Source organism: Streptomyces qinglanensis, assembly GCF_900111245.1.
Lineage (GTDB): Bacteria > Actinomycetota > Actinomycetes > Streptomycetales > Streptomycetaceae > Streptomyces > Streptomyces qinglanensis.
The window spans coordinates 1-48,090 of the sequence record NZ_FOGO01000015.1 but is presented as its reverse complement, the minus strand read 5'-3'; the positions used below and the strand labels follow the sequence as shown (position 1 = coordinate 48,090).

Here is a 48,090-nt window from a genome sequence, read left to right as displayed (position 1 = left end):
GCGGACAGCCGCGGAGGCGGACAGCCGCGGAGGCGGACAGCCGCGGAGGCGGACAGCCGCGGAGGCGGACAGCCGCGGAGGCGGACAGCCGCGGAAGCTGTAGGGCCGTGGAAGCTGCGGGGTCCGCGGAAGTTCCTGCGGCGTCGGACACGACGGCAGGGCAGCGGTGGCCGCCGGACGCGGCGAGCGGGCGGGACGCCAACGCGTCCCGCCCGCTCGTCGGTTGAGGCCACCGCTTGAGGCCACCGGCTCAGGCCCTCGCTCGATGCCATCGCTCACGTGGCCGTCGTACGGCCCAGTGGGACCCCCACGGCAGTACCGCGCCGCGAGCGACCGTCGACCGTCCGCTCCGGCCGGCCCGTGCCGAGGAGCTACGAGGCAGCCACCGGATCCACCGGGTCCGCAGGATCGACCGGCGGGTCGGAGGGCTCGGCACGCCGCTCGGCGGTGTTCTCGTCCGTCACGGCGACACCGCGGCGCTTGGAGAGGTAGACGGCGCCGACGACGACCGCCACGGCGACCAACGAGACCACCACCCGCACGCCGACGTTCTTGTCCTCGCCGTAGCTGAACTGCACCACGGCCGGCGCGATCAGCAGCGCCACCAGGTTCATCACCTTCAGCAGCGGGTTGATCGCCGGGCCCGCGGTGTCCTTGAACGGGTCGCCGACCGTGTCGCCGATGATGGTGGCCTCGTGGGCCTCGCTGCCCTTTCCGCCGTGGTGGCCGTCCTCCACCAGCTTCTTCGCGTTGTCCCAGGCACCGCCCGAGTTGGCGAGGAAGACCGCCATCAGGGTGCCGGCGCCGATCGCGCCGGCGAGGAACGCCGCCAGTGCGCCGACCCCGAAGGTGAAGCCGACCAGGATCGGCGCCATCACGGCCAGCAGCCCCGGAGTCGTGAGCTCCCGCAGCGCGTCCTTGGTGCAGATGTCCACCACCCGGCCGTACTCGGGCTGCTCGGTGTGGTCCATGATCCCCGGACGCTCCCGGAACTGGCGCCGCACCTCGAAGACGACCGAACCCGCGGAGCGGGAGACGGCGTTGATGGCGAGCCCCGAGAACAGGAACACCACCGCGGCGCCGAACATCAGCCCGACCAGCGTGCTGGGCTGGGCGATGTCCACGAGCTCCAGCATCTTGCCCGCGCTCTGGTCCGCGTCGGTGAGCGCTTCGGCCAGCTCGGTGCGGTACGAGCCGAAGAGCGCCGCCGCGGCGAGCACCGCCGTGGCGATGGCGATGCCCTTGGTGATCGCCTTGGTGGTGTTGCCCACCGCGTCCAGGTCGGTGAGGACCTGGGCACCCGCGCCCTCGACGTCGCCGGACATCTCCGCGATGCCCTGCGCGTTGTCCGAGACGGGTCCGAAGGTGTCCATGGCGACGATCACACCGACGGTGGTCAGCAGTCCCGTCCCGGCCAGCGCGACGGCGAACAGCGCCAGCATCACCGTGCCGCCGCCCAGCAGGAACGCGCCGTAGACGCTCAGCCCGATCAGCAGCGCCGTGTAGACGGCCGACTCCAGGCCGATGGAGACGCCCGAGAGCACGACCGTCGCCGGTCCCGTGAGGGAGGTCCGGCCGATGTCCCGCACCGGCTTGCGGGTGGTCTCGGTGAAGTAGCCGGTCAGCTGCTGGATGACGGCGGCGAGCACGATGCCGATCGCGACGGCCACGACGGCCAGCATCCGCGGGTCGCCGCTGTGCCCGAGGATCTCCTGCGCGTCGTCGCCCGAGACGCCCTTGAGATCCGCGTAGCTGGAGGGCAGGTACGTGAAGGCGGCGATCGCCACCAGCGCGAGCGAGATCACGGCCGAGATGAAGAAGCCCCGGTTGATCGCGGTCATGCCGCTGCGGTCGGCGCGGCGCGGCGCCACGGCGAACACCCCGATCATGGCGGTGATCACCCCGATGGCGGGCACGAGCAGCGGGAACACCAGCCCGTCGTTGCCGAAGACGGCGGTGCCGAGGATGAGCGCGGCCACCAGCGTCACGGCGTACGACTCGAACAGGTCGGCCGCCATGCCGGCGCAGTCGCCGACGTTGTCGCCGACGTTGTCCGCGATGGTGGCCGCGTTGCGCGGGTCGTCCTCCGGAATGCCCTGCTCGACCTTGCCGACCAGGTCGGCGCCCACGTCGGCGGCCTTGGTGAAGATCCCGCCGCCGACCCGCATGAACATCGCGATCAGCGCGGCACCGAGGCCGAAGCCCTCCAGCACCTTGGGCGCGTCGGCCGCGTAGACGAGCACCACGCAGGCGGCACCGAAGAGCCCGAGCCCGACGGTGAACATTCCGACGACACCGCCGGTGCGAAATGCGATCTTCATCGCCCGGTGGGAAACAGCGGTCAGATCGCCGGACGCCTCTTCCGCGCCCGGTGCCGGAGTCGCCTCACGGGCCGCGGCGGCCACGCGCACATTGCTGCGCACCGCGAGCCACATGCCGATATAGCCGGTCGCCGCCGAGAATCCGGCACCGACCAGGAAGAACAACGACCGGCCGATCCGTTGCTGCATATCGTCGGCCGGCAACAACATGAGCAGGAAGAAGACCACCACCGCGAATACCCCGAGGGTACGCAGCTGCCGCGCCAGGTAGGCGTTCGCGCCCTCCTGCACGGCAGCGGCGATCTTCTTCATGCTGTCGGTGCCCTCGCCCGCGGCGAGCACTTGTCGTACCAGCACCATGGCGACGCCGAGCGCTGCGAGCGCGACAACCGCGATCACGATCGCGAGTCCCCGATTGCCACTGGTCAGCTCTGCGGCGTCCGCGAGGTACTGGGGTTGGTGGAGTGGGCTGAGATGCCCCGCCATTCGTCCTCCTTGACGTTTGGCACATGGGCGCGCGCAAGCACGCTCAGGCGTCCTGCTGCAAAGATGTGGACGGATTGTAGGGAGCGCCACTAGATCAAAACAGAGCGCAGCAGCGAGAATTCGCCGGGATCGGCGAAGATCAGCCGCACAGGAGGTGGATGATTCGCTCGCACGAGGGAATCCGCAAATTCAACTGACCCCGGGAAAACGATCTATCGAGTGAACGAAGAGGTCCGGTACAACCGGTTTAATGGCTGGTCAGAAATATCGGACCAGATCTTCGGAAGATCTGAAATGAAGATCACGAAAATCGGTACGGACGAGTGAATCGAAGATCGAAAGACCGCTCGGGATGTGGCGGGCCACGACGGGTGGGGATGTGGAGGTCCGGAAAGTTTTCCGGGGAGGAGGGGCCCAGGGAGCCGGAGACGGCTCCGGTTCGACTCGGTGTGCCGTCCGTCAGCGGTCCCGGGATCCGGCCCCCGGCCCCCGGCAGGCGGCCGGTGGCCGGTGGCCGCCCCACGGCCGGTACCCCGGGCCCGGCGCGGCAGCCCCGGGAGACGTCAGGAGAGCCCGGGTTCAGGCGTAACGGGTCAGGGCACGGATCCGCCTCGGGACGGTCGGAGGATCCGGCTCGGGGCGATCCGACGGCCGCTGTGTCCTTACCCGCACCCGTGCCCGCACCGGCCTCCGGCTCGGGGGGGGCGAACGTCTCCCCATGGTCCGGGACGACGCAGAGGCGAGGGGCCCGGCGAGAAGGGGACACTGCGCCACAAAAGCACGGGTTCCGGCTCGAATGATCTCGAACCGCACGGCTCCGGCCCGGCGGAAAGCAGCTCCGACCCGGGCAAAGAGCGGCCCCGGCCGTGCAGGAGCGGTCCCGGCCCGCGCAGGAAGCGGTCCCGGCCCCGGCCAGAAAGCGGCCCCGGCTCGTGCAGGAAGCGGTCCCGGCCCGGGACCCGGCAGCCCAGCACCCAACGGGACCAGCCCCGGGCGAGGACAAGCCCGGCTCCCCGGCAAGGTCAAGCGGACTTCCGGGTGAGGCCAGGGCCGGTCCGGGCAAGAACACAGTCGCGCTCCGAGCCGAGGAAGAGACCGCCCCTCCGGGCGGAGACAAGCCCACCCGGGTGAAGGCAAGCCCGGTTCCCGGGCCGAGAGGCCATGGGCAGGCCCGGTTCAGGGGAGGACGGGCTCCGTCGTGGGCCAGCTCATGCGGATCACGCCGCCGTTCTCGTCGGTCGTCACCTCGACGTCGTCCACCAGCCCGCTGATCACCGCGAGCCCCATCTCCCCGTCGCCCTCGTCCTCCTCGGGGACCGGTTCGGGGATCTCGTCGCGGGCTCCGGGCATCAGCGCCCCCTCGGCCTCCACGAGCCCACCGGACGCGCCGCCGCCGGGACCGCTGCCGTTCCCGGCGGCCTTGGCATCGGCTGCGGCGCCGTTCTGCGGTGCCGCCGAGGCCCCGGCGCCGAGCGTGCCGCCGGGCAGCGAGAAGCGCCGGTGCGGCGCCTCGTCCCCGACTTCGATCGAGAACTTCTTCTCGTCCTCGATGAGCGACACCCGCACCGGGCTGCTGAGGCCGTGACTCATGTGCAGTCCGACGGCGCGGGTGCACGCCTCGCCGACGGCCAGCCGCACCTCGTCGAGCACGGCTTCGTCGACGCCGGCCCGCCGCGCCACGGCGGCAGCCACCAGCCGCGCCGTTCGGACGTGCTCCGGCAGCGCACTGAAGAGCAGCTCAACGGTGGCCATGCCATCCCCCTCGGTCTTCCCTGAAAGTCTGCGATGTCCGTCCGAGGACTCGGAGAGCCGGGCGCCGGCGCCCATGCGCCAGTCGGCCGATGAGCCGCCGGTCCGCCCCGCTGGGGGACGGACCGGCGGTCCGGCATGTCAGTCAGTGGCCGCTACGGCCTCGTCGACCGAGGAGTGGATCGGGAACACCTTGGTCAGACCGGTGATCCGGAAGATCTTGAGAATGCGCTCCTGGTTGCAGACCAGGCGCAGCGAGCCCTCGTGGGCACGCACCCGCTTGAGCCCACCCACGAGCACGCCGAGCCCGGTGGAGTCGAGGAAGTCGACGCCCTCCATGTCCACGACGAGGTGGTAGCTGCCGTCGTTTACGAGCTCGACCAACTGCTCACGCAGTTTGGGCGCGGTGTATACATCAATCTCGCCACCGACCTCGACGATCGTGCGATCGCCTACGGTTCGGGTCGACAGGGACAGGTCCACGGATCCTCCAGCACCTTGCTATCGAGCGGTCAGCCCCCTCGGTTCTCCCTCCCCCTGCCCTGACGGAGGGAGGTACCCCCAAAGGCAGGGGACGGATCGGCAGCCGCAGAGGCATTCAATCACTTACCAGCAGGCGGGGACGACGCCTTGCGGTCATTGTCCGCCTCGCCAGTGACACACTCGGTACCGATGGCCAACGAACAGCACACCCGGTCCGCGAGCGTACGCCCGCGAGTCGAGCCGCACAGCTCGGCCTCCCGCGGCGACCCTCGCGACGTGCTCGCTCGTCTCACCAGGGGGCCGGACCGCGCCGGGCGTGTCACCCATACGGAGCACTTGCCCCCGCGAAACGGTCGCCATGCAGAATGGCCCGACCGGATCCGGCCGGAAGTGATCGATGCCGTGCAGCAGACAGGCATCGAGCGCCCCTGGGAGCACCAAGCCCGCGCCGCCGCACACGCCCTCGACGGCGACTCCGTGATCATCGCCACAGGCACGGCCTCCGGAAAATCCCTTTCCTACCTCGTCCCCGTGCTCAGCACGCTGCTGGACGGTTCCGAGACCCCGAACGGACGCGGCACCACCGCGCTGTACCTCTCGCCCACCAAGGCGCTCGCGGCGGACCAGCGGCGCGCCGTCACCGATCTGGCCTCTCCGCTGGGCACCGGAGTGCGGGCGGCCGTCTTCGACGGCGACACTCCGGTGGAAGAGCGCGAATGGGTGCGGCTGTACGCCAATTACGTGCTGACCAACCCGGACATGCTCCACCGCGGCCTGCTGCCCGGCCACAGCCGGTGGTCGTCGTTCCTGCGGGCCCTGCGCTACGTGGTCGTCGACGAGTGCCACACCTACCGCGGCGTCTTCGGCTCCCACGTGGCCCAGGTGCTGCGGCGCCTGCGCCGGGTGTGCGCGCGCTACGGCTCCGAACCGGTCTTCCTGCTGGCCTCCGCCACCGCGGCGACGCCCGGCGAGGGAGCGGCCCGGCTGACCGGTGTGCGCCCGGTCGAGATCACCGAGGACACCTCCCCGCGAGGAGAGACCGTCTTCGCTCTGTGGGAGCCGCCGTTGACCGAACTGGAGGGCGAACGCGGCGCCCCGGTCCGCCGCACCGCCACCGCCGAGGCCGCCGAGCTGCTCACCGACCTGGCAGCCCAGGAGGTACGTACCGTCGCCTTCGTACGCTCCCGCCGCGGCGCCGAGCTGATCTCCCTCATCGCCCAGGACCGCCTCGCCGCCCTCCCCGCGCCCCGCCGCCCCGGCCCGGCCGGGAGCCCGCCGTCGGCGGGCCGCCACACCGCCGCGACGCCGAGCAGCCGGCGGACCGGGGAACCCCGCGGCGCCGGGGACCCGGCACCGGGCGCGGAACGGCAGGCAGGGCTGTCCGCGCGGATCGCGGCCTACCGGGGCGGCTATCTGCCCGAGGAACGGCGCGCGCTGGAGTGGGCGCTGCACACCGGCGAGCTGCTGGGGCTCGCCGCCACGAACGCGCTGGAACTCGGCATCGACATCTCCGGGCTGGACGCCGTCCTCATCACCGGCTATCCCGGCACCCGCGCGTCACTCTGGCAGCAGGCCGGGCGCGCGGGCCGGGCCGGTCAGGGCGCGCTGGCCATCATGATCGCCCGGGACGAGCCGCTGGACACCTATCTCGTCCACCACCCCGAGTCCGTCTTCCACACCCCGGTCGAGTCCACCGTCCTGGACCCGCACAACCCCTACGTCCTGGCGCCCCACCTGTGCGCAGCCGCAGCCGAGCTCCCGCTCACCGAGTCCGACTTCGCCCTCTTCGGACCGGAGACACCGGAACTGCTGGGCAAGCTCGAAGAGCGCAAGCTGCTCCGGCGCCGCAGCTCCGGCTGGCACTGGACCCGCAAGGAGCGGGCCGCCGACCTGACCGACATCCGCGGCAGCGGCGGAAAGCCGGTGCAGGTGGTGGAGGACGGTACGGGGCGGCTGCTGGGCACCGTCGACGCCGGTGCCGCGCACACCACCGTCCACGAGGGCGCAGTCCATCTCCACCAGGGCCGTACCTACGTGGTGCGCCGGTTCGACCTGGAGGACTCCGCCGCGCTCGTCGAGGAGGCGTCGCCGCCGTGGACCACGATGGCGCGTGACACCACCTCTCTCGCCGTGCTGAAGACCGAGGCCGAGCACCTCTGGGGCGACGCCCGGCTGTGCTTCGGATCCGTCGAGGTCACCAACCAGGTCGTCTCCTATCTGCGCCGCCGCCTGCTGACCGGCGAGGTCCTCGGCGAGACGAAGCTCGACCTGCCGCCCCGTATCCTGCGCACCCGCGCGGTGTGGTGGACCGTCACCGAGGACCAGCTCGACGCCGCCCGGATCGACCCGGAGATCCTGGCCGGGTCGCTGCACGCCGCCGAGCACGCGGCCATCGGCATGCTGCCGCTGTTCGCCACCTGCGACCGCTGGGACATCGGCGGTGTCTCCATCGCCCTGCACCCGGACACTCTCCTTCCCACCGTCTTCGTCTACGACGGCCAGCCCGGCGGGGCCGGCTTCGCCGAGCGGGCGTTCCACACCGCGCGCGGCTGGCTGACCGCCACCCGCGACGCCATCGCCGCCTGCGAGTGCGAGGCGGGCTGCCCCTCGTGCGTCCAGTCGCCCAAGTGCGGGAACGCCAACGACCCGCTCCACAAGCGCGGCGCCGTCCGGCTCCTCACCGAGCTCCTCCGCCCCGCCACCTGAAACCGCCGGGCCGCCTCCTCCCGGCACCTCTCCGACCCTCCCTTTCCCCTGCCGCCTTTCCCCGGCCCCCTGGCCTCTGTCCTCCCGCCCCGGTACCTCCGCCCGGCTCTCGGCCGCTCGCAACGGCTCCGGCAGGGCACGCTCCGCGCCCGGACTTCCTTCACCTCGGCCGCCCATTGAGGGGGCGACACGGGAGGGAACGGAGAACCCGGTGAACGAAGGACCCGCGGACGGCGCGACGGACGAACGAACGAGAGCGGACGCAGGACGGACGCAGGACGGACGCGGGACCGACGACGCCACGATCGGTGAGCCGACCGACGGGGTCAGCGGGCCCTAGACGGCCGTCGACCGTCGGCCGTCGACCGTCGGCCACCGGTGGACGGGCCGGTGGCGCCGGTGGGCAAGTCCGCTGTCGGGAGGTCGGCCGGGCCCGCACGGGCCCGCGCATGCGCCGTGAAGGGGCCCCACCGCAGTCGGGTCTCCAGATCCGCGATCTCGCCCCGGACCGTGCAACGCGCCACCCGCGTGTGCTGGGCCCGGGCCACCTGGCGGGCCGTCGCGCAGGCCCGGGCCTGGCCCGCCAGCGCACGGTCGGCCGCCGCGAGCGCCGCCAGATCGGCGGCGGCGCCCGCCCGGTGGCGTACCCAGACCGCCTGGCCGAACCCCAGCACTCCCGCGAACACGCCGCACAGCACCACGACGCTCAGCGCCGCCCACACCGAGGCCGACCCCCGGTCGTCACAAGACCCCGCTGCCACCCGCCCTCCTCTCGTCCAGCGCGACCGCCTCCGAGCTCAGCTCCACGGTCAGCGGGCCGGGACCGACCGTTCGCGCCCGCACCGCGACCCGCACCAGTTCGCCCTCCCGCGCCGTCTCCACCCGAGCGCCGGGCGGAGCCGCCGCCCGCGCAGCCCGCCGGACGTCCTCCGCGGGTTCGCCGCGGGCAGCCGCCCGTGCTCCGGCCCGCGCCGCGTCCACGCACTGGATCCGGGCCACCGCGGCCATCAGCCCCCACAGCAGCCCGGCCACCAGGAGCACCAGCGCCGGGATCACCACGGCGGCCTCCGCGGTCACATATCCGGCGCATTGATCGGTCCTCTGCGGCCACCGCCCACCGCCCACGCCGAGGACCTGGCCCCACCGGCGGCGGACGAGTTGCCCGCGGCCGGGCTCCCGCCCCGGGCACTGCACCCGGTCAGAACGGCGCACTGAGCGCCCGTTCGACGAGACTCTGCAACTGGGCGCTCACCGCACCGCTGGTGACGACCTTGTAGAGCACTGCGGCCAGCGCGACCGCTGCGAGCGTGCCCATGGCGTACTCGGCCGTACTCATCCCCCTGTCTCCGCCGGGGCGCCGGAGCCTCGCGCGCTCCCACAACCGGCGCAGCCTCGCGACTCCTGTCATCCGCTCGTTCTCCCTCACCCGATGTCCTCTCTCGATGTCCTCACTGAACGAGCCGCTCCAGACCGCGACCGGCGCCGAACGCCGCCGCTCACCACAGCGACCGGGCGAGCCCCAGCAGCACGGGCACGACTCCGACCGTCAGGAACGCGGGCAGGAAGCACAGCCCCAGGGGTCCGGTGACCAGCACCGCCGCCCGTCTCGCCCTGCTGCCCGCGGCCCGGGCCCGGCTGCCCCGCAGCTCGGTGGCAAGCCGGGCGACGGACTCGACCGCGGGTACTCCGGCCGCTCCGGCACGCTCCATGCACCGGGCGAACTCCACGCCCCAATGCCGCTCGGCGAACCGCCCCCACACCAGTGCGGGTTCGGCGCCCAGGCGCAGCTCCACGGCGGCTCGTGCCAACCGTGTCCCCAACGGGCCGCCGACCGAGCCGCCGACGGCCTCCGCTGCGCGGCCGGGACCGGCCCCGGCCGCCAGGCAGGCCGCCATCAGCTCGGCGACCAAGGGGAGCTGCTCCTCTTCGGTTCGCTCCGTGCTGCTCCGGGGATCCTGGGCGGCGGCCCGCCGCCGCAGCAAGCGCCACGTCCCCCAGCCGGCCGCGCCACCCGCAAACCATCCGGCCGGGCCGCCGACCAGCAGAAGTCCCAGTACCCCGACGCCCGTCGAAGCGGCGCCCTCGCGCACCTGCCTCGTCCGCAGCCTCTCGGCGCAGCGCTTCCCGGCCTGCGCCCGCCGACCCGGCGGCCAGGGACCGGCCCTGCCCGGATTCCCCTCCGCCGGGACTCCGCACACGAGGTGTGCGCGGCGTCGCACGGCTCCTTCCGTTCTGAGCATCCCCAGCGTTTCCGCCACGCACCACGCTGCCGCCAGCGTCCCCGCGGCAGCCGGGACCCATGTCCACACCCTGGGGACAACTTCGACCCACCCGGCGCTCACATCGACCAGCTCCTGCCGGGCCGTGCGTCCCGCTCCACCTCGGGTGCGGGCGGTGCGCCGCCGGGTTCCGCTGCACCCTCGGCGGCGCGCACGATGCGGGCGACCCACAGCAACCCGGCCCACTCCAGCAGTGCTCCGACGACGAGGCAGCCGAAACCGGTCGGCGTGTGCAGCAGGATCCAGAGCGGATCGGCGTCCATGGCGGTGCCCAGGGCCAGCCCGAAGACCGGCAGCAGCGCCAGCACCAGGGCGGTGGAGCGGGGCCCGGCCAGTTGCGCCCGCAGTTCCGCACGTTGTTCGCCTTGGGCGCGCACCGCTCCGGCCACCCGTTCCAGCCCCTCGGCCAGCCCTGCTCCGCCTTCGACCGCCACCTGCCAGCAGGCAGCCGCCCCGGCCAGTCCCTCCGCTCCGGGCAGCAACGCGGCCTCGCGCAGCGCCGCCGGTACGTCGCCACCGAACCGGGCCGCGGCGAGCACCGCTGCTCCTGCGTCCCCCAGGCACCGCAGTGCTGCACGGTCGACAGCCAGCAGCGCGCCGTCCGGCTGCCTCCCGGCCCGCAGCTCGCCCGCCACCGCCACGCACAGCCGCACCGCAGCGGTCTCGCGCTCCTGGGCCAGCCGCCCCGCAGCACGCCGCCGCAGCCACCGCCGGGCCAGGGGAACGGCGGCGAGCCCGGCCACCAACGGGATCCAGGACCGGCCCAGCAGCGCCACCAGCGCGCCTGCGAACAGGCACCACCACTCGTGCCCGGCCCGCACGGCGAAGCGTGCACGGGCCGCCGCGGCGGCTTCCCGCCAGCGGTCCGGCGGGGAGACGGCGGAGCGCCGCGCCCGAGCCTCCGCTCCGCTCGCGAACAGCAATCCGGCCCGCCGACCGCCTTCGTGGCGCCCGGTCAGCAACCAGGCCGCTGCCCCCGCGCAGACCGCTGCGGCGTACGCCGCTGGGGACGCCGCGGGTTCGATTCCGGCCGCCACGGCTGCTGTGCAGCTCATCGCGGGCTCCTCTCCACACGCCAGGAACCGGGCAGTGGCACCGGAGCGGGCACGGCACCAGATACGGCAGGGAGCGGTCCGCGGGCACGTTCCCCTACGGGAGCGACACCTCCGGGGAGGCCCATGCTCTTGCCGGGCAGGCCATCCCCGTCCAGCCCGCCGCCGTCCGTGTCGTCGCCGTCCGTTCCGTCGGCACGGCGCCGCAGGCACAGCTCCTCCAGCCGTGGCCAGCCGCGCGCCCGGACGAACCCCGTTCCAGGGCCGCGAGGACCGTCCGCTCCCGGACCGTTCCACACGGCGGCCGGTACCGTCGCCACCAGACCGGCCGCATCCCGCTCCAGCACGTGGATCTGCGCGATCCGCCGCCTGCCGTCGCGCCCCCGGACCACGTGCACGATCAGGTCCAGCGCCGCCGCCAACTGGCTGTGGAGCGCCGCCCTGTCGAGGCCCGCGGTGCCGGCGAGGGCTTCCAGCCGGGCCGGAACGTCCGCGGCGGCGTTGGCGTGCACGGTGCCGCACCCGCCCTCGTGGCCGGTGTTCAGGGCCGCCAGCAGGTCGGTGACCTCGGAGCCCCGGACCTCGCCCACGACCAGGCGGTCGGGCCGCATGCGCAGTGCCTGCCGCACCAGATCGCGCAGTTCCACCTGGCCTACGCCTTCCTGGTTGGCCGGGCGTGCCTCCAGGCGCACGACATGGGGATGGTCGGGGCGCAGTTCGGACGAGTCCTCGGCCAGGACGATGCGTTCGTCGGGGCCGACCAGCCCCAGCAGCGTGGACAGCAGTGTCGTCTTGCCGCATCCGGTGCCGCCGCTGACGACGAAGGAGAGGCGGGCGTCCAGGACGGCTCGCAGCAGCCGTTCCCCGCCCGGCGGCACCGTCCCGGCGGTCACGAGGTCGGCCAGGCTGAAGGCACGGGGGCGCACCACCCGCAGGGACAGGCAGGTGCAGCCCACGGCGACCGGGGGCAGTACCGCGTGCAGTCTGGTGCCGTCCGGGAGCCGGGCGTCGACCCAGGGCCGGGCGTCGTCGAGTCGGCGCCCCGCGGAGGTCGCCAGCCGCTGTGCGAGCCTGCGCACGGCGGCGGCGTCGGGGAAGCGCACCCGGGTCAGCTCCAGGCCCCGGCCCCGGTCCACCCAGACCTGGTCGGGTGCGGTCACCAGCACATCGGTGGCCTCGGGGTCCGCCAGCAGCGGTTCCAGCGGGCCGACGCCGACGAGTTCGGAGCGGAGGGCCTCCACGACGCCCAGTACCGCGCTGTCGCCCATCAGCCGCCCCTGGGCCCGCAGTGCGGCGGCCACTCCGGCGGGTGTCGGCTCGGCGCCCGCTTCGGCGAGGGTGCGCCGCACCGAGTCCAGCAGCCGGGTGCCTGCGTTCCTCGCGCCCGCGCGGGGTGCGGCGCCCGTCGTCGGCGCGGCCTCTCGCGCGCCGTCGTCCTGCGCGGTCATGCCGCCGCTCCTGCTCCGCTGAGCACCTGCTCCCAGAACTGCCCGCAGAAGCGGGCCAGGGCGCCGTCCTTCGCGGAGCCGGGCGGCCTGCCACGGTCGACGTCCGCGAGCAGTCCGCGCTCCCAGGGCAGCTCACCGGCCAGCGGAATTCCCAGCAGCCGGGCGACCTCCGTGTCGTCGAGTCCGGTGTCGTGCCGGTCGCGGCGCCGGGGGCCGCCCGGGGGGCGTACCACCGCCCGCAGGTCGCGGACCACCAGTCGGGTACGGGCGGCCACGCGGTGGGCCGCGGCGACCGCGCGCAGTTCCGCGGGGACGACCGCCAGCCCGAGGTCGAGCTGCACCAGTGCTTCCGCGACCGCCGCGTCCACCTGCCGGGGCAGGTCGACGACGACCACTCCGCCGCGCCGCCGCGCCGCGGAGAGCACCGCCTTCATGGCGTCGGCGGGAATCAGGGCCCGCTCGCCCCGGTCCCAGCTGAGCACGCTCAGGTCGTGCGAGCGGGGCAGCGAGTCGGCGAGGGCCGCGCCGCCGACCCGGCCCCGGGATTCCGCGAAATCGGGCCATCGCAGCCCCCGCGTCCGCTCCGCGCCGAGCAGGATGTCCAAGCCGCCGCCGAGCGGGTCGGCGTCGACGAGCATCGTCCGCTGCCCGGCGGCGGCCGCCGTGACCGCCAGGGCGCACGCCAGGGTGGAGGCCCCGGCTCCGCCCCTGCCGCCGATGACTCCCACGGTCAGCGCGGTACTGCCGACTCCTTCCAGGGCGTCGGCGATGCGGCCCGTCAGCCAGCTCTCCGCGTCGGGCAGCAGGGCGACGCTCTCCGCGCCGACCCGTACACCGCGCTCCCAGACGCCGGGATCGTCCCAGTCCCGCCCGATCAGCAGCACCCCGGGCCGCCGCGGAACCGGTCCGTCCACGCCCGGCGTGCCGTCTTCGGAGGCGCCGCCGAAGCCGGAGGCACCGGCGCAGTCGTCGCCGACGAGCACCAGGGGCGCCCGTTCCCAGGAGGCGGCACCGCTCCAGGACGCCCATCCCGCCCCGCGCGACGGGCCGCCGTGAGCGACCTGGGGCTCCGTCCCGGCGGCTGCGCACAGTCGCAGTAGGTCATCGAGGAGTTCCTCGTCCTCGGTGACAATCAGAATGTTTTCGGCCACGCTCCGGGCCCTCCCCGTCAGTTGGGCACTCGCGTCCGCAAACGCCTGCGGACACCGACGGGATTCACGGTGCAGCGAACCGGAAAATCTTGTGGATCATGGTCGAAAACTGTGGACAACCCAGAGACTGTGAATAACTCACTCACCCAAACCAGTGACCATCGGAGAGCAGTCTTTCGATTACGCTGCGTCACCCAGAGGGGGAATCGAGGAGTCCGGTCCCGGGAGATCGAAAAAGCCCCGGCCACTGCGGGCCGAGGCCAAGAAATGTACCCGGACATGCGACGACCCCCGCCGGGGGGGAGAGCGGGGGTCGTCCCCACGGCCGACTCGGGGGGGGAGGAGTCGGGCCGGGTTAGCACGGTCGCGAACGATCCGTGACTTCCATGGTGTACCCGAGAGCCTTCTCAGGCAAACCCACGCGCCCCAGCTTACGCCGAATGGTGGGCGCCTATGCTCGGTGCCGTGAAAAATCTCGCGATGCCCCGGACAGCCGCCTTCTTCGATCTGGACAAGACGGTCATTGCGAAGTCGAGCACGCTCACCTTCGGCAAGTCCTTCTACCAGGGTGGCCTGATCAATCGCCGCGCAGTGCTCCGGACTGCCTACGCGCAGTTCGTATATCTCCTCGGAGGCGCCGATCACGACCAGATGGAACGGATGCGTGAGTACCTCTCCGGACTCGCCCGCGGTTGGGACGTCGAGCAGGTCAGAGAGATCGTCGCGGAGACGATTCACGGCCTGATCGACCCGATCATCTACGACGAGGCCGCCTCCCTCATCGAGAAGCACCACTTGGCGGGACGCGACGTGGTCATCGTCTCGTCCTCCGGTGCCGAGGTGGTCGAGCCGATCGGTCGGATGATCGGCGCCGACCGGGTGGTCGCCACCCGCATGGTCGTCGAGGAGGGCCGCTTCACAGGAGAGATCGAGTACTACGCCTACGGGCCGACCAAGGCGGAAGCCATCCGGGAACTGGCGGAGTCCGAGGGGTACGACCTGGCGCGGTGCTATGCCTACAGCGACTCGGCCACGGACCTGCCGATGCTGGAGGCGGTCGGCCATCCGCACGCCGTCAATCCGGACCGCGCCCTGCGCAAGGAGGCCCTCGCGCGCGACTGGCCGGTGCTGACGTTCTCCCGGCCCGTACGGCTCAGGCAGCGCATCCCCGCGCTGTCCATGCCGTCGCGGCCCGCGCTGGCACTGGCAGCTGTGGCGGTGGGCGCCGCCGCCGCGACAGCCGGCTTCGTGTGGCTCAACAACCGGAACCGACCGACTCCACTGTTCCGCCGCTCCTGACACGCAGGCACCGCTGGACACCCACCGCCACAGTCAGATGGACGCCTGTTTCTGCCCAGAACACCACAGAGCAGGCAAAGTAAAGATCTGACGGCGGGGCTTCCGCTCACCCTTGCCGGGGAGTACAAAGGAATCGACGGCCCGCGAGACCGACGGCATCCGAGAGGATCCCGTTTCACGCACATGGCCCCACGGACCGCAAGCATGAATACCGGGCACCCACGCGACGCAGAGCCCGCGATCGGGCAGGTCCCCTCAGGAACGGGCACAGATTCCGCCCTGACGTTCGGACATCATCACGCACGCACTGGTAACCCGGTGGACATGCCAGCGACGGCCCCGCCTCCGACGGCGGGGCCGCTCGCATTCCGGGTCCGACCGGCCACGACGTCCGACCGGTCCCAGCGGGTCCGACCGGTCCCAGCGGGTCCGACCGTCCCCCCGGCACGGCGTCCGACCGGTCCGCGACGTCACGACGGCCGCCCCCCGAGGGGTTCGACAGGTCCGCAGCGTCAGGGGGTCCGGCGGAGTCCCGAAGGCGGGCCCGCTGCCCGGCAGCCGCTCAGGCCGCTCCCCGCTGCATCGCCTCGCACACCGCGGTGCTCTCCCGGACGCCGAGTTCGACCGCGCGTCCACAGTGCGCGATCCACTGGGTAACCCCTTCGGGTGTTCCTGAGGCGTAGCCGCGCAGAGCGGTCAGATACGCCTCGCGGCCCAGTTCCGCATGGCCCACCTCGGCCGGGCAGACGGCCTTGGGGTCGAGCCCGCTGCCCACCAGCACGACACGCTCGGCCGCGCGTGCGACCTGCCCGTTGTACGAGCCGAAGGGGCGCAGCACCTGGAGTTCGCCGTGCACGACAGAGGAGGTCACCAGGGCGGGAGCCGCGGTGCCGCCGGTGATGAGCTGCGCCAGCCCGTCCAGCCGTGCCGCGACCTCGTCGGCCCCGGGCAGCTCCAGACCGAGTTCCGGGCCGTCGACCGGCTCTCCCGGACGGCGCGGTCGGCCCACGGTGCCCTCGGGCGCCACACCGCCGGCGGCGACCAGGTGCAACCGGGCCAGGACGCGCAGCGGGGACTGCTGCCAGATGTCGAGCAACTGCCCGGCCTCTGCCGTCACACGCAGGCCCGCACCGACGGTGCGGGCCTGCGGCTCGACGCCGAAGTCGCTGCGGCGGCGCACCTCTTCGAGCGCCCAGTCGACGCCCTCCGAAGCGGCGGTGGCACGGGCCCCGCGCAATGCGGCCTCCGCGCTGACCTCGCTGCTGCGGCGGCGCATGACACGGTGCCCGTAGACCCGGTCGACGGAGCCGCGCACGGACTCGACGGCCTCCGGCACACCCGGCAGCGCGGCGAGGGAGGCCAGCGGGTCGGCCGCAGCGGACCCGTGAGCCGAGGGGCCCGAGGGGTTCGAGGGGCCCGAGGGGTTCGACGTGCCGCCGTCGTCGGGGCGAGCGGTGCTACTCATGCGTACGACCCTACGCACCCGGCCGGGCGGCCCAACCCCACGATCGAGTGGTCTTCTTCACTCACGTCCCCCGGGGCAGCGCTCCCGACCGCTTACGCTGTTGAACATGAAGATCGCTTTCGTAGGGAAGGGTGGCAGCGGGAAGACCACGCTGTCCTCGCTGTTCGTGCGCCACCTCGCCGCCCGGGGCACTCCCGTCGTCGCCGTCGACGCCGACATCAACCAGCACCTGGGCGCTGCACTGGGGCTGGACGACTCCGAGTCCGCGGCGCTGCCCGCACTGGGCGCCCACCTGCCGCTCATCAAGGAGTACCTGCGGGGCAGCAACCCGCGGATCGCCTCCGCCGAGAAGATGATCAAGACGACACCGCCCGGCGAGGGCTCCCGGCTGCTCCGGCTGCAGGAGGACAACCCGGTCTACGACGCATGCGCGCGCGCTGTCGCACTGGACGGCGGGGATGTCCGGCTGCTGGCCACCGGCCCGTTCACCGAATCCGACCTGGGCGTGGCCTGCTACCACTCCAAGACGGGAGCGGTGGAGCTGCTGCTGAACCACCTCGTCGACGACCGCGAGGAGTACCTGGCCGTCGACATGACGGCGGGCAGCGACTCCTTCGCCTCGGGGATGTTCACCCGCTTCGACATGACGTTCCTGGTGGCCGAACCCACCCGCAAGGGCGTCTCGGTCTACCGGCAGTACAAGGAGTACGCACGGGACTTCGGGGTCGCCCTGCGCGTGGTGGGCAACAAGGTGCAGAGCGCCGACGACGTCGACTTCCTGCGCCAGGAGGTGGGCGAGGATCTGCTGGTGACCTTCGGCCACTCGGACTGGGTGCGGGCCATGGAGAAGGGCCGCCCGCGCCCCTTCGCCGAGCTGGAGGACGACAACGCCCGCTCGCTGGCCGCGCTGTACGAGACGGCCGACGCCGCGTACGAGCTGCGGGACTGGGAGCGCTACACGCGGCAGATGGTGCACTTCCATCTGCGCAACGCGGAGAGCTGGGGCAACGAGAAGACCGGCGCGGACCTCGCGGCCCAGGTGGACCCCTCGTTCGCGCTGGGCGAGGGCCGGCGGAGGGCGGCGGCACCGCAGCCGGCCTGACTGTTCCGATCCCGTACGGCCGCACACGGCTCCGCCGTGGGCTCCCGTTCCGGGCGGCCGGGCCCGGAACGGGAGCCGCGTTCAGCTCGCCTCGGCCGTGGTGTCCTCGGCGAGGAACCGGCGCCAGCCGCCCGCGGGCTTCTCGCCGACCTGCAGGGTGCGCAGCTTGGCGAGCATGTCCGGGTCCTGTGCGTCGAGCCAGTCGGTGAGTTGGCGGAACGAGACGCAGCGGACGCCGTCCTTGCGGCAGACCGTCTTCATGACGTCCTCGACGGCGTCCATGTAGATGCCGCCGTTCCAGTCCTCGAAATGGTTGCCGATGATCATCGGCGCGCGGTTGCCCGCATAGGCGCGCCGGAATCCCTGCAGCAGGCCGTCGCGCATCTGGCGTTTCCAGTGCGGCCGCTGCTCCGCCGCGCCGTCGACGCTGCCGGACTGGTTCGCGAGGAAGTTGTAGTCCATCGAGAGCGTCTCGAACTCCCGGCCGGGTACGGGGACCTGCTGCAGCGGCAGGTCCCAGAGTCCGTGCCGCTTGTCCGGCCACACCTGGATGCCGTTGCCGCTGGAGTCATAGCGGAAGCCCATCTGGGCGGCCGCCCTCAGCAGGTTGTCCTGCCCCTCCAGGCAGGGCGTGCGCCCTCCGACGAGTTCCCGCTTGTAGTCGAACGGGAGTGCCCGGGCCTTCTTCCAGCCGGTGGTCGTCTTCCAGTTCTGGACGAACCAGCGGGCCTGCTCGATCTCGCTCTTCCACTGCTCGACCGACCACGCGCCCACGCCTTGGGGGCCGCAGAAGTGTCCGTTGAAGTGGGTGCCGATCTCGCTGCCGTCCAGCCACGCCTTGCGGACCTGCCGGAGCGTGGCGCGCACGTGCTTGTCGTTGAGGTAGCCGATGTCGGAGGCGCCCGGGGCGTGACCCGGCGGGGAGTAACGTTTCGCCTCCTCTTCCGGCAATGTGTAGATGCCGCTGAGGAAGTAGGTCTGCGCCGCCCCGTACTTCTTGCCGAGCTTGCGGAAGTGGGAGAAGAGCCCCTTGTCGTCCTCTCCGGCTCCGTCCCAGGAGAAGACGACGAACTGCGGGGGCTTCTTCCCGGGCCTCAACTTGTGCGGTGAGGGCTGGAACGGCTGGCGGCCCGTCAGCGAGGTCGAACCGTCCCCCAGGAGCTGGGGCTTGCTCTGGGGACGGACCCCGGGCGCCCCGCCGGGCGACTCCTCGACCCGTTGGGCGCTCCCGCCTCCGGAGCAGCCCGCCGCGGCCAGGGACAGTGCCAGCACCGCCGGGACCGCGGTGGTGAGAGCGGGTCTTCTGCGCGTGGCTGCCATCGGCTCACCTCGTCCTGTCGCCTTGTCTCGTCGGTCACCGGGCGGGACCGGCGTTGCCACGCTCATAAAGTGACATGAGACGTTAATCAGACAAATAGGACAAGCGGCTTTTTTAGCACTGTTCACTCGATGGGTGGAACCCCGGCCGCCAGGCCCCACTCCGCACTTCGCCAAGCCTTTACTTGGCATTACTGTTCTTTTACTCCCGACGGGGAGTGACGAGAACGTCGCGCACAGTGCCGACCTCGGGAGGAGTCGCGATGCCCCACCGCCCCCCGGTGCTCAGCGGTCCCACGGCCGCCCCGGACCACCCGCCCCCGCGTCAGCGCTGGTCGGCGGACCTCTCCGCGTCCGTCACCGTCTTCCTGATCGCGCTCCCGCTCTCCCTCGGCATCGCCCTGGCCGCCGGAGCCCCGCTCCAGTCGGGGCTGGTGGCCGCGGCGGTGGGCGGCGTGGTCTGCGGTCGGCTCGGAGGCGCCCCGCTGCAGGTCACGGGTCCAGCAGCGGGACTGACGGTGATCACGGCCGAGCTGATCCAGCGGTACGGCTGGCAGACCACCTGCGCGATCACCGTCCTGGCGGGGGTCGCCCAGGTCGGCCTCGGCTTCCTGCGCGTGGCCCGCTCCGCGCTGGCGGTGAGCCCCGCGGTCGTGCACGGCATGCTCGCCGGGATCGGGTGCACCATCGCGCTGGCCCAGCTCCACGTGATGCTCGGCGGCGACCCCGACAGCTCGCCGCTCACCAACGCGCTGGAACTGCCCGGCCGGATCACCGCGGTGCAGCCCGCCGCGCTCTCCGTCAGCACCCTGACCGTGGTCGTGCTCCTCGCCTGGCCCCGGCTGAAGCAATACGGGGGCACGTTCGGCGCGGCCGCGGCGCGCGTACCCGCCGCGCTGGCCGCGGTCTGTCTGGCCACCCTCGCCGCGGTGCTGGCCGACACCGGACTCCCCCGCGTCGACCTGCCGTCCTGGCGCTCGCACGCGCTTCCCGAACTTCCGGAGGGCCCGGTGCTCGGGCTGGGCACGGCGGTCCTGACGCTCACTCTGGTCGCCAGCGTGCAGGCGCTGCTGGCGGCGGTCGCGGCCGACAAGCTGACGGCCGCACGCGGCGCCGGCAGCCGGGTGCCGCGCAGCGACCTGGACCGGGAGCTGCGCGCGCACGGCGTCGCGAACGCGGTGTCGGGCGCGCTCGGCGGACTGCCGGTCACCGGAGTCGCGGTCCGCAGCACGGCGAACATCGCCGCCGGCGCCGTCAGCCGGAACTCGGCCCTGCTGCAGGGCGTGTGGGTGCTGCTGGCAGCCGGGCTGCTGGTGGGCGTGCTGGAGCTGATTCCGCTCGCGGCACTGGGGGCGCTGGTGATGGTCGTGGGCGTGCGGATGATCAACCTCGGCCACATCAGAAAGGTGGCACGGCATCGCGAGGCGGTGGTCTTCGGTGCGACATCGGTTTCGGTGGTGCTGCTGGGTGTGCTGGAAGGGGTCGGCGTGGGCATCGCGGTGGCGGTGGTCCTGGCACTGCACCGGCTGGCCTGGGCCCGGATCGAGGTGGCACACGACGCGGTCGACGGGCACGGGCCATCGGCACGGTCCCGGGGCTGCCGAGTGGTGGTGCGGGGTCAGTTGACGTTTCTCGCGGTGCCGCGGCTGAGCCGGGCGCTGGCCCAGGTACCCGAGGGCGCGAAGGCAGTCGTGGAACTGAAGGGATCGTTCATGGACCATGCGGCGTACGAGGCACTGGAGGACTGGCGGGCCACGCATACGGCCGCCGGGGGCGAGGTCGAGGTCAGCGGGCGCGGCGGAGAAGGCATCGGGGAACCCGCGACCGCACATGTGTGCACGCCGTGGACGCCCTGGCGCAATCACCAGTGCACACGTCCGGCCCCGGCCAGGCGGGAAGGCTCCTCCGACGATCCCGGCCGCGGCACCCCTCCTTTCGGCCCTTTCGGCCCTTTCGACTCTCTCGACCCTCTCGACGCCGCTCTCGGCAGCCGCGCGGGGTCCGGCGGCTGCGGCGGTCCGGGGCTCGACGCCCAGGGCACGCCCGGGGCAGCGGGGGCGGGCGGAGCCGGTCCGTCCGCCACGTGCGGCCCCCGGAACCCGCCGGGGGCGACCGGCCCCGCCCGGGTGGGGCACCGGGACGACGCACCCCTCTCCCACCGCGGGCAGTTGCTGGGCGGCGTGCGGAACTTCCAGCGCAGCACGGCGCCGCTGGTGCGGGACGAGTTGGCGAGACTGGCACGCGAGGGGCAGCGGCCCTCGCAGCTCTTCCTCACCTGTGCCGACTCGCGCGTCGTCACCAGCATGATCACCTCAAGCGGTCCGGGTGATCTGTTCACCGTCCGGAATGTGGGGAACCTGGTTCCGCCGCCCGGCGAGGATCGCGGCGACCAGTCGGTGGCGGCGGCGATCGAGTACGCCGTGGACGTGCTGCAGGTCGCCTCGGTGACGGTGTGCGGGCACTCCGGCTGCGGTGCCATGCAGGCGCTGCACACCGCCCCGGCGGACGCTCCGGAGGCCGCAGGGACACCGCTCGGACGCTGGCTGCAGCACGGCCGCCCGTCCCTGGAGCGGTTCCGCACGGCCGCCCGGCTCGCCCCGCGCCTCGCGGACCGGGAGACGGCCGACCCTCTTGAGGCGCTCTGCCTGACCAACGTCGTCCAGCAGTTGGAACACTTGGCGGCGCACGCGTGCGTGGCCCGGCGGCTCGACGAGGGCACCCTCGAACTGCACGGCATGTACTTCCATGTCGGCGAGGCGCAGGCGTATGTGCTGGACGCGCCGGTCGGGGGCGCCCTTGCGCCCGAGCCGGTGTTCGCCGCCGTCCGCCCCGACCCCGTCGCCCTGTGAGCCTCCGATGACCTCCGCCGCCGCACTCGGCGCCGCCCGCTGTGCCGCCCGCTGTGCCGCGGGCTTCCGGAGCGGGAGCCGCGGGCTTTCGACCAGGGGCCGCGGCGTCCGGCGCCGGGCGGCTCCGGACGCCGCCGGAGCCGCCTGAGAACTGCCGGTTCCCTGCCGGGTGAGTGGCCGGTCAGCGGTCAGTGAGCAGCCGGTGGGCGGCCAGTGGACGGCCGACGGCACAGCGCACAACAGAGGGCGTCTCCGGGCGATTTCGCCACGCGGAGGCGCCCTGCGGCGTGCGGGAACGCGGCTCACTCCGGTGCGCCGCGGGACGACACGCAACGACTCCCGGAATGCCGCTGTACCCAGCAGGGTCCGAGGTGCCAGGATCACCCGGGGGTTGACCGGGCTCCCGCGATCACTAAGCATGCCAGTTATCAGGTATTGGTCTACACCACTTGCCGACGGGAGCCGACATGACCGAGAGTCCTTCCCTCTCCAACCTGCTCAAGGAGGAGCGCCGGTTCGCCCCGCCCGCCGAGCTGGCCGCGAACGCCAACGTGACCGCCACGGCGTACGAGCAGGCCAAGGCCGACCGGCTGGGCTTCTGGGCCGCACAGGCACGACGGCTGACCTGGGGTACCGAGCCGACCGAGACGCTGGACTGGTCGAACCCGCCCTTCGCCAAGTGGTTCAAGGACGGCAAGCTCAACGTCGCCTACAACTGCGTGGACCGCCACGTGGAGGCCGGTCACGGCGACCGGGTCGCCATCAACTTCGAGGGCGAGCCGGGTGACACCCGCACCCTCACCTATGCCGACCTGCAGCGGGAGGTCTCGCAGGCCGCCAACGCACTGACCGAGCTCGGTGTGCAGGCGGGCGACCGGGTCGCCGTGTACATGCCGATGATCCCGGAGACGGTCGTCGCGATGCTGGCGTGCGCCCGGATCGGAGCGCCGCACTCGGTCGTCTTCGGCGGCTTCTCGGCGGACGCGCTGGCCACCCGGATCGAGGACGCGGACGCCCGGGTCGTCATCACCGCCGACGGCGGCTACCGCAAGGGCGCGGCGTCCGCGCTCAAGCCCGCGGTCGACGAGGCGCTCACCCGGCCGGGCACCGAGAAGGTCCGCAACGTCCTGGTGGTCAAGCGGACCGGCCAGGAGGACATCGCGTGGCACGAGGAGCGCGACCTGTGGTGGCACGACGTGGTGGGCCGCCAGTCCGAGCAGCACACGCCGCAGGACTTCGACGCCGAGCACCCGCTGTTCATCCTCTACACCTCGGGCACCACGGGTAAGCCGAAGGGCATCCTGCACACCACCGGCGGCTACCTCACCCAGGTCGCCTACACCTCCCACGCGGTCTTCGACCTCAAGCCGGAGACGGACGTGTTCTGGTGCACGGCTGACGTCGGCTGGGTGACGGGCCACTCGTACATCGTCTACGGCCCGCTCGCCAACGGCGCGACGGAGGTGCTGTACGAGGGCACTCCCGACTCGCCGCACAAGGGCCGCTGGTGGGAGATCGTGCAGAAGTACGGCGTCACCGTGCTCTACACCGCGCCGACCGCGATCCGCGCGAGCATGAAGTGGGGCGACGACATCCCCGCGAAGTTCGACCTGTCGTCGCTGCGCATCCTGGGTTCGGTGGGCGAGCCCATCAACCCCGAGGCGTGGGTGTGGTATCGGCACCACATCGGCGGGGACCGCACCCCGGTGGTGGACACCTGGTGGCAGACGGAGACCGGCGGCATGATGATCAGCCCGCTGCCGGGCGTCACCGAGGCCAAGCCGGGCTCGGCGCAGGTACCGCTGCCCGGTATCGAGGCGACCGTCGTGGACGACGAGGCCAACGAGGTGGCCGACGGCGCCGGCGGCTACCTCGTGCTGACCGAGCCCTGGCCCTCGATGCTGCGCACCATCTGGGGCGACGACCAGCGCTTCCTCGACACCTACTGGTCGCGCTTCGAGAACAAGTACTTCGCGGGCGACGGCGCCAAGAAGGACGACGACGGCGATGTGTGGCTGCTGGGCCGGGTGGACGATGTGATGCTCGTCTCCGGGCACAACATCTCCACCACGGAGGTCGAGTCCGCCCTGGTCTCCCACCCGAAGGTGGCCGAAGCCGCGGTCGTGGGCGCCACCGACCCGCAGACGACGCAGGCCATCTGCGCGTTCGTCATCCTGCGCGGCGGCACCGCCGAGGACGGGGAACTGGTCGAGGAACTGCGCGCGCACGTCGCCAAGCAGCTCGGCCCGATCGCCAAGCCGAAGCGCATCCTGCCGGTCGCGGAGCTGCCCAAGACCCGCTCCGGAAAGATCATGCGCCGGCTGCTGCGTGACGTGGCGGAGAACCGGACGCTGGGTGACACCCAGACCCTCACCGACGCGTCTGTGATGGAGCTCATCCAGTCCAAGCTGCCGAGCGCGGCCAGCGAGGACTGACGCCGCCGGAGCGGGCCCGGCGGCGCCCGCACGGGGCGTGCCACCCACGGCGCAGGAAGGGGCATCCGGACAACCGACCGGATGCCCCTCACCCGTTTGGTTAGGCTGGCTGTGTCGCCTCCGCGAGGCGGCAGGTCCGTGGGCGAGCCGGGAAGTCTGGTCGGCACACACCACAGGTGTGTCCCCGCCACCTTCCGGAGGCCCGCGCCATGACTCCGCCGCACCGCCCTGACCAGGGCACCGACCCCCAGCAGTCCGGGCAGTCCCCCGGACAGGACGCGCCGGTCACCGCGCGGTCCGAGCACTCAACCGGGCCCGCCGGGCACTCCGCCGCACACGACGGGCAACCCCCCGCCCGGGGCACGCGGGTCCCCACCCGGGGCACGCAGGTCCCCGCACAGCACGACGGGCAGCAGTCCACCAAGCCGTCCCAAACGTCCGCAGACCAGTCCGGAACGTCCGCAGACCGATCCGGAGCGTCCGCAGACCGGTCGGGAGCGTCCGCAGACCGGTCCGAGGCATCCGCCGGGCGGGACGGCGGCCACCGTTCCGTCTTCCTCGGCAGGCTCCCGCTGCGCGAACGTACGTTTCTGGCGGACGCGCTCCGCACCGAGACGGTCGGCGGCACCCTGCTGCTGGCCGCCGCGGTCGTCGCCCTGCTGCTCGCCAACACCGGAGCCGGCGACTTCTACCAGGACGTCAAGGACTTCCACTTCGGCCCCGAGGCGCTCCATCTGAACCTCTCGGTCGCCGACTGGGCCAAGGACGGCCTGCTCACCCTGTTCTTCTTCGTCGCCGGGATCGAGCTCAAGCGGGAGCTGGTCGCGGGCGAGCTGCGCGATCCGCGGGCCGCCGCCCTGCCGATCGTCTCGGCCGTCTGCGGGATGGTCGTCCCCGCGCTGGTCTATCTGGCCTTCGCCGCCGGGGGCGGCGACCTGCGCGGCTGGGCGATCCCGATGGCGACCGACATCGCCTTCGCGCTGGGGGTGCTGGCCGTGCTCGGCACCGGGCTGCCCTCCGCGCTGCGCGCCTTCCTGCTGACCCTGGCCGTCGTCGACGACCTGGGCGCCATCGTCATCATCGCGATCTTCTACTCGGCGGGCATCAGCTTCGGGGCGCTGGCGGGCGCCGTCGCCGGGCTGGCCGTCTTCTGGTTCCTGCACCACCGGGGGGTGCGCGGCTGGTACGTGTACGTTCCGCTCGCCCTCGTCGTCTGGGGCCTGATGCACGCCAGCGGGGTGCACGCCACGGTCGCCGGTGTCGCGATGGGCCTGATGCTGCGCTGCTCCCTGCGCCCCGGCGAGGAGACCTCACCGGCCGCCCACATCGAACACCAGGTCAGGCCGCTCTCCTCCGGACTCGCCGTGCCCGTCTTCGCGCTCTTCGCGGCCGGTGTCACGGTCTCGGGCGGCGCGCTGGGCGACGTGTTCAGCAAGCCGGAGACGCTGGGCGTGGTGTTCGGCCTGCTGGCGGGCAAGACGCTGGGGGTGTTCGGCGGCGCGTGGGCCGCGGTGCGCTTCACCAAGGCCGAGCTGAACCGCGAGCTGGGCTGGGCCGACGTACTGGCCATCGCCGCGCTGTCCGGCATCGGCTTCACCGTCTCCCTGCTGATCAGTGAACTGGCCTTCACCGACGATCCCGTGCTCGCCGACGAGGCCAAGGCCGCCGTGCTGATCGGCTCGCTGCTGGCCGCGGTGTTCGCCGGAATCATGCTCAAACTCCGGGCCCGCAGGCACCGTTCGCTGGTGGAGGCCGAGAACCGGGACGAGGACGGTGACGGTGTCCCCGACGTGTACGAGGAGCACGACCCCGCGTTCCATCTGCGGATGGCGGCGCTCTACGAGGCGAAGGCGGCGGAGCACCGCAGGCTCGCCGAGGTGGCCACACGCCACGACGTGACGGACGATGGTCCGGCATGATCGGAGCCTGACCGGCCCCCGCGAGGGAACCCCGTACGCACGCCGGGAAACGCCGGGCCCGCACCGCGGCGGGCCCTCACTACCGCAAGGGAGACAGCGATGAGCGCAGCCGACGACGGCCGCAGCCTCGGCCAGTTGGTCGCAGCGGCGACCGCGGAGATGTCCGCACTGGTGCACGACGAGATCGCGCTGGCCAAGGCCGAGCTGCGACAGGACGTCAAGCGCGGCGTGCTGGGCAGCGGCGCCGCCCTGATCGCGGGGGTCTTCCTGCTCTTCGCGCTCCCGGTGCTGAGCTTCGCCGCCGCCTACGGCATCCACAACCTGGGGCTCGGCCTCGCCTGGTCGTTCCTGATCGTGGGCGGCGCCTTCATCGCCCTGGCGCTGCTCCTGCTGCTGCTGGCGCTGGCCAAGTTCAAGAAGGTCTCCAGGAGCAAGAGCCCGCAGAAGTCGGTGGCCTCCGCGAAGCAGACCGCCGCGGTCCTCTCGCACGCCAAGCCGCACCCGCGCGCGGCCGGGGACGGTGGCGAGGAGCATCCGCAGCTCCAGGGTGTGACACGCTCGTCCGTATGACGCTCGCAGACAGTCCGGCGGCGGTGATCCGTCCCGAGGGCCCCTGGACGCACCGCGACGTGGCCGCCAATGGAGCGCTGTTCCACATCGCCGAGATGGGTGAGGGCCCGCTGGTACTGCTGGTGCACGGGTTCCCGCAGTACTGGTGGGCGTGGCGGCACCAGCTCCCCGCACTGGCCGACGCGGGCTACCGGGCTGTGGCGATGGACCTGCGCGGGGTGGGAGGCAGCGACCGTACGCCGCGCGGCTACGACCCGGCCAACCTCGCGCTCGATGTGACCGGTGTGATCCGCTCCCTGGGGGAGCCCGACGCGGCACTGGTCGGACACGACCTGGGCGGCTACCTGGCGTGGACGGCGGCGGTGATGCGGCCCAAGCTGATCCGCCGGCTCGTCGTCGCCTCGATGCCGCACCCCCGCCGCTGGCGGGCCGCCATGCTGGGGGACGTCCGGCAGACGGCGGCCAGCTCCTACATCTGGGGGTTCCAGCGCCCGTGGCTGCCCGAGCGTCAGCTCGTGGCGGACGACGGCGCCCTGGTGGAGCGGCTGATCCGGGACTGGGCCGGCCCCAGACCGCCCGGCCCGGCCGGGGACGCGGGCGCCCTGGCAGTGGAGAACTACCGGCGGGCGATGTGCGTACCCTCCACGGCGCACTGCTCGGTGGAGCCGTACCGGTGGTTGGTGCGGTCGCTGGCGCGTCCGGACGGGATGCAGTTCTATCGCCGGATGAAGCGTCCGGTGCGGGTGCCGACACTGCATCTGCACGGTTCACTCGATCCGGTGATGCGGACTCGGAGCGCCGCGGGGTCGGGCGAGTACGTCGAGGCCCCGTACCGCTGGCGCCTGTTCGACGGGCTGGGGCACTATCCGCACGAGGAGGACCCGGCGAGCTTCACCGGCGAACTGGTGCACTGGTTGGACGATCCGGAACCGGACCGCTGAGCCCCGGCAGTGCGGAGGCAGGCGGGTGCCGCCGGAGGCAGCCGGGTGCCGCCGTCACCGGCGCCGGGTCGCCGCACACATGTGCCCGGCGCATAGGCCGATTGCCGGATCCCGGGGCGATTACTGACCTTGGGGCGGGGGCAGGGACCCGGTATGGGGTTGACGCACGACTTCCGTGACGTGGCACGTAACCGCAGCCATCTGAGGGACCCGCGCGGCCGGGCTTTTCCGCGCGCCGCGACCCGGCTGCATCCCACCGACGCAGAGCTGGGCATTCCCCGCATCCTGCGTCGCCGCGCACGCTGGGTCAGCGCGAGACTGCGGCACAACCGCACCTGACCCACTCTCTCCCCCGATCGCCCCCGATCGCCCCCGGTCGCCCCCGGTCGCCGCCGGCACGTACGGCAGAGCGGTCCGACGGCCTCTTGGCGCCCCGGCACGGTGCCCCGGGCGGGGTCCCGGCACGGTGCGGCAGTACGGCCCGGACGGCCTGCGGCGGACGGGGCCGCCTTCGGTGGGTGTGCCGGGGAGCGGCGCGGGAACAGCCTGCGGACAGGCGGGCCGATGTCTCCGCACGCCGGATTTCCGAGCAGGGTCGGCGCCGTCTGCGCCGGGTCCGCGCCTTCCGGGGCCGTCCGCGCCGGAGTCCCACCGAGGACCGGGGCCGGAGTCGCCCGAGGACCCGCGCCGGAGTCCCCCCGAGGACCCGGGCAGGCAGCAGGGCAGGACCCTGGCGGGCCAGGCAGAGGCCGGCCAGGCAGAGGCCGGCCAGGCAGAGGCCGGCCAGGCAGAGGCCGGCCAGGCAGAGGCTGTTGGACGGGGCCCGGTCAGGCAGGGCCCGGACGGGCTGGGCCGGGCCGTCAGATCGCGCAGCCCTGGGTGTCCGCCTGCCGCTGGTCCGTGCGCCCGCGGGTGATGTCCTCGCGGATCTCGTCGACGCTGAGGGCATAGCCGGTGCGGTCGTCGTCCAGGGACTTGGCGAAGATCACTCCGTAGACGCGGCCGTCCGGAGTGAGCAGCGGGCCGCCGGAGTTGCCCGGCCGGATCGCGGTGTAGAGCGAGTAGATGTCCCGGCTGACGGTGCCCCGGTGGTAGATGTCGGGGCCTTCCGCCTGCAGCCGCCCGCGCACCCGGGCGGAGCGGACGTCGTAGCCGCCGTTCTCCGGGAAGCCGGCCACGATCGCGTCGTCGCCGCTGCGCGGGTCCCGCTTCGCGAAGCGCAGTGCGGGCGCGGTCAGCTCGGGGACGTCCAGGACCGCGATGTCGCGCTTCCAGTCGTAGCGCACCACTCGGGCGCTGTAGCGCCGCCCCTCGCCGCCGATCTGCACGGTCGGCTGCTCCACGCCGCCCACGACATGCGCGTTCGTCATCACCCTGCCCTTCGCGAAGACGAACCCGGTGCCCTCCACCTCCTTGCCGCAGCTCGGTGCCGTGCCGACGACCTTGACGATGCTGCGCTTGGCGCGCTCCGCGACGGGGCTGCCCGCCAGCTCGGGACTGGGCGGCGGGACGTCCTGGATCGGCTCCCTGGAGAAGGGCGAGAAGACCTGCGGGTAGCCGTTCTTGGCCAGAACGGAGGAGAAATCGTCGAACCAGGCGTTGACCTGCTGCGGCATCACATGCGAGACGCCGAGCAGCACCCTGGAGCTGCGCACCTCCTTGCCGAGCGTCGGCAGGGAGGTGCCGGCCAGCGCGGAGCCGATCAGCCAGGCGACGATCAGCATGGCGACGACGTTCACGAACGCGCCGCCCGTCGCGTCCAGGGCCCTTGCCGGGGTCCAGGTGATGTACTGCCGCAGCCTGTTGCCCAGATGGGTGGTGAGGGCCTGGCCGACGGAGGCACAGATGATCACGATGATCACCGCGGCTATCGCCCACCCCGTCCCCGGCCGGTCGCCGGAGGTGAACTGGTCCCAGAGCAGAGGCAGGACGAGCAGCGCGATCAGACCGCCCCCGAGGAACCCCAGAACGGACAGGATGCCGACGACGAAGCCCTGGCGGTAGCCGACGAGCGCGAACCACACCGCAGCCACGATCAGCAGTACGTCCAGCACGTTCACCGAATCAGCCTCGCCTCGGGTCCATCCCGGCAGTCCATTCCCCCCGCTCCGGCAGCACTCGACACGCGGGCCGGACCGATCCGAGCGCCGCCCCTGCGCCAGGGCCGGGGCCGGGCGGTCGCCGTGCGGAGGCGGCACCCGGAGAGCGGAAGAGACACCGTCTCATGCGGACGCGGGTGCGAGGGGCACGCGGGTCGTCGATCGCGGACGTCACGCCTTCCAGTCGAGCGGGACCCGGCGGTCGCGGTCCCAGGGCCGCTCCCACCCGGCGTGGTGCAGGATGCGGTCGATCAGACCGGCCGTGAACCCCCACACCAGCGCGGAGCCGACCAGGAAGGCGGGTCCTACGTGTCCGGCCGGGTGCACAGCCATGGCGCGGTTGACCGGGTCAGTGAGGTCCGAGACCGGGACGGTGAAGACCCGGGCCGTCTCCGCCGGGTCCACCGGCGCCACCGGCGTGCGGCGGCGCCACCAGCCGAGCACCGGTGTGACGACAAAACCGCTCACGGGGATGTAGAGACTGGGCAGTATCCCGAACACCTGCACGCCCGAGGGGTCGAGCCCCGTCTCCTCCTCGGCCTCGCGGAGCGCGGCGCGCAGCCTGCCGTCCCCCTCCGGGTCACCGTCCTCCGGGTCCAGCGCCCCGCCGGGGAAGGAGGGCTGCCCGGCGTGCGAACGCAGGCTGGAGGCACGCTCGATCAGCAGCAGCTCGGGACCGCGCACACCGTCGCCGAACAGCACGAGCACGGCGGACGGCCGGCCGCCGCCGTCGCGCGGCGGCAAGAAGCGGCTGAGCTGGCTCGCCTCGACCCCCGCCGCCGCGTCGCTCACAGGGACCAGCCACTCCGGCAGGCCCTTGCCGCTGACCTCGATCGGCGCCGAGGGGGCGGGGCCGCCCCGCACCGGGCGCTCCGCCGCATGGTCCGAGGGCCGACCGGAACCCGTCACCGGGCCGCCCCGGTGGCCGCCCCGGTGGCGGAATCCGCGGCGGACCCGGAAGCCGGCCCGGCGGCCGGGGCGCGGGAGGGCAGCGGTGGCGCAGGGCGACCCGGATAGTCGGCCGGCGGTTTGAGCCGCTGGCCCGGCTGACCGCCCATCTCGTACTTGAGCAGCTTCTTCGCCTTCTCCGGGTCCGTCTCGCCCTCCCCGTAGGAAGGGCACAGCTCGGCGATGGGGCAGGCACCGCAGGCGGGCTTGCGGGAGTGGCACACGCGGCGGCCGTGGAAGATCGTGCGGTGCGAGAACATCGTCCACTCGCTCTCCGGCAGCAGGTCGTCGATCTCCTGCTCGACCTTGACCGCGTCCGTCTGCTCGGTGAGCTTCCAGCGGCGCACCAGCCGGCCGAAGTGGGTGTCGACAGTCAGCCCGGGGACACCGAAGGCGTTGCCGAGCACGACGAACGCCGTCTTGCGGCCGACGCCGGGCAGCTTCACCAGCTCGTCGACCGAACCGGGGACCTCACCGCCGTGGTCGTCCCGCAGCGCCGCGGAGAGGCCGAGCAGGGACTTGGCCTTGGAGCGGAAGAAGCCGGTGGGGCGGATCAGCTCCTCCAGCGCCTCCGGGTCGGCCGCCGCCATGTCCTCCGGAGTGGGGTACGCGGCGAAGAGAGCGGGAGTGGTCTGGTTGACGCGCAGATCCGTGGTCTGCGCCGAGAGGACCGTGGCCACCAGAAGCTCGAACGGATTCTCGAAATCCAGCTCGGGGTGCGCGTAGTAGTACACCTCGGCCAGCGCGCTGTTGATCCGCGCGGCCCGCTTCGCCCGGGCCGCCTGCGACTCCGGCTTGCTCCCGGACGCCTTCACAGCGGCGGCCTTCGCGGCAGGCGCCTTCTTGGCGGGGGCGGCCTTCTTCGCCGCGGTGGCCTTCTTGGCCGCGGTCGCCTTCTTGGCCGTGGTCGCCTTCTTCGCCGGGGTGGCCTTCTTGGCGGCGGTCGTCGTCTTCGCCGGGGTGGCCTTCTTGCTGCCCGCGGCGGTCTTCCTGGCGGGGGATGCCTTCTTCGCGGGGGCCTTTCCGGTCGGGGCCTTCTTCGCGGGGGTCGCCTCCTTCGCCGGGGCCTTCCCGGTGGCAGCCTTCCTCGCCGGGGCCGCGGCCGCCTCCTGTTCGCTCACAGCGGAATCCTCCGTCGCCGTCACCCGCCCAGCCCCCTCTCTGTCCGTGCGCTTCCCGGGGTATTGGACACTCGGCCAGCGTAAAGGGGCTCACCGACATTCGTGGCACAGGCGGCGGATCCGGGACCCTAGCGCGCCCCGCGTTGGGGGCGACAGCATGCGTGCGTCAAACTTATGGCTGATTGCTGTGACTGATCGCATGGTTTCACCGTCCGGCATCATGGGTTCCACGGATCCCATGGGCAGGTCGACAAGGAGAGAACTCGTGGACGACGTTCTGCGGCGCGCCCCGCTCTTCGCGGCGCTCGATGAGGAGCAGGCCGCTGAGCTGCGCGCCTCCATGACGGAGACGACGCTCGCTCGCGGCGAGGCCCTCTTCCACGAGGGTGACCCGGGTGACCGCCTCTATGTGGTGACCGAAGGCAAGGTGAAGCTGCACCGCACCTCCCCCGACGGCCGGGAGAACATGCTGGCGGTGCTCGGCCCCGGGGAGCTGATCGGAGAGCTCTCCCTGTTCGACCCGGGCCCGCGGACGGCCACCGCCTCGGCGCTGACCGAGGTCAGGCTGCTGGGCCTGGGCCACGGCGACCTCCAGCCCTGGCTGAACGCCCGGCCCGAGGTGGCCTCGGCGCTGCTGCGCGCCATCGCCCGGCGGCTGCGGCGCACCAACGACTCCATGTCCGACCTGGTCTTCTCCGATGTGCCCGGCCGGGTGGCCAAGCAGCTCCTGGACCTTTCCCGCCGCTTCGGCGTGCAGTCCGAGGAAGGCATCCACGTCGTCCACGACCTGACCCAGGAGGAGCTGGCCCAGTTGGTGGGCGCCTCCCGGGAGACCGTCAACAAGGCGCTGGCCGACTTCGCCGGGCGCGGCTGGCTCCGCCTGGAGGCCCGTGCGGTGATTCTGCTGGACATCGAGCGGCTGGCGAAGCGCTCGCGCTGAGTTCGCGCTGACCGGCGGAACGCTGGACCGGTGGTCCGCGCAGCACCCTGCGGATCCCGCCCGGGACCGGCCCACCGCCCTGGGACCGGTCCACCGACCCGACCAATCCGCCCGCCCGCGGATCCGTACGGCGTACGACGCAGACAAGTCGACGCGCCAGGTCGAACCGGAATGCCGAACCAGGACGTCGAACCGGCACCCTGTGCCGGACGCGACGCCGCCCAGGTGACACGTAAGGGGCGCTCTCCTATGGAGGGTGCCCCTTACCTCGTGCGGACGTCTCTCCCGGTGCGCCGAGCCGGCTCATGCCCCCGCACGAAGCCCCTCGCGGCCCGCGGCCCTCGGCCCTGGGCCCGGTCAGCGGCGTCCCGGCACCTCACACCAGCCCATGCTCGAACAGATAGTCGAGCTGGGCTCGCACCGACAGCTCCGCAGCCGGCCACAGCGACCTGTCCACGTCCGCGTAGACGTGGGCCACCACCTCGGCAGCCGTTCGGTGCCCCTGCTCGACCGCTGTCTCCACCTGCGCGAGCCGTTTGGCACGGTGCGCGAGATAGAAGTCGATCGCACCCTGCGCGTCGTCGAGCACCGGGCCGTGCCCTGGCAGGACGCGGCTGACGCCCTCGTCCACCGTCAGGGAGCGCAGCGCGCGCAGCGAGTCGAGGTATTCGCCGAGCCTGCCGTCCGGATGTGCGACGACCGTGGTGCCCCGACCCAGCACCGTGTCGCCGGTGAGCACCGCCGCGTCGGCCGGGAGGTGGAAGGAGAGCGAGTCGGCCGTGTGCCCCGGTGTGGGCACCACACGCAACTCCAGTCCGCCCGTGGTGACGACGTCGCCCGCGGCGAGTCCCTCGTCGCCCAGGCGCAGCGCCGGGTCGAGCGCGCGGACCGGCGAGCCGGTCAGCTCGGCGAACCGTGCGGCTCCCTCGGCGTGGTCCGGGTGGCCGTGGGTGAGCAGGGTCAGCGCGACCCGCTTGCCCAGCCGCTCGGCCGTCTCCACGACCCGGCGCAGGTGTGCGTCGTCCAGCGGGCCCGGGTCGATGACGACGGCGAGCGGGGAGTCGGGCTCGGCGACGATCCAGGTGTTGGTGCCGTCCAGTGTCATGGGCGACGGGTTGGGGGCCAGGACGCAGTGGGCGCGGCTGCTGACCTGGCCGCTCGGGGCGCCGCCGCGCGGCTGGCCGGGGAGTGCTGCTGCGTCGGTCATGAAGGATCGATCCTCTTGGTGAACTCGTCGTGTCCGGGCCAGCTCAGCACGATCTGGCCGTCTTCCAGATCGGCGCGGGCGAGCACGGGCGCCAGGTCGCACCCTCCGGCCGCGGCCAGGGCCTCGGCCGCCGTCGGGTGCGGGGCCAGTTGGCGCAGGGTGGCGATGGTGGGCGGCATCATCAGCAGTTCCCCCCGGTCGTACCCCGCGGCGGCGTCCTGGGGACGGACCCAGACCGTCCGGTCGGCCTCGGTCGAGGCGTTGCGTGTGCGCTGGCCCTCGGGGAGCGCGGCGACGAAGAAGTAGGTGTCGTAGCGGCGGGCCTCGAACTCCGGTGTGATCCAGCGGGCCCAGGCCCCCAGCAGGTCGTCCCGCAGGACGAGCCCTCTGCGGTCCAGGAAGTCGGCGAAGGACAGTTCGTGGGCGACGAGCGCCGCACGGTCCGCCTCCCAGTCCTCTCCCGTGGTGTCGGCGACGACGCTGTGCGAGTCGGGCCCGGCCAGCAGGACGCCCGACTCCTCGAAGGTCTCCCGGACAGCCGCACACACGATCGCCCGCGCCGTGGCCTCGTCGGTCCCCAGCCGCTCGGCCCACGAAGCGGCCGACGGCCCCGCCGCCTCCGCGCCGCGCGCGTCCCGCGGGTCGACGGAACCGCCCGGATACGCGTACGCGCCGCCCGCGAACGCCATCGAGGCGCGGCGCCGCAGCATATGGACGGCGGGCCCGTCCGGAGTGTCCCGCAGGAGCATCACGGTCGCGGCTCTGCGCGGGGTCACCGGGGTCAGCTCGCCCGCGGCCAGCGCGCGGATGCGCTCCGGCCACTCGGGCGGATACCACTGGCCGTTCCGGGCGGGCGGAGTGGACGACGACGAGGAGGACATGGCCGGATGCTACGGCCCGCCGCCCCGATGTTCGAGAGGCAACGACCTCACCTGCGAATGCGCACCGGACACTGCCCCTTGCGACCCGTGCCGAACGGGGCCGACGGGTTCTGACCGGCGCGCGGACGGGTCCCGACCGGCGCGGACGGGTCCCGACCGATACGGACCGCCCTGCGGCCGCCGTCCGGCCGCCGCCCGGCCGCTCTCGGTCCGCTCTCGGCCGCCCACCCGGGCGACCCCGACGACCGGACGGCCCATGCCTGCGGCCCCGGACACGAGCACCGGCCGCGGCGCACCGGCCGTGAGAGCACCGGTCCATCGATCCACCGGCCATGAGCATCAGCGGCGATTCCGAGGGCGAACCCGGACAGCCCGCCCTCCGGAACCGAATCGGCCGGCCGACTCCGAGGGCCGACGAGCCGATTCGTTCAACCGGCCCGGTCCGTCGGCCGCCCCTCGGCACCCCGTCCGGTCGAGGCGTCGTCAGTCGACGCAGCCCGCGCAGCCGCCTCAATCGGCTCGGCCCGCGTAGCCGCCTCAGCCCATGCAGCCGCCTCAACCGACTCAGCCCGCAGCCGCCTCGGCCCGCGCAGTCGGCTCAACCGACTCAGCCGCCTCAGCCCGCGCAGGCGGTTCAGTCCGCCAGCTCGACCTGCATCTCGACCTCGACCGGCGCGTCCAGCGGCAGGACGGCCACCCCGACGGCGCTGCGCGCGTGGACGCCCTTGTCGCCCAGCACCTCGCCCAGCAGCTCGCTGGCGCCGTTGATGACGCCGGGCTGCCCGGTGAAGTCCGGCGCCGAGGCGACGAATCCGGTGACCTTGACGACGCGAGCGATCCGGTCGAGGTCTCCGGCCACGGACTTGACGGCGGCCAGCGCGTTCAGCGCCGCCGTGCGCGCCAAGTCCTTCGCCTCCTCGGGGGTGACCTCGGCGCCGACCTTCCCGGTCATCGGCAGGGTGCCCGCCACCAGCGGAACCTGTCCGGCGGTGTAGATGTACCGGCCGCTCTGCACCGCCGGTACGTAGGCGCCGGCGGGGGTGGCCGTCTCGGGCAGCGTCAGCCCGAGCTGCGCAAGCCTGTCCTCGGCCGCGCTCACGCCTGCTTCTCCCGCTTCAGGTAGGCCACGAGCTGCTCGGGGTTGTTCGGCCCGGGCACGACCTGGACCAGTTCCCAGCCGTCTTCTCCCCAGGTGTCGAGGATCTGCTTGGTCGCGTGCACGAGGAGCGGCACGGTCGAGTATTCCCACTTCGTCATGGGGAGACCCTAACGAACGCCGCCGCCGGAGAAGCCGCCGCGAGCACCCCGTTCCGGGGCGGGCTGCCGTGCGGTCCCCCGGGCCGGACCGCGGCCGGCGCCGGCGCCCGGTTCCAGGGGACGCCGAAGGCCGGTCTCGCCGGAGCCGCAGGCGACGAATTAGGCTCCCAGCCGTGAGCAGGCTCCACGTAGTGACCGGCAAGGGCGGGACCGGCAAGACGACGGTCGCCGCCGCGCTCGCGCTGGCGCTGGCGCAGGGCGGGCGGCGCACGCTGCTCGTCGAGGTGGAAGGGCGCCAGGGCATCGCGCAGCTCTTCGAGACGGAACCGCTGCCGTACGAGGAGCGCAAGATCGCCGTCTCGCACGGCAGCGGCGAGGTGTACGCGCTGGCGATCGACGCCGAGCGGGCGCTGCTCGACTACCTCCAGATGTTCTACAAGCTCGGCAGTGCCGGGCGCGCGCTCAAGCGGCTGGGCGCCATCGACTTCGCGACCACCATCGCGCCCGGGCTCCGCGATGTGCTGCTGACCGGGAAGGCGTGCGAGGCGGTACGCCGCACGGACAAGCAGCAGCGGCCCGTCTACGACGCCGTGGTGATGGACGCGCCGCCCACCGGCCGCATCGCGCGCTTCCTCGGCGTCAACGAGGAGGTGGCCGGACTCGCCAAGGTCGGCCCCGTGCACAACCAGGCGCAGGGCGTCATGCGGCTGCTGAAGTCGCCGGACACGGCCGTGCATCTGGTCACGCTGCTGGAGGAGATGCCCGTCCAGGAAACGGTCGACGGCATCGCCGAGCTCCGGGCCGCCGGGCTGCCCGCCACCTCCGTGCTGGTCAACATGGTGCGCCCCCGGCTGGCGGGCGCGGAGCAGATGCGGACGGCGCAGGGGCGCACGGAGGAGCTGGCACGCGCCTTTGCCCGCGCCGGGCTCGGGGACGAGCACCGCGCAGGGGCCGCCGAGTCGCTCGTGGCGCCCCTGCTGGAGCAGGGCAGGGAGCATGCCGAACGCGTCGAGCTGGAACGCGGGCTGCGCGCCGAGCTGTCCGCACAGGGACTGCCGGTGCGGGAGCTCGGCCTGCTCAGTCAGGGCGTCGAGCTGGCGGGCCTGTACGGCCTCGCCCGCACCCTGCACAGCCAGTGGCGGACCACCGGGACGGACGGCAGGCACTCGTGAGCCCCGGGCACCACGAGCCGCCGCAGCCCCCCGTGCCACCGCCCGCGACCTCCGGGGAAGGAGAGGCATCCATGGCCCTGCCGCTGGACGCCGACGCGCTGGACCTCGACCCGCTGCTGGACGATCCGACGACCCGGATCGTCGTCTGCTGCGGCTCCGGAGGAGTCGGCAAGACCACCACCGCCGCAGCCCTGGGGGTACGCGCCGCCGAACGCGGCCGCCGGACCGTCGTCCTGACCATCGACCCCGCCCGGCGACTCGCCCAGTCCATGGGCCTGTCCGAGCTGGACAACACCCCGCGTGAGGTGCCCGGCATCGACCGGACGGCGGGCGGCGAACTGCACGCCATGATGCTCGACATGAAGCGCACGTTCGACGAGATCGTCGAGACGCACGCCGACCCCGACCGGGCCAAGGCCATCCTGGAGAACCCCTTCTACCAGTCGCTCTCCACCGGCTTCGCCGGGACGCAGGAGTACATGGCGATGGAGAAGCTCGGCCAGCTCCGCGCGGGCGACGCGTGGGATCTGATCGTCGTGGACACCCCGCCGTCCCGGTCGGCCCTGGACTTCCTGGACGCGCCGAAGCGCCTCGGATCGTTCCTGGACGGGAAGTTCATCAAGCTGATGATGGCGCCCGCACGGGTCGGCGGCCGGGCCGGGATGAAGGTCGTGAACCTCGGCATGGCCGGGCTCTCGCTCTTCACCGGCGCCCTCAACAAGCTCCTGGGCGCCGGCCTGCTGCGGGACGTGCAGACCTTCGTGGCCGCCATGGACACCATGTTCGGCGGCTTCCGTACCCGCGCGGACGCCACCTACCGGCTGCTCCAGGCCCCCGGCACCGCCTTCCTCGTCGTGGCGGCGCCGGAACGGGACGCGCTGCGCGAGGCGGCGTACTTCGTGGAGCGGCTGTCCGCGGACCGGATGCCGCTGGCCGGGCTGGTGCTCAACCGGGTGCACGACAGCCGCGCGTCCTGGCTGAGCGCCGAGCGGGCCCTTGCGGCTGCCGAAAATCTTGAGGACGGCGGCATGGTGGATCGCAAGCAGGGGAAGGGTCTGCATCACGGCGCTCCATCGGCCGACCCGGCGGATTCCGAGGACGGCTCCCCCGCCTCCCCGACCCCAGGCACAGCCGGGTCCGTCACCGTGGTCGAGGCGAACGATCGGAACAGGACAGCGCGTACCGGGGCGCAGCAGACCAGGACGCGGCCCGGAACCGCGGAGCGAACAGTCCCCGACGCGCGAGCGGCCGCCGATCAGTCGGCGGCGGACGACGCCCGGCTGCGCGAGGCCGCAGGTCACGAAGACGCAGGCAGCGAAGGCGCAGGTCACCAAGACGCAGGTCGCAAAGGCGCAGGTCGCGAGGACATGCCTCGCGACGGTGGCTCGGACGAGGACCACGCCGTGGACGACGACCTCGCTGTGCTGGCAGCGGGGCTGCTGCGGCTGCACGCCGACCGTATGCGGCTGCTGGAGCGCGAGCAGCGCACCCGCGACCGCTTCACGGCGGTGCATCCGGACGTGCCGGTGGCCGAGGTGACCGCCCTGCCCGGAGACGTGCACGACCTGGACGGCCTGCGCACCATCGGCCTCCGTCTCGCCCACCGGCGCGAACGCACTGACGCGACCGGCACCGAAGCGACCGGCGCCGAAGCGGACTGACGGCGCGGACCGGCGGGACGTACCAGCCGGCCGGGATGCGAGCCGAACACCGAGGAAAGACGAGTCGACGGCGGCAGCCGAACCCGCAGCAGAGGGACCCCGAAGCCGACGGACCAGTGCCGGACCGCCCGGACCGCCCGCGCCGAGCCGGGCGGGTCGCCGGGGTGCTCGGCGCAGGACCGTTCCTCCTGATGGCCGATCCACCACTGCTGGTGGTTCAGCCCACGGCTGCGTACCGTTCGTGCTCCTCCGCCTCAAGCTCCACGTCGACCGGCAGCATCACGCCGGTGCTGCGCTCGTACTCGGAGCGCGCCGTCTCCAGCAGCCGCCGCCAGGAGGTGACCGTGGGGCGTCGGCGCAGCAGAGCTCTGCGCTCGCGCTCGGTCATCCCTCCCCAGACGCCGAATTCCACGCGGTTGTCCAAAGCGTCGGCAAGACATTCCGTTCGAACCGGACATCCCGTGCACACGGCCTTCGCGCGATTCTGCGCGGCGCCCTGCACGAACAGTTCATCCGGATCCGTAGAGCGACAGGCAGCCTGCGCGCTCCAGTCTGTTACCCAGCTCATTGCCGGTGCCGTCCTCTCCCGAATCGAGGCTCCCCCACGGCGGCGAACGGCATATTCACCGTTGCCAGTTGAGGACGTTACGGAAGAGCACACAGCGCGCAACACCCCCTTCGGGCCCAATCTTGGATGGCCCGAACGGACTATGCGTGCGCAGGACATCACCCAACGGAGTGACCCGGAAGCTCTGTGGCGGACACACGAGCGAAGAGCAGACCCGAGCGCCGCCGAGGCACCGGCCGCGAGGGGCGCAGAAGGAACGAAAGGACGAAGAGGGGCGGAGGGGGACGAAGAGGAGTGAAGAGGGATGAAGAGGAGTGAAGAGCTGCGAAGAGAGTGAAGGGGAAGAGAGAGGAGCAGGAGGGGAGACGGAACGGAAGGGAGAGGAGCGAGGGAAAGCAGAGGGACGTGAGGTGACGCGAGGTGTCAGAGTGACAGCAATCTCAGCGTAGGTGCCCCGCACGGCGCTGTCCGGCGTTTGCCACGCTTCCCCACCGGTGCCGCACCGCCGACGCGTCGTACGCTTCTACCCATGGCTAAGAAGCGTGCGGGCAGCGGAGTCAGCAAGCCCCAGCAGATCGCCAAGTTCGTCGGCGTGAGTGTGCTGGCGGGGATGGTGATGGCCGGGCTCGCGCTACCCGCCGTCGGGACACTCGGACTGGCGACGAAGGGCACCGTGGAGGGCTTCGACGAGCTTCCGGTGAACCTCAAGCGCCCGCCGCTCAGCCAGCGCACCACGATCCTCGACAACGAGGGCGGCGAGATCGCCAAGGTCTACTCCCGCGACCGCACGGTCGTCGACCTGAAGGACATCTCGCCCTACCTGCGCAAGGCGATCGTCGACATCGAGGACGCGCGCTTCTACCAGCACGGCGCCGTCGACCTCAAGGGCGTCCTGCGGGCGCTGAACCGCAACGCGCAGTCCGGACAGGTCTCCCAGGGTGCCTCCACACTCACCCAGCAGTACGTCAAGAACGTCTTCGTCGAGGAGGCCGGGAACGACGCGCAGAAGGTCGCCCAGGCCACCCAGCAGACGATCGGCCGCAAGATCAAGGAGCTGAAGTACGCGATCCAGGTCGAGGAGGAGCTGGGCAAGAAGAAGATCCTGGAGAACTACCTCAACATCACCTTCTTCGGCCAGCAGGCGTACGGCGTCGAAGCGGCGGCGCAACGATACTTCTCGCTGTCCGCCAAGGAGCTGAACCTGGAGCAGTCGGCGCTGCTGGCGGGCATCGTCCAGTCCCCGTCCCGGTACGACCCGATCGTCAACGAGGACGAGGCGCTCAAGCGGCGCAACACCGTGCTCAACAAGATGGCCGTGCACCACGACATCACCCGCGAGCAGGCCGAGGCCGCCAAGGAGAAGCCCCTCGGGCTGGACGTCAGCAGCCCCAAGAACGGCTGCATCACCGCCACCATGGGCGCGGGCTTCTTCTGCGACTACGTACGGCAGGTCTTCCTGAACGACGAATCGTTCGGCAAGACCCGCAAGGAGCGCGCCAAGCGCTGGAACCGCGGCGGTCTCACGATCAGGACCACGCTCGACCCGAAGGCCCAGAAGTCGGTCCAGAAGTCGATCAAGTCCCATGTGAACCAGTCGGACAAGGTCGCGACCGCGGCGACGATAGTTCAGCCCGGCACCGGCAAGATCCTGGGCATGGGCCAGTCGCGCCCCTACGGCTTCAAGCCCAAGGAGAACGAGACCCAGATAAACCTCTCGGTCGACAGCTCCATGGGAGGCGGCGCCGGATACCAGCCGGGATCCACGTTCAAGCCCGTGATCGCCGCCGCCGCGCTGGACAGGGGCATGAGCCCCTACAAGTCCTACCCGTCGCCCTACCGCATGCAGTACCCCTCCCCGGTCGACACCTGCAGTGGCAAGTGGCGCGGCAAGGCACCGGTCGAGAACGAGAACAGCACCGAGGTCGGCCCCTACCGGATGAAGGAGGCGACCGCGAAGTCGGTCAACACCTACTTCGTCTCCCTGATAGAGGAGACCGGGATCTGCCCGGTGACGAAGATGGCGAAGAAGATGGGCATCGAGCGGGCCGACGGCAAGAAGATCGACCAGGTGCCGTCGATCTCGCTCGGCACCCAGGAGATGTCGCCGCTGACGATGGCCGAGGGCTATGCCACCTTCGCCAACCGCGGCGTGCACTGCACTCCGGTCGCCATCGAGTCGATCACCGACGCGCAGGGCGAGAAACTGGACGTGCCCAAGACCTCGTGCAAGCGTGCGATGAAGACGAAGACCGCCGACACCGTCAACTCGCTGCTGCGCGGCGTGGTCGAGGACGGCACCGGCAAGAAGGCCGGACTGAACGGCCGCGACAGCGCGGGCAAGACCGGCACCACCGACCAGCGGTACGCCGCCTGGTTCGTCGGCTACACCCCCAACATGTCCGGCGCCGTCTGGGTCGGCGACCCGGCCCACCGCACCCGGATGGTCGACATCACCATCGGCGGTGTCCCGCACGCCAAGGTCTTCGGCGGCGAGGTCCCCGGACCCATCTGGCGGGACGCGATGGCCGGCGCACTGGCCGGCGAGTCCGCACCCGACTTCCACCACGTACCGATCCGGGACGGCGGCAAGAAGCACCGCTCCCCCACCCCGCCCTCCCCGCCGCAGCGGGACGACAACGGCCATGACAACAAGCCCCGGAACCCGTGGCCGGACATCACCGTCCCGCCGAACCTGATCGGCGGCGGTGACGCCAACGGCGGCGACGGCGGCAACGGAGGAGGCATCGGGGGGCCCGGCGGCGACACTGGCGGCACCGGAAACGGCGGCCTTCCGGGCGGCAGCGGCAACGGAGGAGGCGGCGCCGACGGCGGTGGAGCAGCCGACGGAGGCGGCGGCTGGGACGCGGGAGCGGGCGGCTTCCCGTAGCCACGCGGCTCCGGTGCGGGCCGTGGGGCTCCGGTGCGGACCGCGGGTCCACGCGGCGCGGCTGGCGGGTCCGGTACGGTCCGCGGCCGCCTGGGGTCGGACCGGCTCCGGGCGGGTCGGCGGCTCAGGCGGACACTCCGCACCGGGACGGCACCGCAACAGGAACGCACCGGACTCGCAGACAGGACACGAGTAAGGGGCACCCCGCCATGGAGGGTGCCCCTTACGTCGTCGTTGGCGTGATGATGGTCGTACCGCTGCCCCGGGCTCCTCGTCCGGCCCGTCACGCATACGCGTCGCCCGGGCGAGCGCCCGCGCCCCGCAGACAGCGGGGCCGGACCCGTACTCCGGGCCCCGCGGGGGGCCACTGCGGGCCCGTGGCGCAAAGGTCCGCTGCCCGGCGCTCCGGCGCCGCGGGGCAGGGCCCGCGGCGGGCAGGGGCCGCGGCGGGCAGGGGCCGCGGCGGGCAGGGGCCGCGACGGGCCCGCCCGCGAAGGACGCGCCGGCCCGGGCCCGCCGACAGTCGCCGGGGCCCAGGCCACAGCCCGGTGCGGGCTAGCCCGCGAGCCGCTTCTTGACCGCCGCCGCGACCCGGCCGCCCTCGGCGCGGTCCGCGACCTTCGGGTTCACGATCTTCATGACGGCGCCCATCGCCCTGGGCCCCTCGGCACCGGCGGCCCGGGCCTCCTCGACAGCCTCGGTGACCAGCACGTCCAGCTCCTCGTCCGTCAGCTGCTCGGGCAGGTAGTCCGCGAGCACCTCGCCCTCGGCCCGCTCCCGCTCCGCCTGCTCGGCACGGCCTCCGTCCGCGAACGCCTCGGCCGCCTCCCGCCGCTTCTTCGCCTCGTGGATGATCACCTTCTGCACCTCGTCGTCGGAGAGCTCGCGCGCGCTCGTACCGGCGACCTCCTCCTTCGTGATCGCGGCAAGGGTCATCCGGAGAGTGGCGGAACGGAGCTCGTCGCGCTCCTTGATCGCTGCGGTCAGGTCGTCCTGCAGCCGGGACTTGAGCGTGGTCATGGGGCCAGTGTGCCAGCACACGGCCGCCGAGCGCCGGGGATATCCGGGCGGCCGCACCCCTCCCAGGGCCTGCGGCAGACTCCCGCAACCTGCCGACAGGGGCGAGCTCGCGGCGCCGCGACCCCGCCCGCGGGTCTGCGACCATGGGGCCATGCGCGCGCGATACCGGATCCCCCTCAAGACAGCCCTCGGCATCACGGCACTCGGCGCGGCGTGCGTCGGGTACGCGGCCGGTGTGGAAGTCCGCTCGTTCCGCCTGCGACGGGTCTCGGTGCCCGTCCTGCCTCCCGGCATGCATCCGCTGCGCGTCCTGCAGGTCTCCGACATCCACATGGTCAGCGGCCAGCGCAAGAAGCAGCGGTGGCTGCAGGAGCTGGCCGGCCTGCGGCCGGACTTCGTGATCAACACCGGGGACAACCTCTCCGACCCCGAAGCCGTACCCGAAGTCCTCGACGCCCTCGGCCCGTTGATGGAGTACCCGGGCGCCTACGTCTTCGGCTCGAACGACTACTACGGCCCCAGGCTGCGCAACCCCGCCAAATACCTCATGGAGAAGGCGTCCGGCAAGCACGGGCTGAACGGGAATCCGCCCGCCGTCGGCGTCGTCCACAACCCGTGGGAGGAGCTGCGCGACGCCTTCGACTCGGTCGGCTGGGTCGGCCTCTCCAACACCAGGGGCCGCATCAAGCTGGACGGCGGCCAGGAGATCGCGCTGACCGGACTGGACGACCCGCACATCAAGCGGGACCGCTACGGCGAGGTCGCCGGAGGCCCCGAACCGGACGCGGACCTCTCCCTCGCCGTCGTCCACGCTCCGTACCTGCGCGTCCTCGACGCCTTCACCGCCGACCGCTACCCACTGACCCTGGCCGGCCACACGCACGGCGGCCAGCTCTGCGTCCCCTTCTACGGGGCGCTCGTCACCAACTGCGACATCGACACCGACCGGGTCAAGGGCCTCTCCACCCACCGCGCGGGCGGGCAGGAGTCGTACCTGCACGTCAGCGCAGGCTGCGGAGCGAGCCGCTACACCCCGGTCCGCTTCGCCTGCCCCCCGGAAGCGACCCTCCTCACCCTCACCCCCCGCGAGAACTGACCCCGCACCCCTCCGCGGGCCGCCTCCCGGCACGGGACCGACCTCCCCGCGAAACCCGATTTCGCCTCAGCGCTCCCCTGGGCTAAAGTAGTCGTCGTTGCTTCGGGGTGTAGCGCAGCTTGGCAGCGCGCTTCGTTCGGGACGAAGAGGTCGTGGGTTCAAATCCCGCCACCCCGACACAGGTCAGAGGCCCATTCGCTTGATCGCGAATGGGCCTCTGTCGTGCGTACAGCAGCGGAGTACAGCAACCGCTACGACTCTTGCTGATCTTCTCCGGACGGCTCCTCGGTCTGTCCCTGCTGCGCCTCCGGCTCCTGTGGGCTCTGGCCGCCGAGGGCCGTACCGAGCTTCCGCAGCGCCCGGCGTGTCTCGGCCGAGGGCACGTGCGTATAGACCTCCATCGTGACCGCGATCTCGGAGTGCCGAAGGATCTGCATCGCGATGCGCGGATGGACGTCCAGCGCCGCCAGGAGCGAGGCACAGGTGTGCCGGGTGTCGTGGACCCGGATCACCCGCACATCGGCCCGGCCGCAACGCCGCTCGAATTCCCGCGTGAAGTTCCGGGGCTCGATCGGTGTGCCGTAGCGAGTGGTGAAGACGAAATCCGAGTCGTTCCACAGCTCGCCGGCAGCCCGCTCGACCGACTGCTGAGCTTCCTTCCGCGCCTTGAGAGCCGCGATACACACGTCGGGGAGAGGCAGCACCGCCTCTGACGCCTCGGTCTTCGCGACGTCCGAGTGAAGAAGCTGACGGCGCACCCGCTGGAGCTGGTGGGCGATGCGCAGCTCACCACTGTCGAAGTTCACATCCGACCAGGTGAGGCCCAGCACCTCCCCCTTGCGCAGGCCCAGGACGAGCACCAGGACGTACGCGGCGTACAGGTAGTCGCCCTCGGCTTCCGCCCGCTCCAGGAAGTGACACGCTTCCTCCACCGACCAGGGGTCCGGACGCTTGCGCCGAGGCCGCTTGACCTTGATCAGTTGGGCCACGTTCTTGGCGATCAGCTCCTCCAGGACGGCATTCCCGAGGGCGCTGCGGAGGACCGTGCGGGCATCGTTCACCGAGCGAGCCGAGAGCGCCTTGCCGCAGCACCGCCCCTTCTCCTTCGCACAGCAGCGGCGACGCTTCTCCGGGCGCGCAGCATCCTTCCCCTGAGCGCAGCACTGGCAGGTAGCTGCGAGCCGGTTCAGCCAGGTCCGGAGATCGCGCACGGTCAGCCGATCGAGCCGCTTGCCACCGAGGTACGGAACGATGTGGAGACGGGTGATCGTCTCGTACGTCGCGGCAGTGAGCGGCCGGAGATTGGGCTCCACCACCTCCCGCTGCCAGTACGTGAGGTACTGCTCCAGCGTCGGAACCTTGGTCGCCACCGGCCCCTTGGTCGCCTCAGCGTGGAGCTTCACCCACTTCTCGTGGACTTCCGGGCGGGTCTTGCCGTAGACGTACTTGCGCTTGCGTTTGCCGTCCGGGGTGGTGACCCAGACGTACGCGGCGAAGCCGCCGTTGCGGTAGGGGTAGATCGAACCTTCGCCGTTGCCCCGCTTGCCACTCACGCGGTCCACCCCCAGCGGTCGGCGCCGGCTTCGGCTTCCTCGGCACAGCGGTTCACGTACTCGTCCACCCAGGCCGGGAGGACGCGGCGGTTACGGCCGACCTTGACGGAGCGGATCTCCCCGGTGAGGACGAGCATCTTGGTCTTGGAGAGCCCAAAGCCGAGCATGGCGGCAACTTCGGCCGTGGTGTGCCACTTGGGCGTGATGGTGGTCGTGGTCGCCGTCATCGGGCGGCGTCTCCTTCCGAAGTGGGGATTGTTGGGGTGTCGGCGAGGGATGCGGCCAGCCACTCCTCCGTGGCGGTGAGACCGGTTCCCGCGTAGGTCCAGTGGGCGAGGACGAGTGTTGTTTCTTCGTCGTCCACGGGCTGTGGATCGTCGCCACGTGCGATGGCGGCTTGCAGGCGGCGCCATTCGGCGCGGGCGGTGCGGAGGGCGCCGAGGGTGGTGGAGTAGCGGCGGGTTTTGGTGGAGAAGTGGCCGCGGAAGCCGAGCATGTGGGCCCAGGCGCGGAGGCGGAGGTGTGCGAGGTCTTTGCGTGCGCCCAGGGCCCAGGCGGTGCGGATGAGCCGTTCGGCATGCTGCGGGAGGTCGAGGGTCGCCAACTCGGCCACGAAGCGCAGACGGCGGTCCAGAGTGCCCGTCGCTGTCTCGGCACCCTTGGTGGCGTACTTGGCGATGTAGGCCGCCACCGCGCGGTCGGTGAGCGCTTGGCCACCGTCGAGGTCCGGGTCATGGATGGTGCGGATATCGAGCTGGCGGCCGAAGGTGAACGTGTGGGTGCGGCCGTCGAGGACCGGGCCGGGTACGACCGCTCGGGATGCGGCGGCGCGGATGGCGTCGCCCAGCAGCTCGGCGGATGCCCAGTGCGGGGGTCGGGTCTCGCCGCCGGCTGGGCCGTCGAGGCGGATGACGGCATGGAAGTGCACGGCGCCGCGCTTCTGGTACTCGGCCACCTTCGCGAAGGACACCCGGGCCCTCTCGGGGAGCTCTCGTTGGGTGAGTCCGGCGCGGCGTGCGATCTCTCGGCGGAGGTGGATGGTGAAGCGGCGCCACAGCATGCCCGCGTGGGCGTTCCAGAGCACCGCGGACTCGTAGTCATACCGTTCCGGGTCCAGCGGCGCCCCGAGCGCCGGATCGTCGGAAGCGTGGCGGCGGCCGCAGCGGCAGGGCCGGGGGCCGGGCCGGTTGTGAACTGGGCCGAAGCTCGGTGCGGTGAACGTGGCGAAGACGCGCGGGTGTGTCGTCACGGTCTCGGGGGTGCCTTTGCCGCCGCGTAGTCCGGCGGTGATCAGGTGGAAGGTGTCGCGGCGGTAGGTCTCGGCGCAGGCCGCGCAGCGCGTGGTGCGGCGATTGCCGCAACGGACGAGGAGATCACCAGCGGGCAGCTCGGCGGAGTCGAGGCGGCGCAGGGCCGGGCCGATCTCGCCGGTGGTGGTGTCGAGGTTGTGTTCGGTGCGGTGGCCGGCCAGGCGGACGGGGTGGGTGCAGCCGCCCAGGCTGGAGAGCTGGCGGAGGATACCGGGCAGGGAGCCGGTTGCGGCGAGGTTTGCCAGGTCGGTGAGCGGGGCTGGGGTGGTGCGCGCGATGATGGTGCTTCTCCTTCTCTGACCTACGAGGTGGAGGAAGGGGCCGGGCTGCCGGGACGGTGGATGCTTGGCGGTATCGAGACCGCCCCGGTGGCCACTCAGCGGTGGTGGATGCCGCTGCGGGAGCCGAGGAGCGACCGCAGCACGAGCGCGGCCACGGCAACGGACACGGCCGTGACGACGACGGCGGCCAGGAGCGCGACGAGGACCACGCCACCGACCACCACGGCCGCGAGGGCTCCCGAGCTGACCGAGGGCAGCGAGCGGTGCGGCGGCGGGGCGAGGGGTGCGGGGTGCTGGCAGCCGCAGGCAGGGACGTGCACCTGCTGGGCGGTCGTGGGCAGGTTCGGGGTGGGTGTCTCGGGGAGCTGGGGGCGCAGGAACATCGGTGGGTCTCCTGTCAGTCGTGGGTGCCGTTGACGGTTTCGACTCCGGTGCGGGTGCCGTTTTCGATGGCGGGGGCGAGGAAGGTGTCGGCGAGGTAGAAGCCGAACAGGGCGATCACGACGACGAGCCAGAC

Annotated in this window: 38 protein-coding genes, 2 tRNA genes and 1 pseudogene; 15 read left to right on the top strand and 26 right to left on the bottom strand. The window is 72.2% G+C overall.

From position 1 onward, the window contains the following. Positions 1-371: 371 nt before the first annotated feature. The 3 genes from BMX65_RS25960 to bldG all read right to left on the bottom strand — a co-directional run bounded on the left by BMX65_RS25960 (position 372) and on the right by bldG (position 5,039). Entirely contained in the window at positions 372-2,807 is a 2,436-nt protein-coding gene (locus BMX65_RS25960; protein ID WP_075002787.1) for a sodium-translocating pyrophosphatase, read from the bottom strand. Positions 2,808-3,983: 1,176 nt separating this feature from the next. Then, complete coding sequence (locus tag BMX65_RS25955) at positions 3,984-4,559, bottom strand: ATP-binding protein (RefSeq protein WP_075002786.1); 576 nt, start codon at positions 4,557-4,559, stop codon at positions 3,984-3,986. Positions 4,560-4,697: 138 nt separating this feature from the next. After that, positions 4,698-5,039, bottom strand: coding sequence for an anti-sigma factor antagonist BldG (gene bldG / locus BMX65_RS25950; protein WP_016473000.1), 342 nt, complete (start codon positions 5,037-5,039; stop codon positions 4,698-4,700). Between the two features lie 189 nt (positions 5,040-5,228). Here bldG and BMX65_RS25945 point away from each other — a divergent pair, with 189 nt between their 5' ends. Continuing rightward, positions 5,229-7,745, top strand: coding sequence for a DEAD/DEAH box helicase (locus BMX65_RS25945; protein ID WP_239502157.1), 2,517 nt, complete (start codon positions 5,229-5,231; stop codon positions 7,743-7,745). A gap of 326 nt (positions 7,746-8,071) precedes the next feature. On the opposite strand, the gene BMX65_RS25940 is transcribed toward BMX65_RS25945, so the two are convergent. From BMX65_RS25940 to ssd, 7 genes are all read right to left on the bottom strand, one after another. Next, the gene (locus tag BMX65_RS25940; RefSeq protein WP_079172091.1) at positions 8,072-8,506 is read right to left on the bottom strand and encodes an Rv3654c family TadE-like protein; all 435 of its coding nucleotides are present in this window, start codon (positions 8,504-8,506) and stop codon (positions 8,072-8,074) included. Further along, positions 8,487-8,822 carry a TadE family type IV pilus minor pilin gene (locus BMX65_RS25935; protein WP_079172090.1) on the bottom strand — a complete coding sequence of 112 codons (336 nt, stop codon included), beginning with the start codon at positions 8,820-8,822 and terminating at the stop codon, positions 8,487-8,489. The genes BMX65_RS25940 and BMX65_RS25935 overlap by 20 nt, the downstream gene beginning before the upstream one ends. Positions 8,823-8,943: 121 nt before the next feature. Continuing rightward, positions 8,944-9,126, bottom strand: coding sequence for a DUF4244 domain-containing protein (locus BMX65_RS25930; RefSeq protein ID WP_275435221.1), 183 nt, complete (start codon positions 9,124-9,126; stop codon positions 8,944-8,946). A gap of 115 nt (positions 9,127-9,241) precedes the next feature. Further along, complete coding sequence (locus tag BMX65_RS33720; RefSeq protein WP_239502155.1) at positions 9,242-9,655, bottom strand: type II secretion system F family protein; 414 nt, start codon at positions 9,653-9,655, stop codon at positions 9,242-9,244. Between the two features lie 428 nt (positions 9,656-10,083). Further along, positions 10,084-11,079, bottom strand: coding sequence for a type II secretion system F family protein (locus BMX65_RS25920; protein WP_075002783.1), 996 nt, complete (start codon positions 11,077-11,079; stop codon positions 10,084-10,086). Further along, positions 11,076-12,524, bottom strand: a complete 1,449-nt coding sequence (locus tag BMX65_RS25915) for a TadA family conjugal transfer-associated ATPase (RefSeq protein WP_075002782.1) — start codon at positions 12,522-12,524, stop codon at positions 11,076-11,078. The genes BMX65_RS25920 and BMX65_RS25915 overlap by 4 nt, the downstream gene beginning before the upstream one ends. Further along, positions 12,521-13,675: a septum site-determining protein Ssd gene (gene ssd, locus BMX65_RS25910; RefSeq protein ID WP_107437576.1), complete on the bottom strand. Its 1,155-nt coding sequence runs from the start codon at positions 13,673-13,675 to the stop codon at positions 12,521-12,523. The genes BMX65_RS25915 and ssd overlap by 4 nt, the downstream gene beginning before the upstream one ends. 453 nt (positions 13,676-14,128) lie before the next feature. Between ssd and BMX65_RS25905 the strand changes: the two genes are divergently transcribed. After that, positions 14,129-14,974, top strand: coding sequence for an HAD family hydrolase (locus BMX65_RS25905; RefSeq protein ID WP_075002780.1), 846 nt, complete (start codon positions 14,129-14,131; stop codon positions 14,972-14,974). A 562-nt stretch (positions 14,975-15,536) separates the two neighbouring features. Here the strand turns inward: BMX65_RS25905 and BMX65_RS25900 are convergent. Continuing rightward, entirely contained in the window at positions 15,537-16,439 is a 903-nt protein-coding gene (locus tag BMX65_RS25900) for a Fic family protein (protein WP_239502154.1), read from the bottom strand. Positions 16,440-16,545: 106 nt separating this feature from the next. Between BMX65_RS25900 and BMX65_RS25895 the strand changes: the two genes are divergently transcribed. After that, positions 16,546-17,541, top strand: coding sequence for an ATP-binding protein (locus BMX65_RS25895; RefSeq protein ID WP_075002779.1), 996 nt, complete (start codon positions 16,546-16,548; stop codon positions 17,539-17,541). Positions 17,542-17,622: 81 nt separating this feature from the next. On the opposite strand, the gene BMX65_RS25890 is transcribed toward BMX65_RS25895, so the two are convergent. Then, a complete protein-coding gene (locus BMX65_RS25890; RefSeq protein WP_107437575.1) occupies positions 17,623-18,861 on the bottom strand; it encodes a polysaccharide deacetylase family protein in 1,239 nt (412 codons plus the stop codon). 260 nt (positions 18,862-19,121) lie between these two features. On the opposite strand from BMX65_RS25890, the gene BMX65_RS25885 reads away from it, so the two are divergent. From BMX65_RS25885 to BMX65_RS33715, 6 genes are all read left to right on the top strand, one after another. After that, on the top strand, positions 19,122-21,707 hold the full coding sequence (locus BMX65_RS25885; RefSeq protein WP_075002778.1) for a SulP family inorganic anion transporter: 2,586 nt from the start codon (positions 19,122-19,124) through the stop codon (positions 21,705-21,707). A 467-nt stretch (positions 21,708-22,174) separates the two neighbouring features. After that, on the top strand, positions 22,175-24,142 hold the full coding sequence (gene acs / locus BMX65_RS25880) for an acetate--CoA ligase (protein WP_075002777.1): 1,968 nt from the start codon (positions 22,175-22,177) through the stop codon (positions 24,140-24,142). A gap of 209 nt (positions 24,143-24,351) precedes the next feature. Continuing rightward, the gene (gene nhaA, locus BMX65_RS25875; RefSeq protein ID WP_239502153.1) at positions 24,352-26,061 is read left to right on the top strand and encodes a Na+/H+ antiporter NhaA; all 1,710 of its coding nucleotides are present in this window, start codon (positions 24,352-24,354) and stop codon (positions 26,059-26,061) included. Positions 26,062-26,160: 99 nt separating this feature from the next. Beyond that, positions 26,161-26,631 (top strand): phage holin family protein, encoded by a 471-nt coding sequence (locus BMX65_RS25870; RefSeq protein WP_075002776.1) that lies wholly within the window; start codon positions 26,161-26,163, stop codon positions 26,629-26,631. Beyond that, positions 26,628-27,572: an alpha/beta fold hydrolase gene (locus tag BMX65_RS25865; RefSeq protein ID WP_075002775.1), complete on the top strand. Its 945-nt coding sequence runs from the start codon at positions 26,628-26,630 to the stop codon at positions 27,570-27,572. Before BMX65_RS25870 ends, BMX65_RS25865 begins: the two co-directional genes overlap by 4 nt. Positions 27,573-27,725: 153 nt before the next feature. Next, positions 27,726-27,911, top strand: coding sequence for a hypothetical protein (locus BMX65_RS33715; protein ID WP_075002774.1), 186 nt, complete (start codon positions 27,726-27,728; stop codon positions 27,909-27,911). A gap of 521 nt (positions 27,912-28,432) precedes the next feature. Here BMX65_RS33715 and BMX65_RS25855 read toward each other — a convergent pair. The 3 genes from BMX65_RS25855 to nth form a co-directional block, all read right to left on the bottom strand. Beyond that, positions 28,433-29,632, bottom strand: a complete 1,200-nt coding sequence (locus tag BMX65_RS25855) for a MarP family serine protease (RefSeq protein WP_075002773.1) — start codon at positions 29,630-29,632, stop codon at positions 28,433-28,435. 210 nt (positions 29,633-29,842) lie between these two features. Next, positions 29,843-30,535 carry an NUDIX hydrolase gene (locus tag BMX65_RS25850; RefSeq protein WP_075002772.1) on the bottom strand — a complete coding sequence of 231 codons (693 nt, stop codon included), beginning with the start codon at positions 30,533-30,535 and terminating at the stop codon, positions 29,843-29,845. A gap of 41 nt (positions 30,536-30,576) precedes the next feature. Next, positions 30,577-31,740 (bottom strand): endonuclease III, encoded by a 1,164-nt coding sequence (gene nth, locus BMX65_RS25845; protein WP_075002771.1) that lies wholly within the window; start codon positions 31,738-31,740, stop codon positions 30,577-30,579. Between the two features lie 265 nt (positions 31,741-32,005). Here nth and BMX65_RS25840 point away from each other — a divergent pair, with 265 nt between their 5' ends. Beyond that, a complete protein-coding gene (locus BMX65_RS25840) occupies positions 32,006-32,680 on the top strand; it encodes a Crp/Fnr family transcriptional regulator (protein WP_019355551.1) in 675 nt (224 codons plus the stop codon). Positions 32,681-33,056: 376 nt separating this feature from the next. Here BMX65_RS25840 and BMX65_RS25835 read toward each other — a convergent pair whose 3' ends face one another. The 4 genes from BMX65_RS25835 to sp36 form a co-directional block, all read right to left on the bottom strand. Beyond that, positions 33,057-33,887: an MBL fold metallo-hydrolase gene (locus tag BMX65_RS25835; protein ID WP_075002770.1), complete on the bottom strand. Its 831-nt coding sequence runs from the start codon at positions 33,885-33,887 to the stop codon at positions 33,057-33,059. After that, entirely contained in the window at positions 33,884-34,768 is an 885-nt protein-coding gene (locus BMX65_RS25830; protein WP_075002769.1) for an NUDIX hydrolase, read from the bottom strand. The genes BMX65_RS25835 and BMX65_RS25830 overlap by 4 nt, the downstream gene beginning before the upstream one ends. 634 nt (positions 34,769-35,402) lie before the next feature. Beyond that, positions 35,403-35,867 (bottom strand): RidA family protein, encoded by a 465-nt coding sequence (locus tag BMX65_RS25825; protein WP_075002768.1) that lies wholly within the window; start codon positions 35,865-35,867, stop codon positions 35,403-35,405. After that, entirely contained in the window at positions 35,864-36,025 is a 162-nt protein-coding gene (gene sp36 / locus BMX65_RS32275; RefSeq protein WP_019355547.1) for a Sp36 family protein, read from the bottom strand. Before sp36 ends, BMX65_RS25825 begins: the two co-directional genes overlap by 4 nt. A gap of 173 nt (positions 36,026-36,198) precedes the next feature. Here sp36 and bagA point away from each other — a divergent pair, with 173 nt between their 5' ends. Continuing rightward, the gene (gene bagA, locus BMX65_RS25815) at positions 36,199-37,197 is read left to right on the top strand and encodes an ATPase BagA (protein WP_075002767.1); all 999 of its coding nucleotides are present in this window, start codon (positions 36,199-36,201) and stop codon (positions 37,195-37,197) included. A gap of 71 nt (positions 37,198-37,268) precedes the next feature. Continuing rightward, entirely contained in the window at positions 37,269-38,858 is a 1,590-nt protein-coding gene (gene bagB, locus BMX65_RS25810) for an ATPase BagB (protein WP_075002766.1), read from the top strand. A gap of 217 nt (positions 38,859-39,075) precedes the next feature. Here bagB and BMX65_RS25805 read toward each other — a convergent pair whose 3' ends face one another. Beyond that, positions 39,076-39,426, bottom strand: coding sequence for a WhiB family transcriptional regulator (locus tag BMX65_RS25805; protein ID WP_075002765.1), 351 nt, complete (start codon positions 39,424-39,426; stop codon positions 39,076-39,078). A 529-nt stretch (positions 39,427-39,955) separates the two neighbouring features. Here BMX65_RS25805 and BMX65_RS25795 point away from each other — a divergent pair. Further along, positions 39,956-42,313, top strand: a complete 2,358-nt coding sequence (locus BMX65_RS25795; protein WP_075002764.1) for a transglycosylase domain-containing protein — start codon at positions 39,956-39,958, stop codon at positions 42,311-42,313. Positions 42,314-42,868: 555 nt separating this feature from the next. Here BMX65_RS25795 and BMX65_RS25790 read toward each other — a convergent pair. Continuing rightward, positions 42,869-43,333 carry a GatB/YqeY domain-containing protein gene (locus BMX65_RS25790; RefSeq protein ID WP_075002763.1) on the bottom strand — a complete coding sequence of 155 codons (465 nt, stop codon included), beginning with the start codon at positions 43,331-43,333 and terminating at the stop codon, positions 42,869-42,871. On the opposite strand from BMX65_RS25790, the pseudogene BMX65_RS34355 reads away from it, so the two are divergent. After that, positions 43,332-44,207, top strand: a pseudogene (locus BMX65_RS34355) (metallophosphoesterase); the annotation flags it as partial. The gene BMX65_RS25790 and the pseudogene BMX65_RS34355 overlap by 2 nt on opposite strands. A 98-nt stretch (positions 44,208-44,305) precedes the next feature. On the opposite strand, the gene BMX65_RS33040 reads toward BMX65_RS34355, so the two are convergent. Beyond that, a tRNA-OTHER gene (locus BMX65_RS33040) sits at positions 44,306-44,375 on the bottom strand. A gap of 157 nt (positions 44,376-44,532) precedes the next feature. Between BMX65_RS33040 and BMX65_RS25780 the strand changes: the two genes are divergently transcribed. Beyond that, a tRNA-Pro gene (locus tag BMX65_RS25780) sits at positions 44,533-44,606 on the top strand. A gap of 74 nt (positions 44,607-44,680) precedes the next feature. On the opposite strand, the gene BMX65_RS25775 is transcribed toward BMX65_RS25780, so the two are convergent. The 4 genes from BMX65_RS25775 to BMX65_RS25760 all read right to left on the bottom strand — a co-directional run bounded on the left by BMX65_RS25775 (position 44,681) and on the right by BMX65_RS25760 (position 47,956). Next, entirely contained in the window at positions 44,681-45,991 is a 1,311-nt protein-coding gene (locus tag BMX65_RS25775; protein WP_075002761.1) for a site-specific integrase, read from the bottom strand. Further along, complete coding sequence (locus BMX65_RS25770; RefSeq protein WP_027760576.1) at positions 45,979-46,209, bottom strand: excisionase family DNA-binding protein; 231 nt, start codon at positions 46,207-46,209, stop codon at positions 45,979-45,981. Before BMX65_RS25770 ends, BMX65_RS25775 begins: the two co-directional genes overlap by 13 nt. Then, on the bottom strand, positions 46,206-47,510 hold the full coding sequence (locus BMX65_RS25765; protein ID WP_079172088.1) for a replication initiator: 1,305 nt from the start codon (positions 47,508-47,510) through the stop codon (positions 46,206-46,208). Before BMX65_RS25765 ends, BMX65_RS25770 begins: the two co-directional genes overlap by 4 nt. A gap of 158 nt (positions 47,511-47,668) precedes the next feature. Then, positions 47,669-47,956, bottom strand: coding sequence for a hypothetical protein (locus BMX65_RS25760; protein ID WP_075002401.1), 288 nt, complete (start codon positions 47,954-47,956; stop codon positions 47,669-47,671). Positions 47,957-48,090: the final 134 nt, after the last annotated feature.

Bases quoted from the DNA above. Each gene is read 5' to 3' on its own strand.
- BMX65_RS25790 (WP_075002763.1), bottom strand. From the start codon at position 43,333: ATGACCACGCTCAAGTCCCGGCTGCAGGACGACCTGACCGCAGCGATC.
- BMX65_RS25770 (WP_027760576.1), bottom strand. From the start codon at position 46,209: ATGACGGCGACCACGACCACCATCACGCCCAAGTGGCACACCACGGCC.
- BMX65_RS25830 (WP_075002769.1), bottom strand. From the start codon at position 34,768: ATGTCCTCCTCGTCGTCGTCCACTCCGCCCGCCCGGAACGGCCAGTGG.
- sp36 (WP_019355547.1), bottom strand. From the start codon at position 36,025: ATGACGAAGTGGGAATACTCGACCGTGCCGCTCCTCGTGCACGCGACC.
- BMX65_RS25885 (WP_075002778.1), top strand. From the start codon at position 19,122: ATGCCCCACCGCCCCCCGGTGCTCAGCGGTCCCACGGCCGCCCCGGAC.
- BMX65_RS33715 (WP_075002774.1), top strand. From the start codon at position 27,726: ATGGGGTTGACGCACGACTTCCGTGACGTGGCACGTAACCGCAGCCAT.
- BMX65_RS25895 (WP_075002779.1), top strand. From the start codon at position 16,546: ATGAAGATCGCTTTCGTAGGGAAGGGTGGCAGCGGGAAGACCACGCTG.
- BMX65_RS25795 (WP_075002764.1), top strand. From the start codon at position 39,956: ATGGCTAAGAAGCGTGCGGGCAGCGGAGTCAGCAAGCCCCAGCAGATC.
- BMX65_RS25900 (WP_239502154.1), bottom strand. From the start codon at position 16,439: ATGAGTAGCACCGCTCGCCCCGACGACGGCGGCACGTCGAACCCCTCG.
- BMX65_RS25805 (WP_075002765.1), bottom strand. From the start codon at position 39,426: ATGAGCTGGGTAACAGACTGGAGCGCGCAGGCTGCCTGTCGCTCTACG.
- BMX65_RS25760 (WP_075002401.1), bottom strand. From the start codon at position 47,956: ATGTTCCTGCGCCCCCAGCTCCCCGAGACACCCACCCCGAACCTGCCC.
- BMX65_RS25960 (WP_075002787.1), bottom strand. From the start codon at position 2,807: ATGGCGGGGCATCTCAGCCCACTCCACCAACCCCAGTACCTCGCGGAC.
- BMX65_RS25945 (WP_239502157.1), top strand. From the start codon at position 5,229: ATGGCCAACGAACAGCACACCCGGTCCGCGAGCGTACGCCCGCGAGTC.
- nhaA (WP_239502153.1), top strand. From the start codon at position 24,352: ATGACTCCGCCGCACCGCCCTGACCAGGGCACCGACCCCCAGCAGTCC.
- BMX65_RS25865 (WP_075002775.1), top strand. From the start codon at position 26,628: ATGACGCTCGCAGACAGTCCGGCGGCGGTGATCCGTCCCGAGGGCCCC.
- BMX65_RS25905 (WP_075002780.1), top strand. From the start codon at position 14,129: ATGCTCGGTGCCGTGAAAAATCTCGCGATGCCCCGGACAGCCGCCTTC.
- acs (WP_075002777.1), top strand. From the start codon at position 22,175: ATGACCGAGAGTCCTTCCCTCTCCAACCTGCTCAAGGAGGAGCGCCGG.
- bagB (WP_075002766.1), top strand. From the start codon at position 37,269: ATGGCCCTGCCGCTGGACGCCGACGCGCTGGACCTCGACCCGCTGCTG.
- BMX65_RS25955 (WP_075002786.1), bottom strand. From the start codon at position 4,559: ATGGCCACCGTTGAGCTGCTCTTCAGTGCGCTGCCGGAGCACGTCCGA.
- BMX65_RS25870 (WP_075002776.1), top strand. From the start codon at position 26,161: ATGAGCGCAGCCGACGACGGCCGCAGCCTCGGCCAGTTGGTCGCAGCG.
- BMX65_RS25920 (WP_075002783.1), bottom strand. From the start codon at position 11,079: ATGAGCTGCACAGCAGCCGTGGCGGCCGGAATCGAACCCGCGGCGTCC.
- BMX65_RS25890 (WP_107437575.1), bottom strand. From the start codon at position 18,861: ATGGCAGCCACGCGCAGAAGACCCGCTCTCACCACCGCGGTCCCGGCG.
- BMX65_RS25835 (WP_075002770.1), bottom strand. From the start codon at position 33,887: ATGACCGACGCAGCAGCACTCCCCGGCCAGCCGCGCGGCGGCGCCCCG.
- BMX65_RS25915 (WP_075002782.1), bottom strand. From the start codon at position 12,524: ATGACCGCGCAGGACGACGGCGCGCGAGAGGCCGCGCCGACGACGGGC.